The organism is Nocardioides luteus (assembly GCF_000960475.2).
Taxonomy (GTDB): Bacteria; Actinomycetota; Actinomycetes; order Propionibacteriales; family Nocardioidaceae; genus Nocardioides; species Nocardioides luteus_A.
Map to the genome: position 1 here is coordinate 1 of NZ_JZDQ02000026.1, position 55,859 is coordinate 55,859.

General features: G+C 69.6%; 58 protein-coding genes (1 of these 58 running past the window's edge). 23 read left to right on the forward strand and 35 right to left on the reverse strand.

Features of this window, described 5'->3' with window-relative positions; genetic code table 11:
• Window positions 1-74 precede the first annotated feature (74 nt).
• The 9 genes from chvE to hemL form a co-directional block, all read right to left on the reverse strand.
• Window positions 75-1,142, reverse strand: coding sequence for a multiple monosaccharide ABC transporter substrate-binding protein (gene chvE / locus UG56_RS17955; protein WP_045547652.1), 1,068 nt, complete (start codon window positions 1,140-1,142; stop codon window positions 75-77).
• A gap of 400 nt (window positions 1,143-1,542) precedes the next feature.
• Window positions 1,543-2,163, reverse strand: coding sequence for a maltokinase N-terminal cap-like domain-containing protein (locus UG56_RS17960; RefSeq protein WP_045547653.1), 621 nt, complete (start codon window positions 2,161-2,163; stop codon window positions 1,543-1,545).
• 17 nt (window positions 2,164-2,180) lie between these two features.
• Window positions 2,181-2,513 (reverse strand): DUF4229 domain-containing protein, encoded by a 333-nt coding sequence (locus tag UG56_RS17965; RefSeq protein WP_045547654.1) that lies wholly within the window; start codon window positions 2,511-2,513, stop codon window positions 2,181-2,183.
• A 9-nt stretch (window positions 2,514-2,522) separates the two neighbouring features.
• The gene (gene ccsB / locus UG56_RS17970; RefSeq protein WP_045547655.1) at window positions 2,523-3,518 is read right to left on the reverse strand and encodes a c-type cytochrome biogenesis protein CcsB; all 996 of its coding nucleotides are present in this window, start codon (window positions 3,516-3,518) and stop codon (window positions 2,523-2,525) included.
• Window positions 3,511-5,109, reverse strand: coding sequence for a cytochrome c biogenesis protein ResB (gene resB / locus UG56_RS17975; protein ID WP_045547656.1), 1,599 nt, complete (start codon window positions 5,107-5,109; stop codon window positions 3,511-3,513). Before resB ends, ccsB begins: the two co-directional genes overlap by 8 nt.
• Window positions 5,106-5,864, reverse strand: coding sequence for a cytochrome c biogenesis CcdA family protein (locus UG56_RS17980; RefSeq protein WP_045547657.1), 759 nt, complete (start codon window positions 5,862-5,864; stop codon window positions 5,106-5,108). The genes resB and UG56_RS17980 overlap by 4 nt, the downstream gene beginning before the upstream one ends.
• Window positions 5,861-6,427 carry a TlpA family protein disulfide reductase gene (locus tag UG56_RS17985; RefSeq protein WP_084101247.1) on the reverse strand — a complete coding sequence of 189 codons (567 nt, stop codon included), beginning with the start codon at window positions 6,425-6,427 and terminating at the stop codon, window positions 5,861-5,863. Before UG56_RS17985 ends, UG56_RS17980 begins: the two co-directional genes overlap by 4 nt.
• A gap of 35 nt (window positions 6,428-6,462) precedes the next feature.
• Entirely contained in the window at window positions 6,463-7,122 is a 660-nt protein-coding gene (locus UG56_RS17990) for a histidine phosphatase family protein (RefSeq protein WP_045547658.1), read from the reverse strand.
• The gene (hemL, locus tag UG56_RS17995; RefSeq protein ID WP_045547659.1) at window positions 7,119-8,459 is read right to left on the reverse strand and encodes a glutamate-1-semialdehyde 2,1-aminomutase; all 1,341 of its coding nucleotides are present in this window, start codon (window positions 8,457-8,459) and stop codon (window positions 7,119-7,121) included. The genes UG56_RS17990 and hemL overlap by 4 nt, the downstream gene beginning before the upstream one ends.
• Before the next feature lie 274 nt (window positions 8,460-8,733).
• Here hemL and UG56_RS18000 point away from each other — a divergent pair, with 274 nt between their 5' ends.
• On the forward strand, window positions 8,734-10,005 hold the full coding sequence (locus UG56_RS18000) for a lytic transglycosylase domain-containing protein (protein WP_045547660.1): 1,272 nt from the start codon (window positions 8,734-8,736) through the stop codon (window positions 10,003-10,005).
• A gap of 201 nt (window positions 10,006-10,206) precedes the next feature.
• On the opposite strand, the gene UG56_RS18005 is transcribed toward UG56_RS18000, so the two are convergent.
• From UG56_RS18005 to UG56_RS18035, 7 genes are all read right to left on the reverse strand, one after another.
• Window positions 10,207-10,926: a TetR/AcrR family transcriptional regulator gene (locus tag UG56_RS18005; protein ID WP_084101249.1), complete on the reverse strand. Its 720-nt coding sequence runs from the start codon at window positions 10,924-10,926 to the stop codon at window positions 10,207-10,209.
• 66 nt (window positions 10,927-10,992) lie between these two features.
• Window positions 10,993-11,976, reverse strand: a complete 984-nt coding sequence (gene hemB / locus UG56_RS18010) for a porphobilinogen synthase (protein ID WP_045547662.1) — start codon at window positions 11,974-11,976, stop codon at window positions 10,993-10,995.
• A gap of 96 nt (window positions 11,977-12,072) precedes the next feature.
• Window positions 12,073-13,758: a uroporphyrinogen-III synthase gene (locus UG56_RS18015; protein ID WP_045547663.1), complete on the reverse strand. Its 1,686-nt coding sequence runs from the start codon at window positions 13,756-13,758 to the stop codon at window positions 12,073-12,075.
• Entirely contained in the window at window positions 13,755-14,765 is a 1,011-nt protein-coding gene (gene hemC / locus UG56_RS18020; protein ID WP_045547664.1) for a hydroxymethylbilane synthase, read from the reverse strand. The genes UG56_RS18015 and hemC overlap by 4 nt, the downstream gene beginning before the upstream one ends.
• Window positions 14,762-16,057: a glutamyl-tRNA reductase gene (locus UG56_RS18025; RefSeq protein WP_045547665.1), complete on the reverse strand. Its 1,296-nt coding sequence runs from the start codon at window positions 16,055-16,057 to the stop codon at window positions 14,762-14,764. Before UG56_RS18025 ends, hemC begins: the two co-directional genes overlap by 4 nt.
• Window positions 16,054-16,779, reverse strand: coding sequence for a redox-sensing transcriptional repressor Rex (locus tag UG56_RS18030; RefSeq protein WP_045547666.1), 726 nt, complete (start codon window positions 16,777-16,779; stop codon window positions 16,054-16,056). Before UG56_RS18030 ends, UG56_RS18025 begins: the two co-directional genes overlap by 4 nt.
• A 178-nt stretch (window positions 16,780-16,957) precedes the next feature.
• The gene (locus UG56_RS18035) at window positions 16,958-17,197 is read right to left on the reverse strand and encodes a glutaredoxin family protein (RefSeq protein ID WP_045547667.1); all 240 of its coding nucleotides are present in this window, start codon (window positions 17,195-17,197) and stop codon (window positions 16,958-16,960) included.
• Window positions 17,198-17,278: 81 nt separating this feature from the next.
• Here UG56_RS18035 and UG56_RS18040 point away from each other — a divergent pair, with 81 nt between their 5' ends.
• From UG56_RS18040 to UG56_RS18050, 3 genes are all read left to right on the forward strand, one after another.
• Window positions 17,279-18,178: an HAD family hydrolase gene (locus UG56_RS18040; protein ID WP_045547668.1), complete on the forward strand. Its 900-nt coding sequence runs from the start codon at window positions 17,279-17,281 to the stop codon at window positions 18,176-18,178.
• Between the two features lie 158 nt (window positions 18,179-18,336).
• Window positions 18,337-19,119, forward strand: coding sequence for a sigma-70 family RNA polymerase sigma factor (locus UG56_RS18045; protein WP_045547669.1), 783 nt, complete (start codon window positions 18,337-18,339; stop codon window positions 19,117-19,119).
• A 142-nt stretch (window positions 19,120-19,261) separates the two neighbouring features.
• Window positions 19,262-20,452: a DUF5667 domain-containing protein gene (locus UG56_RS18050; RefSeq protein ID WP_045547670.1), complete on the forward strand. Its 1,191-nt coding sequence runs from the start codon at window positions 19,262-19,264 to the stop codon at window positions 20,450-20,452.
• A 124-nt stretch (window positions 20,453-20,576) separates the two neighbouring features.
• On the opposite strand, the gene UG56_RS18055 is transcribed toward UG56_RS18050, so the two are convergent.
• From UG56_RS18055 to UG56_RS18070, 5 genes are all read right to left on the reverse strand, one after another.
• Window positions 20,577-21,533 (reverse strand): lysophospholipid acyltransferase family protein, encoded by a 957-nt coding sequence (locus UG56_RS18055; protein ID WP_045547671.1) that lies wholly within the window; start codon window positions 21,531-21,533, stop codon window positions 20,577-20,579.
• Window positions 21,526-22,545, reverse strand: coding sequence for an NAD-dependent epimerase/dehydratase family protein (locus UG56_RS18060; RefSeq protein WP_045547672.1), 1,020 nt, complete (start codon window positions 22,543-22,545; stop codon window positions 21,526-21,528). The genes UG56_RS18055 and UG56_RS18060 overlap by 8 nt, the downstream gene beginning before the upstream one ends.
• 14 nt (window positions 22,546-22,559) lie before the next feature.
• Entirely contained in the window at window positions 22,560-22,661 is a 102-nt protein-coding gene (locus UG56_RS27600; RefSeq protein WP_008356322.1) for a 30S ribosomal protein bS22, read from the reverse strand.
• Between the two features lie 185 nt (window positions 22,662-22,846).
• Window positions 22,847-23,101 (reverse strand): helix-turn-helix domain-containing protein, encoded by a 255-nt coding sequence (locus UG56_RS18065; RefSeq protein ID WP_442756965.1) that lies wholly within the window; start codon window positions 23,099-23,101, stop codon window positions 22,847-22,849.
• A gap of 155 nt (window positions 23,102-23,256) precedes the next feature.
• Entirely contained in the window at window positions 23,257-24,456 is a 1,200-nt protein-coding gene (locus UG56_RS18070) for an acetoin utilization protein AcuC (protein ID WP_045547673.1), read from the reverse strand.
• Between the two features lie 186 nt (window positions 24,457-24,642).
• Between UG56_RS18070 and trpS the strand changes: the two genes are divergently transcribed.
• Complete coding sequence (gene trpS / locus UG56_RS18075; RefSeq protein WP_045547674.1) at window positions 24,643-25,596, forward strand: tryptophan--tRNA ligase; 954 nt, start codon at window positions 24,643-24,645, stop codon at window positions 25,594-25,596.
• A gap of 100 nt (window positions 25,597-25,696) precedes the next feature.
• Here the strand turns inward: trpS and UG56_RS18080 are convergent, their stop codons facing one another.
• The 3 genes from UG56_RS18080 to UG56_RS18090 all read right to left on the reverse strand — a co-directional run bounded on the left by UG56_RS18080 (window position 25,697) and on the right by UG56_RS18090 (window position 30,157).
• Complete coding sequence (locus tag UG56_RS18080) at window positions 25,697-27,148, reverse strand: MFS transporter (protein WP_045547675.1); 1,452 nt, start codon at window positions 27,146-27,148, stop codon at window positions 25,697-25,699.
• Window positions 27,149-27,313: 165 nt separating this feature from the next.
• The gene (locus UG56_RS18085) at window positions 27,314-28,771 is read right to left on the reverse strand and encodes an alkaline phosphatase PhoX (RefSeq protein ID WP_045547676.1); all 1,458 of its coding nucleotides are present in this window, start codon (window positions 28,769-28,771) and stop codon (window positions 27,314-27,316) included.
• Window positions 28,772-29,206: 435 nt separating this feature from the next.
• Window positions 29,207-30,157 (reverse strand): 5'-nucleotidase, encoded by a 951-nt coding sequence (locus tag UG56_RS18090; RefSeq protein ID WP_143055096.1) that lies wholly within the window; start codon window positions 30,155-30,157, stop codon window positions 29,207-29,209.
• A 111-nt stretch (window positions 30,158-30,268) separates the two neighbouring features.
• Between UG56_RS18090 and UG56_RS18095 the strand changes: the two genes are divergently transcribed.
• Window positions 30,269-30,727 (forward strand): low affinity iron permease family protein, encoded by a 459-nt coding sequence (locus UG56_RS18095; RefSeq protein ID WP_084101251.1) that lies wholly within the window; start codon window positions 30,269-30,271, stop codon window positions 30,725-30,727.
• A complete protein-coding gene (locus UG56_RS18100) occupies window positions 30,724-31,098 on the forward strand; it encodes a low affinity iron permease family protein (RefSeq protein WP_084101253.1) in 375 nt (124 codons plus the stop codon). Before UG56_RS18095 ends, UG56_RS18100 begins: the two co-directional genes overlap by 4 nt.
• Before the next feature lie 24 nt (window positions 31,099-31,122).
• Here UG56_RS18100 and UG56_RS18105 read toward each other — a convergent pair whose 3' ends face one another.
• Window positions 31,123-31,596 carry a nitroreductase gene (locus UG56_RS18105; protein WP_143055097.1) on the reverse strand — a complete coding sequence of 158 codons (474 nt, stop codon included), beginning with the start codon at window positions 31,594-31,596 and terminating at the stop codon, window positions 31,123-31,125.
• A gap of 104 nt (window positions 31,597-31,700) precedes the next feature.
• Here UG56_RS18105 and UG56_RS18110 point away from each other — a divergent pair, with 104 nt between their 5' ends.
• The 11 genes from UG56_RS18110 to UG56_RS18160 all read left to right on the forward strand — a co-directional run bounded on the left by UG56_RS18110 (window position 31,701) and on the right by UG56_RS18160 (window position 44,673).
• The gene (locus UG56_RS18110) at window positions 31,701-32,816 is read left to right on the forward strand and encodes a sensor histidine kinase (RefSeq protein WP_045547678.1); all 1,116 of its coding nucleotides are present in this window, start codon (window positions 31,701-31,703) and stop codon (window positions 32,814-32,816) included.
• Window positions 32,813-33,586, forward strand: a complete 774-nt coding sequence (locus UG56_RS18115) for a LytR/AlgR family response regulator transcription factor (RefSeq protein WP_045547679.1) — start codon at window positions 32,813-32,815, stop codon at window positions 33,584-33,586. The genes UG56_RS18110 and UG56_RS18115 overlap by 4 nt, the downstream gene beginning before the upstream one ends.
• Before the next feature lie 19 nt (window positions 33,587-33,605).
• Window positions 33,606-33,989 (forward strand): membrane protein, encoded by a 384-nt coding sequence (locus UG56_RS18120; protein WP_045547680.1) that lies wholly within the window; start codon window positions 33,606-33,608, stop codon window positions 33,987-33,989.
• Window positions 33,986-35,515 carry a sodium/solute symporter gene (locus tag UG56_RS18125; RefSeq protein WP_045547681.1) on the forward strand — a complete coding sequence of 510 codons (1,530 nt, stop codon included), beginning with the start codon at window positions 33,986-33,988 and terminating at the stop codon, window positions 35,513-35,515. Before UG56_RS18120 ends, UG56_RS18125 begins: the two co-directional genes overlap by 4 nt.
• 116 nt (window positions 35,516-35,631) lie before the next feature.
• The gene (locus UG56_RS18130) at window positions 35,632-37,458 is read left to right on the forward strand and encodes a hypothetical protein (RefSeq protein WP_143055098.1); all 1,827 of its coding nucleotides are present in this window, start codon (window positions 35,632-35,634) and stop codon (window positions 37,456-37,458) included.
• A 191-nt stretch (window positions 37,459-37,649) separates the two neighbouring features.
• On the forward strand, window positions 37,650-38,000 hold the full coding sequence (locus UG56_RS18135; RefSeq protein ID WP_045548969.1) for a DUF485 domain-containing protein: 351 nt from the start codon (window positions 37,650-37,652) through the stop codon (window positions 37,998-38,000).
• Between the two features lies 1 nt (window position 38,001).
• Complete coding sequence (locus tag UG56_RS18140; RefSeq protein ID WP_045548970.1) at window positions 38,002-39,633, forward strand: solute symporter family protein; 1,632 nt, start codon at window positions 38,002-38,004, stop codon at window positions 39,631-39,633.
• 114 nt (window positions 39,634-39,747) lie between these two features.
• Complete coding sequence (acs, locus tag UG56_RS18145) at window positions 39,748-41,715, forward strand: acetate--CoA ligase (protein ID WP_045548971.1); 1,968 nt, start codon at window positions 39,748-39,750, stop codon at window positions 41,713-41,715.
• Window positions 41,716-41,844: 129 nt separating this feature from the next.
• Window positions 41,845-43,143: a Na+/H+ antiporter NhaA gene (gene nhaA, locus UG56_RS18150; RefSeq protein WP_045548972.1), complete on the forward strand. Its 1,299-nt coding sequence runs from the start codon at window positions 41,845-41,847 to the stop codon at window positions 43,141-43,143.
• 42 nt (window positions 43,144-43,185) lie between these two features.
• The gene (locus tag UG56_RS18155; RefSeq protein ID WP_045548973.1) at window positions 43,186-43,593 is read left to right on the forward strand and encodes a phage holin family protein; all 408 of its coding nucleotides are present in this window, start codon (window positions 43,186-43,188) and stop codon (window positions 43,591-43,593) included.
• 147 nt (window positions 43,594-43,740) lie between these two features.
• Window positions 43,741-44,673 carry a DUF559 domain-containing protein gene (locus UG56_RS18160; RefSeq protein WP_045548974.1) on the forward strand — a complete coding sequence of 311 codons (933 nt, stop codon included), beginning with the start codon at window positions 43,741-43,743 and terminating at the stop codon, window positions 44,671-44,673.
• Window positions 44,674-44,833: 160 nt separating this feature from the next.
• Here UG56_RS18160 and UG56_RS18165 read toward each other — a convergent pair whose 3' ends face one another.
• The 4 genes from UG56_RS18165 to nth are packed head-to-tail and all read right to left on the reverse strand — an operon-like array spanning window position 44,834 to window position 48,043.
• Window positions 44,834-46,012 carry a MarP family serine protease gene (locus UG56_RS18165; RefSeq protein WP_045548975.1) on the reverse strand — a complete coding sequence of 393 codons (1,179 nt, stop codon included), beginning with the start codon at window positions 46,010-46,012 and terminating at the stop codon, window positions 44,834-44,836.
• Entirely contained in the window at window positions 46,009-46,698 is a 690-nt protein-coding gene (locus UG56_RS18170) for an NUDIX hydrolase (protein ID WP_256206733.1), read from the reverse strand. The genes UG56_RS18165 and UG56_RS18170 overlap by 4 nt, the downstream gene beginning before the upstream one ends.
• The gene (locus tag UG56_RS18175) at window positions 46,695-47,327 is read right to left on the reverse strand and encodes a TlpA family protein disulfide reductase (RefSeq protein ID WP_045548976.1); all 633 of its coding nucleotides are present in this window, start codon (window positions 47,325-47,327) and stop codon (window positions 46,695-46,697) included. The genes UG56_RS18170 and UG56_RS18175 overlap by 4 nt, the downstream gene beginning before the upstream one ends.
• On the reverse strand, window positions 47,327-48,043 hold the full coding sequence (gene nth / locus UG56_RS18180) for an endonuclease III (protein ID WP_008356271.1): 717 nt from the start codon (window positions 48,041-48,043) through the stop codon (window positions 47,327-47,329). Before nth ends, UG56_RS18175 begins: the two co-directional genes overlap by 1 nt.
• A 198-nt stretch (window positions 48,044-48,241) precedes the next feature.
• On the opposite strand from nth, the gene UG56_RS18185 reads away from it, so the two are divergent.
• On the forward strand, window positions 48,242-48,919 hold the full coding sequence (locus tag UG56_RS18185) for a Crp/Fnr family transcriptional regulator (protein WP_045548977.1): 678 nt from the start codon (window positions 48,242-48,244) through the stop codon (window positions 48,917-48,919).
• Between the two features lie 85 nt (window positions 48,920-49,004).
• On the opposite strand, the gene UG56_RS18190 is transcribed toward UG56_RS18185, so the two are convergent.
• The 5 genes from UG56_RS18190 to UG56_RS27990 all read right to left on the reverse strand — a co-directional run bounded on the left by UG56_RS18190 (window position 49,005) and on the right by UG56_RS27990 (window position 51,982).
• On the reverse strand, window positions 49,005-49,601 hold the full coding sequence (locus UG56_RS18190) for a YdeI/OmpD-associated family protein (protein ID WP_045548978.1): 597 nt from the start codon (window positions 49,599-49,601) through the stop codon (window positions 49,005-49,007).
• 17 nt (window positions 49,602-49,618) lie between these two features.
• Complete coding sequence (locus UG56_RS18195; RefSeq protein ID WP_045548979.1) at window positions 49,619-50,425, reverse strand: MBL fold metallo-hydrolase; 807 nt, start codon at window positions 50,423-50,425, stop codon at window positions 49,619-49,621.
• Window positions 50,422-51,297, reverse strand: coding sequence for an NUDIX hydrolase (locus UG56_RS18200; protein ID WP_084101268.1), 876 nt, complete (start codon window positions 51,295-51,297; stop codon window positions 50,422-50,424). The genes UG56_RS18195 and UG56_RS18200 overlap by 4 nt, the downstream gene beginning before the upstream one ends.
• Before the next feature lie 74 nt (window positions 51,298-51,371).
• Entirely contained in the window at window positions 51,372-51,830 is a 459-nt protein-coding gene (locus tag UG56_RS18205; protein ID WP_045548981.1) for a RidA family protein, read from the reverse strand.
• Entirely contained in the window at window positions 51,827-51,982 is a 156-nt protein-coding gene (locus UG56_RS27990; RefSeq protein WP_141791386.1) for a DUF4177 domain-containing protein, read from the reverse strand. The genes UG56_RS18205 and UG56_RS27990 overlap by 4 nt, the downstream gene beginning before the upstream one ends.
• A 93-nt stretch (window positions 51,983-52,075) precedes the next feature.
• Here UG56_RS27990 and UG56_RS18210 point away from each other — a divergent pair, with 93 nt between their 5' ends.
• From UG56_RS18210 to UG56_RS18220, 3 genes are read left to right on the forward strand one after another with little or no spacing between them, the layout of a single operon-like run.
• The gene (locus UG56_RS18210; protein WP_045548982.1) at window positions 52,076-52,891 is read left to right on the forward strand and encodes a maleylpyruvate isomerase family mycothiol-dependent enzyme; all 816 of its coding nucleotides are present in this window, start codon (window positions 52,076-52,078) and stop codon (window positions 52,889-52,891) included.
• Window positions 52,892-52,918: 27 nt separating this feature from the next.
• Complete coding sequence (locus UG56_RS18215) at window positions 52,919-53,935, forward strand: ArsA-related P-loop ATPase (protein WP_045548983.1); 1,017 nt, start codon at window positions 52,919-52,921, stop codon at window positions 53,933-53,935.
• Window positions 53,932-55,098, forward strand: coding sequence for an ArsA family ATPase (locus UG56_RS18220; RefSeq protein WP_045548984.1), 1,167 nt, complete (start codon window positions 53,932-53,934; stop codon window positions 55,096-55,098). The genes UG56_RS18215 and UG56_RS18220 overlap by 4 nt, the downstream gene beginning before the upstream one ends.
• Window positions 55,099-55,193: 95 nt before the next feature.
• Here UG56_RS18220 and UG56_RS18225 read toward each other — a convergent pair whose 3' ends face one another.
• On the reverse strand, window positions 55,194-55,469 hold the full coding sequence (locus tag UG56_RS18225) for a WhiB family transcriptional regulator (protein WP_045548985.1): 276 nt from the start codon (window positions 55,467-55,469) through the stop codon (window positions 55,194-55,196).
• 226 nt (window positions 55,470-55,695) lie between these two features.
• Between UG56_RS18225 and UG56_RS18230 the strand changes: the two genes are divergently transcribed.
• Window positions 55,696-55,859, forward strand: the beginning of a protein-coding gene (locus tag UG56_RS18230; RefSeq protein WP_045548986.1) for a penicillin-binding protein. 2,278 nt of this gene lie beyond the right edge of the window; 164 of the gene's 2,442 nt are visible here — the first part of the coding sequence; it begins with the start codon at window positions 55,696-55,698; the stop codon falls past the right edge of the window.

The following is a 55,859-nucleotide window of genomic DNA, read 5'->3' on the forward strand; positions in this document are numbered from 1 at the left end:
GGTTCCTGCTATCTGGCCAGATGCCGGCGTGGGCCCGGTCCGGAGGGTCCCGGGCCCACGCCGTGTACGGGGTGCTACTTGATCTCGTCGGCGGTGTAGTAGTCGGAGTCGACGAGCACCTTGGTGACGTCGTCCTTGGTGACCACGACCGGGTCGAGGAGGTAGGACGGAACGACCTTCTCGCCGTTGTCGTACGTCTCGGTGTCGTTGACCTCGGGCTCCTTGCCCTCACCGACGGCGACGATCATGTCGACGGTCACCTTCGCGAGCTCGCGGGTGTCCTTGAAGATCGTGGAGTACTGCTCACCGGCGTTGATCGACTTCACCGACTGCACCTCGGCGTCCTGGCCGGTCACGACCGGGAGGTCGGCGGTGGTGTAGCCGTTGCCCTTGAGGGCGGCGATGATGCCGAGCGAGAGGCCGTCGTAGGGCGAGAGCACGCCCTGGACCTTCTTCGAGGCGTACGTCTTGGTGAGGATGTCCTCCATGCGCTTCTGCGCGGTGGCGGGGTCCCAGCGCAGGATCGCGGCCTGGTCGAAGTCGGTCTGGCCGGAGGGGATGACGATCTCGCCGGACTTCATCAGCGGGTCGAGCACCGACATGGCGCCGTCCCAGAAGAAGGTGGCGTTGTTGTCGTCGGGCGAGCCACCGAAGAGCTCGACGTTGTAGGGGCCCTTGCCCTTGGCCTTCAGGCCCTCGACGAGCGAGGTGGCCTGCTGCACGCCGACCTGGAAGTTGTCGAAGGTCGAGTAGTAGTCGACGGCCTTGGTGTCGCGGATGAGGCGGTCGTAGCTGATCACCGGGATGTCCTGCGACTCGGCGGTCTCGAGGACGTCGCCGAGCGCGGTGCCGTCGATGGCGGCGACCACCAGGACGTCGACGCCCTTGGTGACCATGTTCTCGACCTGGGAGACCTGGGTGGGGATGTCGTCCTCGGCGTACTGGAGGTCGACCTTGTAGCCCTTGGCCTCGAGCTGCTTCTTGATGTTGTTGCCGTCGGCGATCCAGCGCTCCGAGGACTTGGTCGGCATGGCCACACCGACGGTGCCCTTGTCGCCGTCGCTGCCACCGTCGCCGCCGCCGCATGCCGCGAGGCCGAGCGCGAGCGCTGCCGCTGTGATCGTGGTGAGTACCTTGCGCACTTACCTGCTCCATTTCATCTACGGCGCGCCGGGTAGGCCTCCGCGCCGCTGTCGGGGGGTGCCGGAGACCAGCTCTCGGACCGATCTCCTGGTGAGCCACATCACAAATGTGAACGCTCACATCGGGACAATCTGCCTCCTCATGCCCGAATGCGTCAAGTGCAGGACGAGGATGTTTCCGACTCGTGACTTACGGGAGGCCCCGTTGATCATCTGCGCTCACGCAGCGGACTCACAGGCAGGACGCGAGACCCGTTGAAACAGCGCCGAGCCGGCCCGTCCCGACGCTCGACCCCGCCGAGTCGGCCCGTCCTGACGCGCCGACTCGGCGGGAAATCTGGTCAGGACAAGCCGACTCGGCGGGGGATCCGGTCAGGACGAGCCGACTCGGCGTCTGCGGTCAGAGGTGGCGTACGCCCACCAGAGCGCCGGCACCGTCCGGCCACGTGACCTCGATCGACTCGGCACCGTCGGCATCGGCACCGTCGACGAGCCGCTTCACGACGACCATGAAGCTGCCCGCCTCGACGCGTGAGTCGGCACCGTGGGAGCGGATCGTGACGCCGTCGAAGTGCGGCACGGCGTTGCGCGGCCACGAACCGGTGCCGGTCGCGGTCACGACCGTCTCGCGCCGCTCGACCAGGCGGCCCTGGTCGTAGACGTCCATCGGCTCCTGGGTCGCGCCGGTGAGCGCCGCGGTCAGCAGGGCGCGGACGGCCACCGGATCGGCGCAGGCGTCGTAGACGTAGCGCGTGCCCAGCGCCGAGTGCTCGGTGGTCGCCATCAGGAACTCCTCCGCACCGTCGAGGGGCGACTCACGGTAGGAGACCGGGAGGTGGACGACGGAGTCGCCGACCTCGAGCAGCACACACTCGATCCCGACCCTGCCGGCCGGGTCGTCGAACCGGTAGGAGCCGATCGTGCCGGTCAGGTCACCCTCGCACCACGCCTGGGTGGAGAGCCAGGCGCCGAAGATCTCTTTCTTCGTCGGGGTGAGCGTGGCCTTGTGAACGATCGACATGATCGTTATCTACCAGGTCAGGACATCTTGTGGCTATCGCCTTCGCCGTTCGAGGCAGTGCCGGCCGCTGTGTCGGCCGCGGTGTCGGCCGCGGTGTCGATCTCGGCGTCCTCCTTGGCGCGGGCGGCCTCGACCGCCTTCGCGGCCCGGGCCTCGACCTTCTCCGCGAAGGCCCGCCGCTGGGGGTCGAGCACGAAGAAGGAGAGCACGCCGCTGATCACGAACGCCACGATCACCGAGTAGAAGATGTTGACCTCGCCCGCCACGAGCGACCAGATGCCCGCCACGATGCCGAAGGTGGCGACCAGCGACAGCAGCCGCAGGCCGGTGTAGGTCCAGAACTCTTTCATGGGGATTCCCTATCGGGTGGTCTCGACGAGCTCGGCCGTCGGAGCAGCCGGCGCAGCGTACGAATGCTGCGACGTCGAGGAGAAGTAGTTGATGCCGATGAAGTTGAACCACAGCGTGGCCAGCCCGATCAGCGCCACGATCGCGGCCTTCTTGCCCTTCCACCCGGCGGTCGCACGGGCGTGGAGGTAGCCGGCGTAGACGACCCAGGTGATGAACGCCCAGACCTCCTTGGGGTCCCAGTTCCAGTAGGAGCCCCAGGCGTCGTGAGCCCAGATCGGACCGGAGATCAGCACCCCGAAGGTCCACACCGGGAACGCGAACGCGTGGATCCGGTAGGAGACCCGGTCGAGCGCCGGCAGGTCGGGCACCCGCGCCAGCAGGGCGGCGTCGGGGAAGCGATTCTTGAGGAGGTACGCCGCCGAGGCGATGCCGCCCAACGTGAACCCGCCGGTGGCGATGATGGCGGCGACGACGTGGATGACGAGCCAGTAGGAGTTGAGCGCCTCGGTCAGCGGCGCGACCGGCTCGTAGAGCCCGACCACGGCCAGCATCAGCACCACGAGGGTGAACCCGAGCACCCACGGCGCCATCCAGGCCAGCTTCAGCTTCCGGTGGAGAGCGACGTACGCCGCGGCCACCACGAACGAGCCCGAGATCGTGAACTCGTACATGTTGCCCCACGGCACCCGGTTGGGGTCCGCGGCCATCCCGCGGCCGACCAGCCCGACGAAGTGGCACGCCACCGCGATCGCGGTCAGCAGCAGGCTGAGGCGTCCGAAGAGGGCGGCCCGCTGCTCGCGTACGGCATCGGCGGCGTTCGGCTCGGCAGCGGTCTCGTCGGCCGGGGCACCGGCCCCGACGAGCTCCTTCGCCGCCACCGCGGACCGGGCCCGCGACTGCCAGGCGGACCACTCGACCAGCGCGCACAGCAGCGCCAGGAAGTAGACGACCCCGGCGGCCGTGATGGCCTGGTTGCTGAGAACGCCCCAGGTGTGGTCAGACATCCTTCTCCTCCTGTGTTCGCGCGCCTCGTAGGGTCTCGACGAGATCGGTGACGACGGCGGCGGTGTCTCCACCACCGGAGCGGTCGAGGGCGGCGATCTCGACCAGTGTGCCTCCATCGACTCGGCGGGCGCGAACCCACACCCGTCGCGAGCGGATGAAGAGCGACCCGAGCAGACCCAGCAGGGCCAGCGAGACACCGAGGAGCGCCCACTCCTTGCCGGGCGACTTCGAGATCTGCACCCGGTTCCACTGCTGGACGTCGTCGAAGGAGACCGATCCGAGCCCGTCGGGCAGCTCGACGGTGTCCCCCAGCCGCAGGTTGAACGCCTTCCCGGACTCGTCCGGGGACATCATGTTGGCCTTCGAGGTGTCGAGCGAGTAGACCGACTGCGGGCCGGCGTCGAGATTGAGGTCGCCCCGGAAGCCCTGCAGCGAGAGCATCGCGTGCGACCCGTCGCCGATGTCGCCCATCAGGTTGACCGGCTCGCCGTCGACCGTGCCCTCGAACGGGTAGAACAGACCCTGGAAGCCGAGCTCCTCGGGCGAGGCGTACGGCGCCTTCACCACCCCGAAGGAGAGCAGGTTTCGGCTCTGCGGGAGGAAGATCGTCGGACCGGAGTAGGCCACGTTGCCCTCACCGTCGCGCACCGTGATCACCGGCGCATAGCCGTGGGCGAGCAGGAAGACGTCGGTGCCACCGATGGTCAGCGGGTGGTTGACCCGGAGGTCGTAGCGCTTTTCGTCGCTCGTCCCCGCGGTGTAGCGCAGCTTCGCGTTGAACCCGCGTGCGGTCCCGGCGCCCGCGCCGCTGGTCAGCCACTCGGCGTGGAAGTCGTCGATCTTGAAGCTGAAGTCGTCGAGGTCCTCGGGGGCGAACAGCGAGCCGGACTTGAAGTCGTCGTACTGCGAGAGCTCGTTGGCGAAGCCGTACTCCTCGCCCACCAGCACGATCACGCCGCCCTTGTAGCCGAACAGGCTCCCGGTCGCGAACGCGACCAGCACGATGATCAGCGACATGTGGAAGATCAGGTTGCCGGCCTCGCGCAGGTAGCCCTTCTCCGCCGAGACGGAGTCGCCCGAGCCGTCGGGATCGGCCTTGCGGATGCGATAGCCCCGCAGCGCCTTCCTCGCCGCGGCGAGCACCTCCTCGGGCTCCTGATCGGTGACGTACGACGCGGAGTCGGGCAGCCGGGTCAGCTTGGCCGGCGTCGCCGGCGGCTGAGCGCGCATGGCCTTCGCGTAGACCAGGCAGCGCGGGATGATGCAGCCGACCAGCGAGACCATCAGCAGCAGGTAGATCGCCGCGAACCACGGTGTCGAGTAGACGTTGAAGAGCCCGAGCTTCTCGTAGATCGGCGTCAGCGTGGTGTGCGCCTCGCGCCACTGGTCGGCCTTGAGCGAGTCGACGCCGTCCTGCGGGATCAGCGACCCCGGGACGGCGGCCAGGGCCAGCAGCAGGAGCAGGATCAGCGCCGTACGCATCGAGGTCAGCTGACGCCAGCCCCAGCGTGCCAGCTCGCGGGCGTTCAGCTCACCCGGGCGGCGTACGTCGTCGTTCTTCTCCTGGTCGGGAGCGGACGTGCTGCTCACAGTGCGATGCCCTCCCAACGCTGGACGAGCTGGACCTGCAGCCACTGGACGCCGTTGTCCCACCAGCCGGTGAGCATGGCGACGCCGATCAGGATCATCAGCACGCCGCCGACGATCGTGATCGCGCGGGTGTGCCGGCGGAACCAGCCGAGCGCGACGGTGGCCTTGCGCCACATCACCGCGACGAGCACGAACGGGATGCCGAGCCCGAGCGCGTAGACCGCGAGCAGCAGACCGCCGCGGGCGGCGGTGCCCTGGTCCCAGGCGAGCCCGGCGATGACACCGAGCGTCGGGCCGGTGCACGGGGTCCAGGCCAGCCCGAAGAGGAAGCCGAGCAGCGGCGCCGCGGCCAGCCCGACCGCCGGCACCTTGTGGAACTTCAGGTCGCGCTGCAGGAGCGGGATGAAGCCCATGAACGCGATCCCCATGATGATCGAGAGCACGCCGAGGACCTTGGTGCCGGTCTGCTGGAACTCGAGCAGCCGGTAGGCGATCCCGCCCACGGTGATGCCCATCAGCACGAAGACCACCGAGAAGCCGGCGACGAAGAGCAACGCGCCCGCGAGCATGCGGCCCCGGCGTAAGTCACCGGAGGCGAGGTCCGCGCCGGACAGGCCGGTGGCGTAGGAGAGGTAGCCCGGGAGCATCGGCAGCGTGCACGGCGAGACGAACGAGAGGAACCCGGCCAGCAGCGCGATCGGCACCGCCAGCAGCAGCGACCCGCTCCCCGCGGTGCTCGCGAACCAATCGGTCACGATTCCTCACCAGCCGAGGAGATCAGCTCGTCGAGCGTACGTGCCGACGGGATCTCGCCGCGGATCAGCGCCGCCACGCGGCCCTCGGTGTCGAGGATCGCGGTGGCCGGGATCGCGCGGGGCGCCAGCGAGCCCTTCAGCGCGAGGACGGCGGCGCCGTCGGGCGAGTAGACCGACGGGTACTCGACGCCGTAGTGGCGCTCGAAGGCCAGTCCCTGGGCGGCCGAGGCGTCGCGGGTGTTGATCCCCACGAAGGCGACGTCGTCGCCGAGCTCCTCGTAGGCGGCCTGCAGCATCGGCATCTCCTTGCGACACGGCCCGCAGCCGGTCCACCACACGTTCAGCACGGTGACCTTGCCACGCGTGTCGGCGAGGTCGAACGGCTTGCCCTCGAGGGTCTCGCCGGTCAGCTCGACCGGCTCACCGCGGTCGGCGACCGGGATCTCCCGGGTGCGGCCGTCACCGGAGATGTAGCCGGCCTCGTTCGTGCCGGTCTGCCCGCACGCGGCTAGCAGCCCCACCATGACCACGGTGAGGAGAAGACCGCCGAACCTGTAACGCACGCGCAGGACTCTGCCTGACAAACCTGAGAGACCCGTTAATCCGCGTCGCCGGCCGAGAACGGCGCGTACTTGTCCTTCGCCGGGAGCATGTCTCCGGCCGGCTCGCTGTAGGAGAGCGCGACGAACTCGTCACCGACGAAGTGCAGCGAGGTCAGCGAGCAGAGCGCACACTGCCGCTTGCGGGGGTCGTGCAGGAAGCTGCGGCCCTCGATGTGCAGCCGGGTGGTCCAGATCGGCAGCTGGTGGGAGACGATGACCGCCTCGTGGCCGCGCGCCAGGTCCCGGGCGTCCTCGATCGCGGCCATCATGCGGGCGACGATCTCCAGGTAGGGCTCGCCCCACGACGGCTTGAGCGGGTTGATCAGCTTCGGCCAGACCTTGGGGTCCCTCAGCGGGCCCAGGCCGTCCTTGAAGCTCTTGCCGACGAAGAGGTTCTCGGACTCGAGCACCCGCTCGTCGAGCGAGATGTCGACGCCGAGCGCCTTCGCCAGCGGGCCGGCGGTCTGCTGCGCGCGTTCGAGCGGGCTCGAGATCACGTGGGTGATGTCCTGTCCGCCGATCCGCTCGGCGACCCGCTCGGCCATCTTCAGGCCGAGCTCGGAGAGGTTGTAGCCGGGCCGGCGGCCGTAGAGGATGCCCTCCGGGTTGTGCACCTCACCGTGTCGGAGCAGGTGAACAGTGGTCTCGATGGTCATGCCTTCACCTTTACAGCAGCCTCGGCGGCGTACGGAAGCGCCTCGATGATCCGGGAGATCGCCCGCTCGTCGTGGGCGGAGGAGAGGAACCACGCCTCGTAGGCGCTCGGCGGCAGGTAGACGCCCTGGTCGAGCATGGCGTGGAAGAAGGCCTTGTACGCCACCTCGTCGGTGGTCTTGGCCTCGTCGAAGTTGCGCACCGGCTTGTCGGTGAAGAACACCGAGAACATGGTGCCGGTGGACTGGATGACGTGCGGGAGACCGACCGTGGTGAAGCTCTCCTCGATCGCCCCCTTGACGGTCTCGGCGGCGCGGGTGATGTGGTCGTAGACCTCGTCGGTCGCCAGCCTGAGGGTCGTGAGGCCAGCAGTGGTCGCGACCGGGTTCCCCGAGAGCGTGCCGGCCTGGTAGACCGGCCCGTCGGGGCTCAGCGAGCCCATCACGTCGGCGCGGCCGCCGAAGGCCGCGGCCGGGAAGCCACCGCCCATCACCTTGCCGAAGGTGACCAGGTCGGGCGTCCAGCCCTCGTTCTTGCCGTCGATCCCCCACTGGCCCTGCTTGCTGGCCCGGAACCCGGTCATCACCTCGTCGGAGATGAACAGGGCGCCGTTGGCCTGGCAGGTGGTGGCGAGGAACTCGTTGAAGCCGGGCTCCGGCGGCACGACACCCATGTTGCCGGGCGAGGCCTCGGTGATCAGGCAGGCCACCCGGCCGGCGTACTCCTCGAACGCCGCCGTCACCGCGGCGCGGTCGTTGTAGGGCAGCACGACGGTCAGCTCGGTGCTGCTCTCCGGTACGCCCGGGGTGCCGGGGATCGCGTGGGTGACCAGCCCGGAGCCGGCGCTCGCCAGGAGCGAGTCCACGTGGCCGTGGTAGTTGCCGGCGAACTTCAGGATCACGTCGCGCCCGGTGAAGCCTCGTGCCAGCCGGATGGCCGACATCGTCGCCTCGGTGCCGCTGCTGACGAACCGCACCTTCTCCACCGGCGCCCGCTCGACGATCGCCTCGGCGAGCTCGACCTCGGGCGTCGTCGGGGTGCCGTAGGACGTACCGCGCGCGACCGCGGCCAGGACGGCGGCCTGGACCTCGGGATGGGCGTGACCCAGCAGCATGGGGCCCCAGGAGCAGATCAGGTCGACGTACTCGTTCCCGTCGACGTCGGTCAGCCACGCCCCCTTCGCCTCCCGGATGAAGCGCGGCGTCCCGCCGACGGCGTTGAAGGCGCGCACGGGCGAGTTCACGCCGCCCGGCGTCACGGCCTTCGCTCGGGCGAAGAGCGCTTCGGATGCCGCTGCGGACAGGGGTGAGATGTCGTGAGGCACCGGCTCATTCTTCATCAACCCACCCGCAATCCCCATTCCGGGCTGCACTCCACGCACGGGCTGCCACGGAATCGAGTTACCGATGCGTACGAAATCCGACGTCTCGCGTCACGAACCGCCATAGCCTGCGTCTCATCGGTGCATGTCATCGGCGTCTCGGTTACTGGAACGCAATGTTCCACTAAAACGTGACGCGCGTAACTTTGACATGAGACGGTTCGTTGAGAACGTTGCGATTTGGGGAGCAAGACCCGGGACCTTTGGCCCTGGGGATTGAGAGGGAGATTCGATGTCCGCTACGCGCTACAACCGCCTCCAGAAGGCGACCGCGCTCGTCCCGCTCGCGCTGCTGAGCGCGGCCTGGACGGTCAACGTCACCGGTCTGACGCAGTCGAGTGCCACCGCATCAGGGACGCGTTACGACGACGCGTTCAGCCTGCCCGACGGGACCTCGGTCCCGTCCGAGGCGATCGAGGCGCCGGCCAGCGTGTCCGCCTCGACCAACCAGGGCGACGCCTCGCTCCCCGGGACGGCCAGCGCCGCCGGCATCCCGTCCGCCGCGCTCGCCGCCTATCAGCGCGCGGCCACCGTCATCAACGCCGCGGACGCCGCCTGCAAGATCGACTGGCCGCTGATCGCCGCGATCGGGCGGGTCGAGTCCAACCACGGTCGCGCCAACAACAACCGCCTCTCCGCCGAGGGCGTCTCCACCCCCGGCATCTACGGGGTGCCGCTCAACGGCAAGGGCAACGTCTCCCAGATCGTCGACACCGACGGCGGGCAGTACGACGGCGACACCAGCTACGACCGCGCGGTCGGGCCGATGCAGTTCATCCCCTCGACCTGGGCGATGGTCGGTGTGGACGCTGACGGCGACGGCAAGCGCAACCCTCAGGACATCAACGACGCCGCCCTCGCCACCGCCGTCTACCTCTGCTCCGGCGACGACGACCTCTCCACCGACCAGGGCGCGCGGGCAGCGGTCTTCCGCTACAACCACAGCCAGACGTACGTCACGACGGTGCTCGGCATCGCCGAGGCCTACCGCTCGGGCGAGTTCACCTCGATCCCGAACAGCACGGTCCCGGTCGACTACGCGATCCCGCGGATGGAGGCTCCGAAGTCCTCCAAGCACAAGGACCGCGAGCTCCGGGCAGGCGGTGCCCAGCAGTCCGGCCCGCGCGGCGGCTCCGCGCAGTCCCCGTCCTCCCCCTCCAGCGAGGCCCCGTCTGGCGGGACCTCCGGCGGGAGCACCGGCGGCGGCACGGGGGGCAGCGACGGTGGCAGCACCGGCGGGTCCACGGAGACGGTGACCGAGCCGCTCAAGAACACGGTCGAGACCGTCGTCGCCACGCCCTCCCAGATCCTTGCCGCGTGCCAGAGCGAGCTGGCGAAATACCCGCTCCTGAGCGCGAGCCAGTCGGGCCAGGCGCTGACCCAGTGCGTGAACGCCATGGCCGGCAAGACGCTCGAGCAGGTCAACGCGACCGTCAGCAATGTCCTCACGCTGATCCTCAAGGGCATCCTCGGCGGCCTGTTCGGCGCGCTCACCGGCAACTGATCTGACACCCGATCCGAACCACGAAGGGCCCCGCCGTCACGGCGGGGCCCTTCGCATGTCCGCGGCAGTGATCACCGGCTGGCGGGCGTGTAACACGTCGTTCGTACGACTATCCGGTCGTTCCCATAGGGCGAGTAGACCTACGAACGACGTGTTACAGCTACGCGGGACCCACGCAGCCGCACCGACCGCGACCAGCGCTCAGGCGGCGGGCTCGTCGTCCTCGTACTCGGTGACGAAGTCGCGGCCGGCCTCGCGGACAGCGTCCAGGGAGGACGCGTCGGCCAGCAGGGAGCTGAGGTGGTAGTCGGCGACCGACTGGGCCAGGGCGTCCGAGCTCTCCGACGCCCGCTCCTCCTCGCGCCGGCCGTGCCACAGCCGGTGCTGGGCGCCTTCGTTGAGGGAGAGCAGCATCAGCGCGGTGGCGGCGGGGTCGGTCTGGCGCAGCTCACCGCTGTCGACGCCCAGCTCGAGGAGCTGGGCGGCCGCGGCCCGCAGCTTCTCGCCGTCCTCCTCGAAGCCCGCGAAGACCTGGGGCTGCGCCAGGGCGGCCACCTCGAGCTCGTAGAAGTCGAGCGGGGCGGTGCACAGCTGGCGTACGTCGGTGTAGAGGAAGGCGTAGAGCCGCGGAGCGACCGGGCCGTCCTCCTCGAGAAGCTTCTCCGCGAGCGTCAGCGACTCGCGGTTCTTCTCCATCAAGGCGGAGAGGATCTCCTCCTTGGACTTGTAGTAGTAGTACATAGAGGACTGGCGCAGTCCGACGCACTCGGCGATCTGGCTGATCGTCGTCGCCGCGACCCCCTGAGCGGTGAAAAGCCTGGATGCCTCTTTGAGGATCTCTTCCCGCGGATTCGCCGAATCACGTCCACTGTTGCGTGGCCGGCCGGTGCGCTTCGGGCTGCCCAACTCTCGATTGGTCACGGTCGCGAGTCTACTCTCAGGATATGTTCCACGTCACAGAGCTGCTCGGCTGCTGAGGCGAGAACGTCAGCCTCGCAGCCAGCCGGCCGCTTCGGTGGCCCAGTAGGTCAGAATGACGTCCGCGCCCGCCCTCTTGAAGGCGGTGAGTGTCTCCAGGATCGCCGGTTCGCGGTCGATCCAGCCGTTCGCAGCGGCGGCTTCCAACATCGCGTACTCCCCCGAGATGTTGTAGGCAGCCACGGGAACATCGACAGACTCACGCACTCGCTGGAGAACGTCGAGATACGGGAGCCCGGGCTTGACCATCACGATATCGGCGCCCTCGGCCACGTCAAGGAGCGCCTCGCGGACACCCTCCAGTGCATTCGCCGGATCCTGCTGATAGGTGCGCCGGTCACCCTTGAGGGAGGAGGCGACGGCCTCGCGGAACGGGCCGTAGAAGGCCGAGGCGTACTTCGCGGAGTAGGCGAGGATGGAGACGTCGGTGTGACCGGCACCGTCGAGGGCGTCGCGGACCACCGCGACCTGGCCGTCCATCATCCCGGAGGGGCCGACCATGTGGACGCCGGCCTCGGCGTGGGCGATCGCCATCTGGGCGTAGATCTCGAGGGTGGCGTCGTTGTCGACGGAGCCGTCCTCGGCGAGCACACCGCAGTGACCGTGGTCGGTGAACTCGTCCAGGCACAGGTCGCTCATCACGGTGAGCGCGTCGCCGACCTCGGCGACGACGTCGGCGATGGCGACGTTGAGGATGCCGTCAGGGTCCAGGGCACCGGAGCCGACCGCGTCCTTCGTCTCGGGGACACCGAAGAGCATGATCCCGCCGATACCGGCCGCAGCAGCCTCCGCGGCCGCCTTGCGCAGCGACTCACGGCTGTGCTGGACCACGCCCGGCATGGTCGAGACCGGGACGGGCTCATCGATCCCCTCGCGCACGAACGCGGGCAGGACCAGGTTGGCGGGACGTACGGCCGTCTCCGCGACCATCCGGCGCATGATCGGCGTGCGGCGCAGCCGGCGGGGACGGATCACGGGCTTCTCGATGCTCATCTGCACTCCATCGCAAAAGGGTACGTTCCACGGTAGTGCAACAGCCGCCTGCTCCCACACTCGGGAGCAGGCGGCTGTCGCGTCAGAACAGTCAGATCAGGAGGTGCGCGAACGACGGCGCGAGGCGGGACGCCGGTCGGACGGCTTGGTGACCGGCAGGCCCTGCTCGACCAGCGAGGCCCGACGCGCGGCACCGAAGGCGGCGAGCGCCTCGGTGAGCGCCTCGATCGACGGCTCCGGCGACATCACGTCGACCCGCAGGCCGTGCTCCTCGGCGGTCTTGGCGGTGGCCGGACCGATTGCCGCGATCACCGTGGAGGTGTGCGGCTTGCCCGCGATGCCGACCAGGTTGCGGACCGTGGACGAGGAGGTGAAGACCACCGCGTCGAACTTGCCCGTCTTGATCGCGTCGCGCGTCGGCGCGGGCGGCGGGGCCGCCCGGACCGTGCGGTAGGCGGTCACGTCGTCGCACTCCCAGCCGAGGTCGACCAGGCCGGCGATGAGGTTCTCGGTGGCGATGTCGGCGCGCGGGAGGAAGACCCGGTTGATCGGGTCGAGGTCCTCGTCGTACTCCGGCCACACCTCGAGCAGGCCGGCGGCCGACTGGTTGTCGGTGTTCGGCACCAGGTCGGGGCGCAGACCCCAGTCCTCGAGCGCCTGGGCGGTCTTCTCGCCGACGGCGGCGATCTTCAGACCGGAGAAGGCGCGGCAGTCCAGGCCGTACTCGTCGAACTTCTCGCGTACAGCACGCACCGCGTTGATCGAGGTGAAGGCGATCCAGTTGTAGCGGCCCTCGACCAGGCCGCGTACGGCCTTGTCCATCTGCTGCGGGTTGCGCGGCGGCTCGACGGAGATCGTCGGGACCTCCTCGGGCACGGCACCGAAGCCCTTCAGCTTCAGCGACAGCGCCGGCGCCTGCTCCTTGGTGCGCGGCACCAGGACGCGCCAGCCGAAGAGCGGCTTCGTCTCGAACCACGAGAGCGTCTCACGCAAGTTGACCACCTTGCCGATCACCACGATCGCCGGGGGCGCCATCCGTGCGGCACGAGCGTCGACGGCGATGTTCTCCAGCGTCGACTCTACCGTCGACTGCTCGGTCGTGGTGCCGACGCGAGTGATCGCGACCGGGGTCCTGGCCGGGCGGCCCGCCGCGATGAGCTCCTTGGCGATGTCGCCGATCATGCCGACACCGGAGAGGAGGACGAGCGTGCGGTTGTCCGCGTACTGGCTCCAGTCGATCTTCTCGTTGCAGGTGACGACCGCGACCTCCTGGTGGTCCTTGGTCGTCAGCGGGATGCCGGCGTAGGCAGGGACGGCGCTGACGGAGGAGACGCCGGGGACGATCTCGAAGCCGATGCCCGCCTTGGCGCAGGACTGCGCCTCCTCGGGGCCGGAGGCGTAGAGAAAGGGGTCGCCGGTCATCAGGCGCACGACGCGCTTGCCCAGCTTCGCCTGCTTGACGACGGCCTTGGCACGGGCGGCGTTGGCCAGGGGCTGGCCGTCCACGCCGAACCCGCCGTCGATGAACTCGGGTCCGACCGGTTCCGGGGTCTCTTCACCCTCGGCCGGCTCGACCGGCTCGGGGATGCCGAGTACGCCGCGCACCAGTGATGCGTGCTCGGGGGCCTCGGTCACGACAACATCGGCCTGCTTCAACAGGTCGATCGCCCGTACCGTCAGCAGCTCAGGGTCACCGGGACCGCTGCCGACGAAGGACACCCAGCCCAGTGGGGTGGCCGAGCTGGGCTCGGCCGTCTGCTCGGTGGTCTTTGCTCGGGTCATGCGTTGTGCACCTTGTCCTGCTCGGGAGCGGTCTGGGGGGAACCGCCCGTGTCCATGACAGCCTGGCCTGGGTCCGCGGGATCGTCGGTCAGGTCTGCTGCACCCTCGGCGAGCATCTCCTCGGCGAGCCGGCGCCCGACGCCTGCGGCGTCCTCGAGCGGCCCGGATGCGGAGAGACGAACCGAGAGCGAGCCGTCGAGTGAGAGCGCCACTGCCCGCACCCACAGCTCTGGTCCTTCCTCACCCTCCACCACGTCGGCGAGGGTCCCGATGGGCGCGGCACAGCCACCTTCGAGGGTGGCCAGCACTGCGCGTTCCGCCTCGACAGCCGCTCGGGTGGGCGCGTCGTCGAGGGAGGTCAGAATCTTGCGTACGTCGGCATCGGCGTCACCGGCACGGCACTCGACCGCCAGGGCCCCCTGACCAGGAGCGGGCAGCACCTGGATCGGGTCGAGGACCTCGGTGACCTCGTCGAGCCGGTCGATGCGGGCCAGGCCGGCACGCGCGAGGACGACCGCGTCGAACTCGCCCGAGCGGACCTTGCCGATACGGGTGTCCACGTTGCCGCGGATGCCGGCCAGCTCCAGGCCGAGGCCCAGGGCCTTGATCTGGGCGACCCGCCGCGGCGAGCCGGTGCCGACCCGCGAGCCCGGCGGGAGCTCGCCGAGGGTGAGGCCGTCGCGGGCGACGATCACGTCGCGCGGGTCCTCGCGCGGCAGGATCGCGACCAGGTCGATGCCGTCCTCGGGATAGGTCGGCAGGTCCTTGAGCGAGTGGACCGCCAGGTCGATCTCCTTGGCGTGGAGCGCGTCGCGCAGCGCACTGACGAAGACGCCGGTCGAGTTGGCGCTGGTCAGCGGGGTGTTCGCCGCCTGGGTGCGATCGCCGTCGGAGACGATCTCGACCAGCTCGACGATGTGGCCCTGGGCCCGGAGCATCTCCGCGACGAGGGTCGACTGGGTGACGGCGAGCTGGGATCGGCGGGTGCCGAGGCGAAGAGTTCTCATGAGGGGTCTCCTGGGACGTCGGCCCGGGTGACGGCCGAGACCGCGTTCTGGTCGAGCGCGAAGAGCTCGGCGAGAGCCGCGGCGTAGGACACCGCGCCGGTCTCGTTGGCGAGCTCCTTGACCCGGACGGTCGGCTCGTGGAGGAGCTTGTCGGCCACGCGGCGTACGGTCCGGAGGACCTCGGCACGGGTGGCCTCGTCGAGGTCGGGCAGCTTGTTGTCGAGGCGTTCCATCTCGGCGTCGACGACACCGGTGGCCATGCTCCGCAGCGCGACGACCGTCGGGGTCACCGCGGACTGGCGACGAGCGCTCAGGAAGGCCGCGACCTCCTGGGTGACGATGTCGCGGACCGCGAGCACCTCCTTGCCGGCGGGCGAGGCGTGCAGCTCGTCGGCGAGGGCGGCCAGGTCGATCAGGGTCACGCCCGGGAGCGACGCCGCATCCGGGTCGATGTCGTGGGGCAGCGCCAGGTCGATCAGCGCGATCGGGTGGTCGCTGCGGTCACCGACCATGTCGGCCGGGACGAGCAGACCGCTGGCGCCGGCGCAGGTGATCACGATGTCGGCGGCCGCGACCTCCTCGGCCAGCTTGTCGAGCGAGGCCGACCGGGCGCCGTACTCGTTGGCGAGGCGCTCGGCGTTGGCCGTGGTGCGGTTGACCACGACGACGTCGGCGGCCTCCAGCCGGGAGACGGTCGCGGTGGCCAGCCCGGCCATCGCACCGGCGCCGACGACGGCGACCCGCTTGCCGCGTACGTCACCCACGGCCTGCTCGGCACGGCCCAGCGACGCGGTGACCAGCGACGGGGCGGCCCGGTCGATGTCGGTCTCCGTGCGGGAGCGCTTGCCGACCCGCAGCGCCTGCTGGAACAGGCTGTTGAGCGCCGGTCCGACCGTGCCCATCTCCTGGCCGAGCTGCAGGGCCGCACGCGCCTGGCCGAGGATCTGGCCCTCGCCGACGGCCATCGAGTCGAGCCCGGCGGCCACCTTGAACAGGTGGGAGACGGCGCCGTCGTCGTAGTGGACGTAGAGGTGCGGGAGCATCGTCTCGAGCGTCTGACCGGCGCCCTCGATGATCCGGCGCGACAGCTCCTCGACGGAGCCGTGGAAGCGCTCGACCTCGGTGTAGATCTCCAGGCGGTTGCAGGTCGCGATGACCGCTGCCTCGCTGACGTGCTCGCAACCAGCCACGTCGGTGAGCAGCTTCTGCAGCCCGTCCGCGTCCACCGCGGCCGCCTCGAGCATCGAGACCGGCGCAGAGTTGTGGGAGATTCCGACTACCAGAACACTCATGCAGTGATCCCCTCCTCGGAACCATTGTCCACCGTCTCGTCAGCCTCGGCAGCCTTGCGCGACTCGTGATACGCGAGGATCTGCAGCTCGATCGAGAGGTCGACCTTGCGTACGTCGACGCCCGGCGGCACGTTGAGGACGGCGGGGGCGAAGTTGAGGATGCTGCTGATGCCGGCCTCGACCATGGCGTCGGCGACGTCCTGGGCCGCGGTCGCCGGCACCGAGATGACACCGATCGAGACCTGTTCGGCCGCGACGATCTCGGCGAGATCGGCGAACGGCCGGACCTCGAGCCCGGCGACCGTGCGACCCTGCATCTGCTCGGCGGCGTCCAGGAGCGCGACGGTGCGGAAGCCGCGGCTGCTGAAACCGGAGAAGTTGGCGAGCGCCTGACCCAGGTTTCCGATACCGACGATGATGACCGGCCAGTCGTGGGTCACGCCGATCTCACGGGCGATCTGGTAGCTCAGGTAGTCGACGTCGTAGCCGACCCCGCGGGTGCCGTAGGAGCCCAGGTAGGAGAGGTCCTTGCGCAGCTTGGCGGAGTTGACCCCGGCAGCCGTCGCGAGCTCCTCGGAGGAGCACGAGGCGATGTTGCGCTCGGCGAGCGAGGTCAGTGCCCGGAGATAGACCGGGAGCCGGGCGACAGTCGCCTCAGGGATGTCCCGGTGGGGGTCCTGGGCACCGCTGCCCTCGCCCGTATTGGTGCTCCGTGCCGTCACGCTCTGCTCTTTCAATGCCGGCGCCACAGACGGGGGCTTTTTAGCCCGGGATCGCCCTGCGGCTCAGCCACCATACGGAGTTTGTGACCACGAGAACAAACTCGCAGAGCGTCGGCTAGCACACGTGTTTGCGGAGTTGTCAGAGGGGGGTTGTTCGGGGTAATGGGCCGATCGACAGTTATTCTGGGGAGCGCGCCAGCGCTGCCCTCAGCCGCTCCTCGGAGACCCGCCAGAAGTCGTGCTGCTTCCCGTCGACGTACGTGACGGGCACCTCGTTCGTGAAGCGCTCCCGCAACTCCTCGTCGGCGTCGATGTCGACCTCGGTGTAGTCGTCCCCGACCACCTTCTCGACGACCAGCCTCGCCTCGTCGCAGAGGTGGCAGCCCTGGCGGGAGTAGAAGGTCACACGCGGTTCCATCCGGCCATCTTCGCACCTGGCCGCAGACCCGGCGTGGAACCTGGGTCCCGCGACGGCGTCCGGACCACTACTGTTGGCGAAATGAGCAGCGCCAGCGACCGCCGCCGCGCCGAGCTGCGGCGAAAAGACCTCAAACGCCGTTCGGCCCTCGCCGGCGAGGCATCGGCCGCGGCCGCGGAGATCGAGGCCTGGCTGCATCCGGCCGGCGGTGACCCGACGGCGGCAGCCTTCTTCGACGTGGACAACACGATCATGCAGGGCGCGACCATCTTCCATCTGGCCCGCGGCCTGTACCGGCGCAAGTTCTTCCGCACCCGGGACATCGCCTCGGCTGCGTACAAGCAGGCCTACTTCCGTGTCGCCGGGGTCGAGGACCCGGCCCACATGGAGTCGGCGCGCTCGTCGGCGCTGTCGTTCATCCGCGGCCACCGCGCCGAGGAGGTCGAGAGCCTGATGGAGGAGATCTTCGAGGAGGGCATGGCCCACCGGATCTGGCCCGGCACCCGCGCTCTCGCGCAGACCCACATCGACCAGGGGCAGCGGGTGTGGCTGGTGACCGCGGCGCCCGTCGAGGCCGCCCGGGTCATCGCCCGGCGGCTCGGGCTCACCGGTGCCCTCGGCACGGTGGCGGCCACCGAGGACGGCGTCTACACCGGCGAGCTGGTCGGCGAGATGCTCCACGGACCGGCCAAGGCGGAGGCGGTCAAGGCGATCGCGGCCCGCGAGAACCTCGATCTGTCTCGCTGTGCGGCCTACTCGGACTCCTACAACGACCTGCCGATGCTCTCACTGGTCGGACATCCCTGCGCGATCAATCCCGACGCGCGGCTGCGCGCCCATGCGCGCGCGAAGGGCTGGCCGATCCGCGACTACCGCACCGGGCGCAAGGCAGCCCGGGCAGGCGTGGTGACAGCGGCGCTGGGCGGCGCCGCCACAGGGGCGATCGCGGTGGCGATCGCACTGCGTGGTCGACGGCAGTGATCGTGCCCGTGGCGACCTGTATGCAGGGACGGGTATCCAGCGCCGTGTCAGGAAAATGCCAACACACGCCGAGGCAACTTCGGCTCGGGACCTGACATCGGGATGCCCTTACCCGTAAGGTTGGGCTCGCTCAGGGGGAGTCTTCGGGAGGGACCCACATGTCGCGCCGCGCCAATGACGTCCATCGTCGCTTGGATGCGCTGCGTGCTGCGGTCGAGCTCCTGATGAACGAGGGCTACGAGCCCGCCTACGCCGGCGTGGCCGGTGCCACCGGTCCGTTCGCCGAGCCCGAGCGTCGCGGCTCGGGCGGCAACCACGAGACCCAGCCCCGCTCCGACAACGAGCCCGACGACGACACTGAGCTCGCCGCCTCCTCGGAGGAGAGCGAGGCCGACCGCACCCGGCTGATCGCGCTGGTCGAGCTCGCCCGCAAGGGCGACAAGGAGGCCTTCGGCCTCCTCTACGACCACTACCACGGCGCGGTCTACCGCTTCCTCTTCTACCGGACCCGCTCGGCGCAGGTCGCCGAGGACCTCACCTCGGAGACCTTCTTCCGGGCGCTGCGCTCGATGACCGGCTTCCGCTGGCAGGGCAAGGATTTCGGCGCTTGGCTGATGACCATCGCGCGCAACCTGGCCACGGACCACTTCAAGGCGGGACGTACGCGCCTGGAGATGACCACCGAGGACATGGGTCAGCACGACTCCTCGGCCGACGGGCCCGAGAAGATCGTGATGGCCGGGATCACCAACGAGATGCTGCTCGGTGCGCTCTCCAAGCTGCCCGACGAGCAGCGCGACTGCATCATCATGCGTTTCCTCCAAGGGCTGTCAATCGCGGAGACAGCCGCTATCCTCGGGCGCAGCGACGGAGCCGTGAAACAGCTCCAGCTGCGCGGGATCCGCAATCTGGCCAAGCAGATGCCGGACGGGATCCGCTGATGACTGTGTTCCGCTTCACCTTGAATGCTCGACCGGTTGCCGTAACCCGCGGCCGGGGCGACTCGTTGTCCGACATGGCTGCACCTTGCGCGCAGCTGTTTCGACGAATCCCTGTCTGCCGATACCGAGTAGGAACCCCCCGATGAGCCCGGCATTCCCGGCGCGAAAGCGTGCCGACGAGTTCGACCGAATGGTCACGGCGTACGCCGCGACGGATCGGCGTGCCTCGCAGTCTGCCGACGAGCTTCGCGATCTGGCAGTCTTCGCATCGTCGCTCTCCGCTCTCAGCGACTCCGCCGTCCCCAGTCGCGACTTCTCCGTCTCCCTGCGCGAGCGCCTCATGCAGGCCGCCGACACCGAGCTCGTCCCCGCGCCGCGCCCCGAGAAGACCGTCGAGCGCAAGCTCACCGTCGGCCCCGTCCGCAGGCCGCGCCGGCAGCGCAAGCTGGCCGTCGCCTTCGCCGCGATGGCGATCGTCGGTGGCACCGCAGGCGCCGCGGCCGCGTCCCAGACCGCTCTTCCGGGCGACTCGCTCTACCCGGTCAAGCGCGCCGTGGAGAACGTCTCCGCCGGCTTCACGGTCAGCACCCAGGCGCGTGGCATCCGGATCCTCGAGGACGCCGGCACCCGCCTGCGCGAGGCCAAGTCGCTGGTCGCCGACGCGCCGATGACCGACTCCGAGCGAGTCACCTCGACGCTCGAGGCGTTCTCGCAACAGGCCGCCCGCGGCTCCGACCTGCTGATCAGCGACTTCGAGCAGTCCCAGGACAACGACTCGCTCGCCCAGCTGCGTACGTTCGCGGCCGATGGCGTCGAGGAGCTGGCCGAGCTGAGCCCGAAGGTCCCCGAGCGGGCCGAGCCCGCGGTCTCCGACGCCGCCCAGACGCTCGTGCTGATCGACCAGGCCGCTGCCCAGCTCTGCCCCACCTGCGAGGGTGGCATCACCGAGCTGCCGGCGACGCTGGTCTCCAGCCTCACCTCCGAGATCGACGGGCTGCTCCCGGCCGACACCGTCGTCGAGGCCGAGGCGCTGCCGCCGCTCACCCAGGACGACAACGCCCTCGACCTGCCGTCCATCGACCCTGACAAGATCGGTCCCGGTTCGGTGACCGACCCGAAGGACGACACCAAGGACGACGAGGACAAGCCGTCCGAGGCTCCGGACGACGACGGCAGCGTGCTGCCCACTCCGACCCCGTCGGACGGCGACCCCACCGACGATCCCGACACCGACACCGGCACCGTGACGGACCCCGTCACCGGTCTGGTCACCGGTGTCACCGGCCTGGTCGGCGACGTGCTCGCCGGCGCCACCGGTCTCCTCACCCCGTAACCGCCGAGGCGTCACCGGCGTCGGTCGAGTTGGCACGCGCGTGCCGTCTCGGCCGACGCGAGTGACGTCTCGATCGACGGGGCTGACGCCTCGGCCGACGGGGCTGACGCCTCGGCGGGAGGGGTCAGCCGAAGACGGAGGCGCGCTCGCCGAGGAGGCGGTAGAGGGTCTGCTGGATCGTCTCGCGCACCTGGTCGGTGACGTTGAAGACCAGCATCGGGTCGTCGGCCTCGGAGGCGTCGTACGCATCGGTGCGGATCGGCTCGCCGAACTCGATCAGCCACTTCGACGGGAGCGGGATGAGACCCAGCGGACCGAGGAGTGGGAAGAACGGGGTGATCGGCAGGTAGGGCACGCCGAGGACCTTGGCGAGGGCCGGGATGTTGCCGACCAGCGGGTAGATCTCCTCGGCGCCGACGACGGAGAGCGGCACGATCGGGACGCCGGTGCGCAGCGCGGAGGAGACGAAGCCGCCGCGGCCGAAGCGCTGGAGCTTGTAGCGCTCGCTGTAGGGCTTGCCGATGCCCTTGAAGCCCTCCGGCCATACGCCGACGAGCTCGCCGTTGCGGAGCATCCGCTCGGCGTCCTCGCTGCACGCCAGCGTCGCGCCGGCCTTGCGGGCGATGTTGCCGACGATCGGCATCCGGAAGACAAGGTCGGCGCCGAGCGGGCGCAGGTCACGCCCGAGCTCGTCGTGGATGGAGACCATCGTCATCAGGCCGTCCATCGGGATGGTGCCGGAGTGGTTGGAGACGATCAGGGCGCCACCGTCGGTCGGGATGTTCTCGATGCCGCGCACCTCGACGCGGAACCACTTCTCCTTGATCGGCCGCAGCACGGCGAGCAGGAAGCGTTGGGTGAGCTCGCGGTCGAAGCCGTATTCGTCCACGGAGTATTCGCCCGAGATCCGGCGCCGCAGGAACACGATGAACCGAGCGAGCTGCTCCTCCCACTCGACGCCGAAGACCTCTTTGGCGGCGCTCTCCAGGGCCGCGGCCCAGTCGGCCGCCGGGATCGCCCGTAGCGGGTGGCGCTCGCGCGTCGTGGCGCCGCTGAGACTCTGGGCGGCGGACTCAGTCACCGGACGCTCCTGTCAGTCGACTCTCCAGGGCCGCCAGCGCACGGTCGGCACGATTCGGGGAGGGCATCACGCTGTCCGCAAAGTCTACGACCGTCTCCGCGGTGGTGTATCGAGGTTCGAAGCCGAGAAGGGAACGCATCCGCGTGGTGTCGACGCCACGGCCGTAGGTCAGCAGCGCCCTCAGCTCGGCGGGATACTCGCCGCCGCCGAACCTGGCCAGGCCGAACAGCGGCTCGGGGATCGGCACGGTCATCCGCTGCAGGCGCCTGGCGACCTGGGAATGGGTCAGCACGCCGTCGCCGGCGACATTGAAGGTGCCGGGGACCCCGGTGCGTACGGAATGCTCCAGGACGCCGTAGAGATCCTGCTCGTGGAGGAACTGCAGGCGCGGGTCGAAGCCGAGCACGTTGGGCACGACCGAGCGCCGGAAGTGGGACGCGATCGGGCTGACCACGTTCGGGCCGAGGACGTTGGCGCAGCGCAGCACCGTGACGGCCACGTCCGGACGACGACGGGCGAAGCCGCGTACGTAGGACTCGATGTCGGCCACGTCGCGGGCATAGCCGGACGACGGGGTGCGCCGCGGCTCCATCGACTCGGTGAACATCGCCGGGTCGCGGCTGCTCGCCCCGTAGACCTGGGTCGTCGACTTCACCACGACCTGGCGCAGGGACGGTGCGGTCTGGCACGCCGCCAGGAGCTGCATCGTCCCGATGACGTTGAGCTCCTTCATCGTCGAACGACCCCCGGTGGTGCCGGGGGTCGCGATGACGCTGAGGTGGACGACGGTGTCGACCTCCTCCTTGGCGATCACCTTGGCGATCACCGGGTTGCGGATGTCGGCTCGGACGAATCCGACCTTGCCGATGTCACCGCGAGGCGGTGCGACATCGACGCCGATCACCCGCTCGACGTTCGGGTGGCGGGCGGCAGCGCGCGCAAAACGGCGCCCGAGGTCACGCGAGACCCCGGTGACCAGAAGGACCCGACCGGGTCCAGAACGTTCCGCCACCTACGCCACGTACGTCACTTGCCGAGCTTGCGGCGCTGGACGCGAGTCTTCTTGAGCAGCTTGCGGTGCTTCTTCTTCGCCATGCGCTTGCGACGCTTCTTGATGACAGAACCCACGGGGAACCCTTCACGATCGTTGCAGAGAATGCCGGCCCGGTGCCGACGCGGCCACTCACCGCAGCGCGCGGCAAACAGACCTAGGGGGTAAGACTAACGAAGCCAGGGCACCCAGAGAGAATCGGTGACCCGCTGAGACGGGTGTTGCCCCCGCGCCCATCGTGCCCGGGCGCGGGGTCCGACAACTAGCCCGCGTTGTAGAACGAGCTCTTGAGGTATTCGTTCGCGTCGTCCTCCCGAACCCGGAAGGAACGACCGACGCGCACCGCAGGCAGCTCGCCCGAGTGAACCAACCGGTAGACCGTCATCTTGGAGACGCGCATCATCGACGCAACCTCGGCAACGGTCAGGAACTTGCTGTCAGAGATGTCTCCAGAAGGAGTAACCATCTGCTTCCACCGTTCTCTCTCGAGTGATCGCGACGCCAGCGGCTTCCCCACCGCTGGTCCAAAACGCGATCCCAAAGTGAGAATAGGGCCTGATGTGACTGATGGGGAAGGGGACACCCTTGAGAATCTCACATACCACCGGCGTGTCGAGTTGCTTTTGGGCGCGACGATCCGCGGTTTGCAGATCAGCTCACAACCAGTCCGGGCTACGGCATCGGGTCGAGTCCATGCAGCGGGAACACCGCTGTGCGAGTCGCGTGGACCTGCCGGTCCAGCCACGTGCCGGGGTCATACCCGCTCCCCCAGTCGCGGTAGGCCGGTTCACGTCCGTCCGTCATACGCAACGGTGCGACCCTCCCGAGGCGCGTCTGCACGTGCTCGCGCCAGCCACCTGGCACGTCGAGCGTCGGCTCCAAGGGATTACCCGAGACTAGCGCAAGAAGGTGCGTCCACGCGCGTGGCACGACGTCGACCACCGCATAACCGCCGCCGCCGAACGCCACCCACTTGCCCGCACACACCTCGTGGGCGAGCTCGTGCAGCGCGACGTACGCCGCCCGCTGGCCGTCCACGCTGAGCGCCAGGTCGGCGAGGGGGTCGTCGGTGTGCGAGTCGCAGCCCTGCTGGGTCACCAGGATCTCCGGCTGGAACTCCCGGATCAGGTCGGGTACGACGGCGTGGAAGGCGCGCAGCCAGCCGTGGTCGGCGGTGCCGGGCGGCAGCGCGACGTTGACCGCGCTCCCCTCCGCCTCGGGCCCGCCGACCTCCTCGGCGAAGCCCGTGCCGGGGAAGAGCAGCTGCCCGGTCTCGTGGAGCGAGATCGTCAGGACGCGAGGATCGTTCCAGAACGCCCGCTCGACGCCGTCGCCGTGGTGCACGTCCACGTCGACGTAGGCGACCTTCTTCACGCCCTGGTCGAGCAGCCACTGGATGCCGGCGGCGACGTCGTTGTAGATGCAGAACCCGGACGCCCGGCCGCGCATCGCGTGGTGGAGGCCGCCCATGATGTTGGCGCTGTGCAGGCTCTCGCCGGAGTAGACCTGACGGCAGGCCTCGATGCTAGCGCCGACGATGTGGGCGCTGGCGTCGTGGATGTGCGGGAAGACCGGGTCGTCCTCGGTGCCGAGGCCGTGAGCCAGATCCGGCTCGCCGCTCCGGCCCGCCCTGATGACCGCCTCGATGTAGCTCTCCTCGTGGATGGTGAGCAGCTGCTCCGGAGTGCCCATCGGGGCCTCGACGACCTTCAGACGGTCGAGCACGCCGAGCTCGCCCGCCAGGCGCATCGTCAGATCCACACGGATCGGCGCCATCGGATGCGTCGGGCCGAAGTCGTAGTCGGCCAGGCTGTCATCGAAGACGACCGTCGAGTGCCCCTGGCAGCTGGTCGGCTCTGTGGTCGTCGTCATGGGCCACACGGTATCCGTGACGTGTGCGACACTGGAGGGGTGTTCAGCATTCGTTCCACCCAGTGGTGGCCCGCCTCCTAGGCGGTCCACCCGATTGTTGAGCACTCACATCAGGCCGCCCACGGGCGGCCTCTTCTCGTTCGATCGTCGCTGACCCGTGGGCCTTCTTCTCCCGAAAGGTCCATCATGACCAGGCGACTCTCTCTCATCACTCCCTCCGGCCGACTCACCCTCGGCAACCTGCTCGGCGCGCTCCGGCCCATGGCCGCCACCGCCGACTCCTCGGCCTTCTACGGGCTCTCCGACCTGCACGCACTGACGCTGCCCCATGAACCGTCGGTGCTGCGTACGCGGACGGAGGAGATGGCCCTCCTCCTCATGGCCGCCGGCCTCGAACCGGCCACGTTGTTCATCCAGTCCCACGTCCCCGCGCACCGGTCGCTCAGCTATCTGCTCGAGTGCGTCGCGCACACCGGCGAGCTGGGCCGGATGATCCAGTTCAAGGAGAAGTCACGCCGCGTCGGGGCCTCGGTACGCGCCTCGCTCTTCACCTATCCGGTGCTGATGGCGGCCGACATCCTCCTCTACGGGGCCACCGAGGTGCCGGTCGGCGACGACCAGCGCCAGCACGTCGAGCTCGCCCGCGACATCGCGATCCGGTTCAACACGACGTACGGCCGGGTCTTCTCCGTCCCGCAGGCGGTGCATCCTGCGGCCGGCGCCCGGATCATGGACCTGGCCGACCCGACCCGCAAGATGTCGAAGTCGGCCGGCGACCAGCACCCCGGGTCGATCTTCCTGCTGGACGAGCCTGATGTCGTACGTCGCAAGATCTCGCGCGCGGTCACCGACTCCGCCGGGGACGTCTCCCGCGATCCCGAGCGGCCGGGCGTGACCAACCTGATCGACATCCTCGAGGCCTGCGGCGGCTCTCCTGCCGGGCTGTCGGGCTACGGCGCCCTCAAGGCTGCGGTCACCGACGCCGTCATCGCCGAGCTCGAGCCGATCCAGAAGCGCTACCGCGAGCTGGCTTCCGACCGGACGTACGTCACGCAGGTGTACGCCGCGGGCGCCGAGCGGTGCCGCGAGGCGACCGCTCCGGTCCTGGCCGCGGCGGAGGCGGCGATCGGGCTGGCCTGAGCGCGGCCGGCCCGTGTAACACGCTGTTCGTAGGACTTCTCGCCCCTTCAGACAGGGCGAGTAGTCCTACGAACGACGTGTTACAGCCGGGGCGGGCCGGTCAGATCCGCACGTCGGCCAGCTCACCGACCCGCGCCCGCTGCGGACGCAGGTAGACCGCGAAGGTGACCAGCGCGCAGATGGCGTAGAAGATGGTGAAGGCGATGAAGGCGGACTTGGTGGCGTCGAGCGGGTTGGTGACCCACGGGCTGTTGAAGGCGATCGGGATGAAGAAGCCGCCGATCGCACCGACGGCGCCGATGATGCCGACCGCAGCGGAGGACTTCTTGGTCGCGCCGGCCAGCGCGGCCTCCCGCTCGGCGGTGCCCGGGGTGGTGGCCAGCTCGGCCTCGCGACGGAAGATCGCGGGAATCATCTTGTAGGTCGAGCCGTTGCCGATGCCGGTCGAGGCGAAGACCAGCATGAAGAAGCCCAGGAAGACCGGGAACCACGACTGGTTGTCGAACGCGATCGCGGGCGTGGCGTCCGGGTTCGGGGTGAGCTGCATCAGCGTCCACAGCACCGCGAGAGTGAACACGACCATCCCGATGAACGCACCGAGCGTGACCTTCGCGCCGCCCCAGCGGTCGGCCAGCCAGCCGCCGAGCGGCCGCGTCGCGGAGCCGATCAGCGCGCCGAGGAAGGCGAAGTAGGCGAAGTAGATGCCGGTGCCGAGCGGCGCGGGCTCGGGCACCCAGAAGTTGAGCTTGATCAGCAGCGGCATCGCGGCGGAGTAGCCGATGAAGGAGCCGAAGGTGCCGATGTAGAGGAACGACATGATCCAGGTCTGCTTCGACTTCACCACCGAGAGCTGCTCCTTCGGCGAGGACTTCGCATCGGTGAGGTTGTCCATGAAGAAGTACGCCGCGATGACGCCCAGGACGGCCAGGCCGGCGTAGACGAAGGCGGCCCGCTCGAGGTGGATGCCGCCCTCGGAGGCCTTCACCAGGCCGAAGATCCCGGCGCCACCGACGATCACCGGCAGCAGGAACTGGATGAGCGCGACGCCCACGTTGCCGCCGGCGGCGTTCAGCCCGAGCGCCGCACCCTTCTTCGCGGAGGGGTAGAAGAAGTTGATGTTCGACATCGACGAGGCGAAGTTGCCGCCGCCGAGGCCGGCGGTGGCGGCGATCAGGCAGAAGGCCCAGTAGGGGGTGGAGGGCTGGGTGACGGCGTACGCGAAGCCGAGGGTCGGCACGAGCAGCAGGCCGGCCGACGCCATCGTCCAGTTGCGGCCACCGAACTTCGGCACCGCGAGGGTGTAGGGCACCCGCAGCAGCGAACCGATCAGGTTGGGCAGGGCGATCAGGAAGAAGAGCTGGCTCGGGGTGAACTCGAAGCCCTGCGCGACCAGGAAGGCCGAGGAGACCGACCAGATCAGCCAGACCGAGAATCCGAGATGCTCGGAGAAGATCGACCAGATCAGGTTGCGGCGGGCGGTCTTCGCCCCGGTTTCCTCCCAGAAGGTGGCGTCCTCCGGACGCCAGTCGTCAATCCAGTGGCGGCGGCTCATGTGGGCTCCTCAGATGCGGACAGTCGGCGAGATATCACCCACGATCACCAGCCCAGGTTTCAACAGCCGCCAACCCTGGCATGCGAGACCGTCAACTTCCGCTCACGGCCTCACAGTTCTCACAGCCTCACTCCGAGCTCACGTCGAGCCGCCGCCCTGCGATCCTCAGCCCAGGTAACGCTCCCAGGGGCCGGTGATGGCCAGGGTGTAGCCGGGGTCCTGCATGTTGACGAAGAGCACCTTGCCGTCGGGCGAGAAGCAGGGGCCGCAGAACTCGGAGTCGTTCAGGTCGTTGCGGGCGATGGCGTACGCCGGGCCACCCGGGAACGCGCCGAGCACGTGCGAGGCGCCGGTGCCGTCCTCGGCGAGCACCAGCGAGCCCCAGGGGGTGACGGTGACGTTGTCGGGGCCGTCGAAGGTGAGGTCGGTGTACTTCGGCGCCGGGGCGTCGTCCTCGGACTGCGTCTGGTGCGGGAAGTACGTCACCAGCTGGATCGTCTCGGCCCGGTAGTCGTAGAACCACACCATGCCGTCGTGAGGCGTGGCGTCGGCGGGCAGGTCACCCTCCTCCCAGGCGTAGGAGTTGACCACGTAGACGCCCTCGTCGGTGCCCCACACGCCCTCGAACTTCTTGCCCCGGGTGATCTCGCCGTCGGCGAACTGCTCACGGGTCTGGGTCTCCTGCGCGTCCCGCTCGGGGACCGTCTTCCACTTCACCTTGAACGGACGGCCGATCTGCGCCGAGGTCAGGTAGGCGACGTCGGGCAGCACGGAGCCGTCGTCGAGGACGATCGCCATCGCGCCGAGCTCACCGGCGTCCGCCGCGAGCTCCGTGCAGACACCCGGGCCGAGCACGACACCCTTCGGCGCGGTCCAGCGGTAGAAGAGGCCGTTGGGCCCGCTGGCGTCCTCGGAGAGGAAGACCTTGGTGCGCGTCGGGTCGATCGCCAGCGCCTCGTGCTTGTAGCGACCGAAGGCCTTGATCGGGCGCGGGTCGGCCGAGCCGTCGGCCCAGACCTCGAAGACGTAGCCGTGGTCCTTCTCATAGACGCCCTTGCTGCCGTCCTCGCCCTCCCACTCGTCACCGGCATCGTCGACGGTCTCCTCGCAGGTCAGCCAGGTCCCCCACGGGGTCGGGCCACCGGCGCAGTTGGTGGACGTGCCGGAGATCGCGACGTGCTCACCGAAGTTGGCACCGCCCGCGTCGGTGGTGATCACCGTGCAGCCGCCCGCGGGCGCGCCCGGGTCGTAGACGGTGCCCTCGACGTGCGGGACAGGTACGCCCTCGCCGGGCTCGATCTCGTGGTTCTGGATCAGCGTGTAGCGCCCGCGCCTGCCGCCGAGCACCATCATCCCGTCGTGGTTGGACGGCGTCTTCTCCCCCGTCTTCAGGGTCGTCTCGCCGGCGGAGGTGACGATGGCGTACGAGAAGCCCTCGGCCAGCGCGAGGATCCCCTTCGGGTCGTCGACGAGCGGCGGGAACGGCTCGCGGGCGCGCCTGCGACCGGGGGTGCCGGGTCGAGCGGGCTTCGCCTCGGCAAGAGCGGGAACGGCGCCGGCGACAGCCAGGCCGACCCCGGCCGCGGCGCCACCGGTGAGCAGGGAGCGTCGAGTTGCGGACATGGGTTGAACTCCTCGGAGCTTCGTAGGGGAACCCGTGACAGGTCTCAGCCCTTTACCCAAGCCACTCCGCAACACCTGCACGCCCGCCCGAGGTGAACCTCAGGCGACGGCACCGTGAAACGTACGCCGGCGGCGCCTCAGGCCGCCCGGAACAGACCGGACAGGCCGGACCGGCCGGCTCTCCGCGCGGCGCCGGAACCACCGCTTTCCCACGCGTGTCCACACCTGCAGCACATCAGCCGCCGGCGGCCCCCCGCCGAACGCGAGAGAACCCGGATCTCCTCGTCTTCGGTGCACGTGGCACACATAGCCGAAGTCATCGAGTGAACTCCTCGCACTTCTCAAGTGAACAGAACCTGTACAACTCTCCCCAGGGTGACATACGCGAGGGCCCGCCCACCAGATGAGCACTTCCTGTGGGTGAACTGTCAAGCGCTATTGACCAGCGGGAACGTCGTCCGCGTTGGCCACACCGTAGGGGATGTGCACCCCGGCGATCGACTCGACCGCCTCGTCCAGGTGAGTGGTCTGGTCGTCGAAGAAGATCAGCGGGCGGAGCACTTCGAGCACCCGCACCTTGTCCACGCCACCCAGGAAGAACGCCTCGTTGACGTGGACGTCCCAGGACTGCAGCGACCGGATCGCCCGCTCGTGCGCCGGGGCGCCGCGGGCGGTGACCAGCGCGATCCGCAGCCGTGGCTCGTAGTCCGGGTCCTCGAGGCGGCGCTGCTCCTCGATCTGCTGGATCAGGTTGAGGTCGCGCAGCAGCGGCTGCAGCGGCCCGGGCGCGAGCGGCTCGCTCTTCCGGCTCGCCTCGTAGGCCCGATACCTCTCGATCCCCTCCTCGCGGAAGACCCGCTCGGAACCGTCGTCGGCGAGCACGCCGTCGAAGTCGAAGGCCACGACCACGGAGCGGTCGGTGTCGTCGTACGTCGCCGCCGACGGCAGCACATGACCGGCCGGGAAGCCCTCGCGGTTGGCCGCGATGACGTCGTCGCGGTTGCCGCTCAGGAACAGTGACATCCCGAGCGCGCCGATGTAGCGGTGGGGCGAGCGGCCCTGGGTGAACACGGCCCGGGTCATCGGCAGGCCGTGGTGCTCGATCGAGCGCATCACCCGCAGCCCGGTGCTGGGATCGTTGCGCGAGACCACGATCACCTCGACGAGGCCGTCGTCGACGTCGGCGGCCAGGTCGTTGAGGCTCAGCAGCCGTTTGATGAACGGGAACGCGACGCCTGGTCGGAGCGGGTCGTCGATGCGCTCGTCCTGGTAGCGGCGGTAGGCCTCCTCGCCGTGCTCGCGGAAGTAGGCGTCCGACTCGGTCAGGTCGAAGAGCGCGCTCGACGCGATCCCGACGACCAACCGGTCACTCAGCTCGTATCCCACGCCTGGCAACCTACCGCTCACCTCCGACATCGGGTGGCGGCGTGTGCGGATGACGTGTGGGTATGAAGAGGCCTGAATCGGGTACCGGAGCGCTCGGCCTAGGAGGTAGTGATGTCGACGAGCGAGCGCGAGCAGCACTTCGAACGGGAAGGCTCCGAGGGGTCACGTCACAGCGACGCGAAGACGATGCCCTCGGAGGTCACGAGCCGGGTCGGGATCTTCGACCGCTTCGCCACGCACGCGAGCACGTTCGTGTCGCGGGCATGGTTCTTCGTGATGTGCGTGCTTCTCGTGGTGATCTGGGCACCGTCCATCGTCGTGCTGCCCGATGTGGACACCTGGCAGCTGATCATCAACACGGCGACCACGATCGTCACCTTCCTGCTGGTGGCGCTTCTGCAGAACACCCAGAAGCGAGCCGACGACGCCGTTCAGCACAAGCTCAACGCCATCGCGGAGGGGCTCTCCGACCTGATGGGGCGACTGGCCCGCGACCACCCGGACCTCGGTGACGACCGCGACGAGCTGCGGCAGGCGGTGGGTCTCGAGGAACGGGAGAGCGCGGAATGACCCGCCTCGAGCAGGAGACGCCCCACTACGTACGCGACCGCTTCTCCGCCGCTGCCCACGTGCTGGCCGGCGTGGCCGGGTCGGCCTGGGCCAGCGGGATCAGCATGGTGGTCGTCGCAGGCCTGCTGATCGCGGGCCTGGTCACCGCGTTCGCGCCGTGGTGGCACAGTCTCGTCTACGCGACCGGCTCCATCGTCAGCCTGCTGGTGCTCTTCAGCATCCAGCACACCACCAACCGGCAGACCAAGGCGATCCTGCTCAAGCTCGACCAGCTGGTCGAGGGCGTCGAGGGCGCGGACAACGACGTCATCGGGATGGAGGACCGCGACCTGGAGGACCAGGAGCACATCCGGCACCGGCACCAGCGGTAGCCGGCGGCCGACCCGACGATGACGTCAGTCCGCGTTGGTGACGCGGAGGAACTCCTGGACGTCGAAGACGGCGCGGAAGACGCCGGCTGCCTTGGGGAGCAGGGGCGCGACCTCGGCGTAGGAGACGATCCGCGGGTCGGTGACGCGGTGCTCGACGCCGTCGTAGACGATCGTGGCCGACTTGGCGGCCAGGACGTTCTGCGCCCAGTCGACCTTCGAGGTGTAGGGCAGATTGATCACGAAGCCGTCGGGCGTCGGGAACGGGGTCACCGGGGTGGCGTACTGCTTGCCGCTGGCCCGGCCGACGTGGAGGACGACGCCGTTGGTGGCGCCTTCCGTGCCGGCGGTCTTGAGGGCCTCGGAGGCGAAACGCTTCGAGAAGGCACGGATCCGGTCCTGCAGCCACGGCGACTTGTTGCGCATGCCGATCACGAAGGCGGCGCCCGCACCCGCTACGCCGACAGCCAGCAGACCCGGGATCACTCGACTCAATCGCATGCCGCAAACCTACCTCGCACACCTGCGGCGGCTCGGGTGACAGATAGCGTGGGCGCCGTCACACTGGAGGCCTCGGCCGAACCACTGGCGAGGAAGGAGCACGGATGCGGCGCTGGCTGCGCACCTCCTCGGGCACCCACCTGGGCACGGAAGCCGACCGGGCGACCTTCCGTACGCTCCACAACGCCTCGCTGGCGAGCCCCGCGCTGCGTGGCGGGCTGACCGTCGACAGCGCCGAGCGGGCCGCGCCTCATCTGCAGGCGCTCCTGGCCGCGCCGGCGCTCGCGATCACCGACACCGACGGGCTGCTCGCCTGGGAGGGCATCGGCACCCACCACCAGGACCACGTGGGCAAGCTGGCCGAGGCGACGCTCGAGCGCGGCGCGACCCGGTTCTACGACCGGGTCGACCTCGAGTGCGGCCAGGCGGGCTGCCCGCTGCACTCCGCCGTGGTCAGCCCGCTGGTCGTCGAGGACCACCTGGTCGGCACGCTGCAGGCGTACGCCCCGGACACCTCGGCGATGATGGTCCGTGCCACCGACGAGGTCGCGACCTGGGTCTCCGGCCAGCTCGAGCTCGCCGAGCTCGACGCGTCGCGGCGGCGCCTGATGGAGGCAGAGGTCCGCGCGCTGCGCGCGCAGATCAGCCCCCATTTCATCTACAACTCGCTGGGGGCGATCGCCAGCTTCGTACGCACGGATCCGGAGCGTGCCCGCGAGCTGCTGCTGGAGTTCGCGGACTTCACCCGCTACTCGTTCCGGACCCATGGCGAATACACGACGCTGTCCGAGGAGCTCCGCTCCGTGGAGCGCTATCTCCTCCTGGAGCAGGCCCGGTTCGGCGAACGGCTCTCGGTGAGGCTGTCGGTGGCGCCCGAGGTGCTGCCGATCGCGGTGCCGTTCCTGTGCCTGCAGCCGCTCGTCGAGAACGCCGTACGCCACGGCCTGGCCGACGCCCAGACCGGCCACATCTCCATCCGCGCGGCCGACAGCGGCACCGAGTGCGTCATCGAGGTCGAGGACGACGGCGCCGGCGAAGACCCCGAGAAGGTCCGCAACGCGCTGGCCGGCGGAGCCGACTCCGTCGGGCTCGGCAACGTCGACGCCCGGCTCCGCAACGCCTACGGCGACGACTACGGTCTGGTCGTCGAGACCGCGCCCGGCGCCGGCACGAAGGTCATCCTCAGAATCCCGAAGTTCGCTCCAGGAGTGCACACATGAACGGCCGTACGACGCAGGCCTTCGCCGCCAGACAAGGGGCGCCGGGAGGCCGGCTCCGCATCCTCGTCGTCGACGACGAGCCGCCGGCGGCCGACGAGCTCTCCTACCTGCTCACCCAGGACGCCCGGGTGGCGGAGGTGCGCACGTGCCTCAACGCGACCGACGGGCTGCAGCAGTTGCAGGAGTCGAGCGTCGACGCGGTGTTCCTCGACATCCAGATGCCCGGCCTGAACGGGCTCGAGCTGGCCCGGCTGCTGGCGCGCTTCAAGACCCCGCCGGCGGTCGTGTTCGTGACCGCTCACGAGGAGCATGCGCTGGAGGCGTTCGACCTGCGCGCGGTCGACTACGTGCTCAAGCCGGTGCGTGCCGAGCGGCTGGCCGAGACCGTCACCCGGCTGATGGGCAGCGTGCCGGAGGAGGAGCCGAGCGGCGACGTACAGATCCCGGTCGAGCTCGGCGGCGTCACCCGCTTCGTGTGGCGCTCCCAGATCACCCATGTCGAGGCGCAGGGCGACTACGCCCGCCTGCACACCGCGGACGCCTCCCACCTGGTGCGGGTCCCGCTGACCCAGCTGGAGCAGGAGTGGGCCTCCGCCCGGTTCGTACGCATCCACCGCTCGCTCCTCGTCAACCTCGCCCACGTGACCGAGGTGAGGTCGGAGGCCGGGCGCTGCTCGGTCGTCGTCGGCGGCGCCGCCCGCGGGACCGAGCTGCAGGTCAGCCGCCGCCACACCCGCCAGCTCAAGGACCTGCTCGCCCGACGCGGCTGACCCAGATGACCCAGCCGAGATGACAGAGCCACAACGCGTACGCGTCACCGGACCGCCCCGGCGACGCCCGGCGGTCCGCCGGGTCGACGTCGACGAGGACACCCGCCTCGGCGAGGTCTACCTCGGCTCGCTGATGCGCGCCCAGCTCTCGATCGCCGTACGCACCCTGGCGGTGCTCTTCCTAGGCGTCGGCTCGCTCCCGCTGCTCTTCTGGCTGGCTCCGGGGCTGGTCCACACGGCACCGTTCGGGGTGCCGCTCCCCTGGCTGCTCCTCGGGGTGCTGGTCTACCCGTTCCTGTTCCTCCTCGGCCGCTGGTACCTGCGCGGCGCGGAACGCAACGAGGCCAGCTATGCGGACCTGCTCCGTACCGATTCCTCGGGCTCCGAGGACGAGGCGCCATGACCTTCGACTCCGCCCCCGCGATCGTCGCGGTCACGCTGGTCACCCTGGCGACGCTGACGATCGGCACCTGGGGGCTGCGGTTCAGCCGCACCACGAGCGACTTCTACGTCGCCTCGCGGTCGGTGCGGCCCGGGCTCAACGCGAGCGCCATCGGCGGCGAGTATCTCTCGGCCGCCTCCTTCCTCGGCGTCGCCGGGCTGGTGTTCACCTCCGGCGCGGAGATGCTCTGGTATCCGATCGGCTGGACCGCCGGCTATCTCGTGCTGCTGACCCTGGTCGCCGCACCTCTCCGCAGGTCAGGGGCGTACACCCTGCCCGACTTCGCCGAGGAGCGACTGGCCTCGAGGGGCGTGCGGCGGCTCTGCTCGCTCCTGGTCGTGACCATCGGCTGGCTCTATCTGCTGCCTCAGCTGCAGGGCGCTGGGCTGACCCTGGAGCTGGTCGCGGGCGCACCTCGCTGGGTGGGGCCGGTGCTGGTCGGGACTGTCGTGCTGGTCAGCGTCTTCTCCGGCGGGATGCGCTCGATCACGTTCGTGCAGGCCTTCCAGTACTGGCTCAAGCTGACCGCTCTGCTGGTGCCGGTCGGGGTCCTGGTCGCGGTCTGGGGCCACGACGGCGCACCCCGCGCCACCGACCTCAGCCAGACCTGGTCGCTGCCGATGGGCACCGACGGCTCGGCCGGCCTCTACGCCACCTACTCCCTGATCGCGGCGACCTTCCTCGGCACCATGGGCCTGCCGCACGTCGGCGTCCGCTTCTACACCAACCCCGACGGCCGCGCCGCCCGCCGCACCACCCTGGTCGTGCTGGCCCTCCTCGGCGTCTTCTACCTGCTGCCGCCGATCCTCGGGCTGCTCGGCCGGGTGTACGCCGCCAGCCCCTCCTCCGCCGACACCCTGGTGCTCGAGCTCCCCCGCCTGATGGTTCCCGGCTGGGCCGGCGACGCCCTGACCGGGCTCGTCTGCGCGGGCGCCTTCGCGGCCTTCCTGTCGACCTCGTCCGGCCTCGCGATCGCCGTCTCCGGGGTGCTCTCCCAGGACGTGGTCGTGCCGTGGCTGCGCCGCCGGGGCAGCCGGTTCGGCGGAGTCGCCGCCTTCCGGATCGCCTCGCTGGTCGCCGTCATCGTCCCGGTCACCGGCGCCCTACTGACCCCGAGCGTCGGCGTCGCCCGCGGTGTCGCGCTCGCCTTCGCGCTCGCCGCCGCCACCTTCTGCCCGCTGCTCCTGCTCGGCATCTGGTGGCGCCGGCTCACCGCCTACGGCGCCGCGACCGGGCTGGTCACCGGCCTGATCACCACCGGGACGGCCGTGATCGTCACGATCAGTGGGTGGCGTACGGATACCTGGGCCGACGTCGCCCTCACCCAGCCGGCGCTGTGGGCGGTGCCGCTCTCGTTCGCGGTGATGATGGCGGTCAGCCTCGCCACCGCGGCCCACGTCCCCGCCCACACCACGCGGCTTCTCGTACGCCTCCACACCCCCGAGCCGACGATCGAGCCCGCCGTCACACCTGCGCTGCAGCGCTGAGTGGGCCCACACAGACGACGACTCGAAACCCTCGCGACGTCGGCGTCCTCGTCGCTATTCTGACGAACCGTCTTGGCTTGCGCACATGCTCCTCGACGTCGACCCGGGAGGCGAGGATGGCTGAGAACGCCGTGACGCAACCGCCGCCCGTGGAGCAGGCCGACGACGAGGTCGCGGGCCCGTTGAGCATATACGTGGTGACGGCCGCCGGCCTGCTGGGCGCAGGGCACGCGGTCGCGGGGCGCGAGATCGACGGAGTCGGGGACCTGGCTCTGGCGGTGCTCGTGACGCTGGCCGGAGTCTTCGTCGGGCTCCTCCTGGGCGTGCTCGTCGGCGTGGGGCTCGTGGCGATCGACATCGTCGCGGTCGCGCCGGGGATCACGTGGTGGCGCGGACGACGGTTCGGCCGGGTCGTAGCACTCGTCGTCCTGCTGTGGACGCCGATCATCACCGCCCTGCTCTGGTGGTGGCCCGACCGATTCCTCCCCGCCGGCCTGGTCGCGGGCTTCGGGTCCTGGGCCGTCTTCCTGGCCCACCGGCGCTTCGGTGAGTCGGAGCATCGCGTCGTCCGGGCGATCCCGCACCTCGGCGGGGTCGCGGTCGTCACCCTCGTCGGCGAGCAGGTCTTCTTCGGCAATCTGCTCTCGACGACGTACGTCGCGCCGGTGCTCTTCGGGGTCGCCGGGTGGCTCTCCTGGTGCGGCTGGCGGGCGATGCGCACGGATCGGCGGCTGGCGGTGCGGGCCGCGGCCGACATCGTCTGGTCGGTCCAGCTCGGCCTGCTGCTGACCCTGGTGCTGGTGTGGCTGGCCACGGTCCTCACCCTCAGCCCGACCCAGGTCACTGCGATCCGGGCCGTGCTGGAGAGGACGCAGACGCTGACCGGGGTGCACTGGGCGTACTGGCTGACGGCCTACGTCGCCCTCGCCGTGAGCAGCTTCCTCGTCCTGCGGTGGCCGCAGCGGTTCGGCGAGACCCGGTTGCTGCCCATGTCCGGCGTGCTCGGCATCGGGAAGCGGACGCTGGCCGGGATCAACATCGCCCTGATGGTCTCGCTGGTCTTCACCATCACCGCGGTGCCCGTCTCCGAGGGCGTGTGGAAGCGGCAGGTCGAGGAGCGCTACGCCCTCGAGACGCGACATGTCCGGCACGCGGCGGGCGAGGAGGCGGCGTACCAGCAGATCCACCAGTACGTCACCGCGAACCGCCGCGCCGCGGACAAGCTCGCGCCCGTCGTCGAGGCCGTCCACGAGGCCGCGCCCACCGAGCCGGGTGAGCCGGTCTCGGAGAGCGCCCTGGGCATCGCCCGGCAGCTCGGCCGGTTCCAGGCAGCGACCCTCGACCTGGAGGACCCGGACGACCCGGCCCCGGAGAACGACACCGACCTGCCCGGCGATCCGGACGTGAGCGAGGCGTTCGACGAGCTCGCCGAGGTCCAGCAGGCCACGACGCAGCAGGAGGCGCGGGCCGGCCGGTTCGCGGACGCCGCCGCGGCCGCCCTCGCCGGCGCCCTCGACATCCCCGACCTCGGACGCAGCGAGGTCGTCCACATCCTCCGTGCCTATGTCGGCGGGCTGGTCGAGGACGGTCCGGTGCGGGACCTCTTCTACCGCTGGGCGCGCGACGGCGGGACCGCTCCGCCCGCGGTCGGCCGGCTGGTCTCCGTCGACCTGCCCGCCCTCTACGCCGCCGGCTACGAGCTGACCCGGAGGGCGGCGGTCCGCGCGGGCGTGGACGTGTGGGCGTTCACCGCGACGTACGGCCTCGGGCTCACCATGCCGGGCGAGTCCCCGGAGATGGCCGAGATCGTGATCCTCGCTCGCCAGAACCACCACCTCAGCCACAGCAGCAGTCCGTGCCCGGGATGCGTCCACCCGCACGAGGGCGGAGGCACCCGGACCGGCGAGGGCGGCAGGCCCAGTGGCGGCGGGCGGCGCGGGTAGACCCGCCACTCGACGCACGATTTCGACCGCTCATCGCGCGACGACGCCGTCCACCGAATGACCGCGCGCTACCCCACGACGAGCAGGGCGGACGACCCCTAATGTGACTGCGATCACACGTCGCCCGTCCCTGGTCTCGACAGGCTCGACCACCAGAAGCCAGGACGGCCTCGTCAACGAAAGGGTTAACCGTGAGCGCTGAAGCACACGACCAAGCCCACCGGCACGACCCGGTCTACGACAGCCTGCACGCCACGGCGGAGTTTCGCGCTCTGCGGTCGGCGTACCGGAAGTTCGTCTTCCCGGCCACGGTGGCATTCCTGGCTTGGTATCTCCTCTACGTCTTCTGCTCCAACTGGGCCGACGGCTTCATGGACACCAAGCTGGTCGGCAACATCAACGTCGCTTTGGTGTTCGGACTCCTGCAGTTCGTGACCACCTTCGGCATCGCGTACCTCTACGCCAACTACTCCAACAAGCACCTCGACCCGCTGGCTCGGAAGCTCGACGAGGAATACGAGATCGAGAAGAGGAAGGCCTGACATGGACGGCAGCCAGATCCTCACCACAGTCCTCTTCCTCGCCGTCGTCGCGATCACGATCGGCATCACCTTCTGGGCGAGCCGGCAGACGAAGACGGCGGCCGACTACTACGCCGGTGGCCGTGGCTTCTCCGGGTTCCAGAACGGTCTCGCGATCGGTGGCGACTACATGTCGGCGGCGTCGTTCCTCGGCATCTCCGGCGCCATCGCGCTGTCGGGCTACGACGGCTTCCTCTACTCGATCGGCTTCCTCGTCGCCTGGCTGGTGGCCCTGCTGCTGGTCGCCGAGGTCCTGCGCAACTCCGGTCGCTACACGATGGCCGACCAGCTGGCGTACCGGATGAAGCAGCGGCCGGTCCGGATGGCGGCCGCGACCTCCACGGTCGTCGTGTCGATCTTCTACCTGCTGGCCCAGATGGTGGGTGCGGGCGCCCTGGTGGCCCTGCTGCTCGGCGTCGAGGACCAGGCGGTCAAGAACGTCGTGATCCTGTTCGTCGGCGCGCTGATGATCTTCTACGTCACCGTCGGCGGGATGAAGGGCACCACCTGGGTCCAGATCGTCAAGGCCGTCCTCCTGATGACCGGCTCGGCGCTGATCGTGATCCTGGTGCTCGCGCACTTCGGCTTCAACCTGTCCTCGCTGCTCGGCTCCGCGGCCGAGGCCTCCGGCAAGGGCGACGCGTTCCTGGAGCCCGGCCTGAAGTACGGCCTGACCTTCACCAGCGAGCTGGACTTCGTCTCGCTCGGGCTCGCCCTGGTGCTCGGCACCGCCGGCCTGCCGCACATCCTGATCCGCTTCTACACCGTCCCGACCTCGGCGGACGCCCGCAAGTCGGTGCTGTGGGCGATCGGCCTGATCGGCGTCTTCTACCTGTTCACGCTGGTCCTAGGCTTCGGTGCGGCCGCGCTGGTCGACCCGACCACCTTCGACAAGGCCGGCAACCTGGCGGCGCCGTTGCTCGCCCAGGAGGTCGGTGGCGGTGACGGCTCCGTCGGTGGCGCCGTGCTGCTGGCCCTCATCTCCGCGGTCGCCTTCGCCACGATCCTCGCCGTGGTCGCGGGGCTGACGCTGACCTCGTCGGTCTCCGTCGCCCACGACATCTACAACTCGGTGATCAAGCGCGGCAAGGCCACCGAGAAGGAGGAGCTGAAGGTCTCACGCTGGGCCGCGGCGGGCATCGGCCTGGTCGCGATCCTGCTGGCCATCCCGGCACAGTCGCTGAACATCGCGTTCCTGGTGGCGCTGGCCTTCGCGGTCGCCGCCTCGGCGAACCTCCCGGCGATCATCTACAACATGTTCTGGGCGCGGTTCAACACCCGCGGTGCGGTCTGGTCGATCTACGGCGGCCTGATCTCCTGCGTCGGCCTGGTCTTCTTCTCGCCGGTCGTCTCCGGCAAGACGGCCGTCGACGCGGTCACGGGCGACACGATCTCCGCGTCGCTGTTCCCGCTCGGCGTGGACTTCTCCTGGTTCCCGCTGGAGAACCCGGGCATCATCTCCATCCCGCTCGGGTTCTTCCTGGGCTGGCTGGGCACGGTGACCTCGAAGGAGCCCGAGACCGCCGAGCGGTACGTCGAGCTCGAGGTCCGCGCCCTCACCGGCGCCGGCTCGGAGAAGGCGATCACGCACTGATCCACCCGATGGCGGGCCGTCGCTACCTCTGGTTGTGACGACGGCCCGCCATCGTTCTTTCCCCCGCACTACCCTGTGGCTTGAGCCACACATTTTTCGTACGTAGGAGTCACTGTGACCGACGAGACCCTGTCCAACCTGCTGCACGAAGAGCGCCGGTTCGAGCCGCCCGCCGAGCTCGCCGCCGCCGCCAACGTCAAGGCCGACGCCTACGCCTCCGCCGAGGAGGACCGGGACGCCTTCTGGGCCGCCGCCGCGGAACGGCTCACCTGGGCCAAGCCGTTCGATCGCGTGCTGAACTGGGACAACCCGCCGTTCGCCAAGTGGTTCGAGGGCGGCGAGATCAACGTGGCCTACAACGCCGTCGACCGCCACGTCGAGGCGGGCCTCGGTGACCGGGTCGCGATCCACTGGGTCGGCGAGCCGGCGGACGACAAGCGGACGATCACCTATGCCGAGCTCAAGGACGAGGTCTCCCGGGCCGCGAACGCCTTCGAGGCGCTGGGCGTCGGCAAGGGCGACCGGGTCGCGATCTACATGCCGATGATCCCCGAGGCCGTCTTCGCGATGCTGGCCTGCGCGCGGATCGGGGCGATCCACACCGTCATCTTCGGTGGCTTCTCCGCCGACGCCCTCGCGACCCGCGTCGTCGACTGCGGCGCGAAGCTGATCGTCACCTCCGACGGCGGCTACCGCCGTGGTGCGCCCTCTGCGCTCAAGCCGGCCGTCGACGAGGCCGTCACGAAGGTCGAGGAGGCCCAGCCCGGCCTGGTCGAGAACGTCGTCGTCGTCCGCCGCACCGGGCAGGACGTCGACTGGAACGACTCCGTCGACAAGTGGTGGTCGGATGTCGTGTCACCGGCATCGACCGAACACACCCCGGTGGCGCACGACGCCGAGCACCCGCTCTTCGTGATGTACACCTCCGGCACCACGGGGAAGCCGAAGGGCATCCTGCACACCACCGGCGGCTACCTCACCCAGGCGGCGTTCACCCACTGGGAGGTCTTCGACCTCAAGCCCGAGACCGACGTCTACTGGTGCACCGCCGACATCGGCTGGATCACCGGCCACTCCTACATCGTCTACGGCCCGCTGGCCAACGGCGCGACCCAGGTGCTCTACGAGGGCACCCCGGACTTCCCGGAGAAGGGTCGCTGGTGGCAGATCATCGAGGAGTACGGCGTCACCATCTTCTACACGGCGCCGACCGCGATCCGGACGTTCATGAAGCAGGGCCGCGCCATCCCCGACGCCCGCGACCTCTCCTCGGTCCGCCTGCTCGGGTCCGTCGGTGAGCCGATCAACCCCGAGGCCTACATCTGGTACCGCGACGTCATCGGCGGGTCTGCGGTCCCTGTGGTGGACACCTGGTGGCAGACGGAGACCGGCGCGATCATGATCTCGCCGCTCCCCGGAGTGACCGCCGGGAAGCCGGGCTCGGCGATGAAGGCCCTGCCGGGGGTGGGCGCCGACGTGGTCGACGACAACGGCGTCCCCGTGCCGAACGGCTCCGGGGGCTACCTCGTGCTCACCCAGCCGTGGCCGTCGATGCTGCGTACGATCTGGGGGGACGACCAGCGCTACGTGGACACCTACTGGGCGCGCTTCAAGGACCAGGGGTTCTACTTCGCCGGCGACGGCGCGAAGAAGGACGAGGACGGCGACGTCTGGGTCCTGGGCCGCGTCGACGACGTGATGAACGTGTCCGGGCACCGGCTCTCCACGACCGAGATCGAGTCGGCGCTGGTCTCCCACTCCTACGTCGCCGAGGCCGCGGTCGTCGGCGCGACCGACCCTGACACGGGGCAGGCCGTGGTGGCGTACGTCATCCTGCGCGACGGGGCGCCCGCGGACTGTGAGAAGGAGCTCTCCGACCACGTCCGCAAGGAGATCGGCCCGATCGCCAAGCCGCGGCAGATCATGATCGTGCCCGAGCTGCCCAAGACCCGCTCGGGGAAGATCATGCGGCGCCTGCTGCGTGATCTCGCCGAGGGTCGCGGCGTGGGCGACACCACCACACTGGCCGACCAGACGATCATGGACCTGATCGCCGCCGGGCAGGCGACCTCGACAGAGTGATCCTCCTCGGTTTCGCGGCCCGGTCATCCCTCGTGGGTGGCCGGGCCGCTTGCTAGGGTCGGTAGCAGGTGTGCCGGGAAGTCTGGTCGGCGTGAGTTCGACGACCCCTGAGCCTCTGGAGGCCCACTCGTGACCGACAACCGCAACCGCCTGTTCACCCGTGGCTCCTGGCTGGAGACGTCGCGTACGGCCGAGATCCTCCGGGCCGAGACGACCGGTGGCATCCTCCTCATCGTCGGTGCGGTGATCGCCGTCGTCCTCGCCAACAGCCCTTGGCGGGAGGCCTACGAGGCGGTGCGCGACTTCCGTATCGGGCCGGCCGCGCTCCACCTCGATCTGAGCATCGGGGCGTGGGCGGCGGACGGCCTGCTGGCGATCTTCTTCTTCGTCGCCGGCCTGGAGCTCAAGCGGGAGTTCGTCGCCGGTGACCTGCGCGACCCGCGCCGGGCGGCGCTTCCGATCGCCGCCGCCGTCGGCGGCATGGTGGTGCCGGCCGCCGTCTACGTCGCGGTGAACCTCCTCGACGACGGCTCGCTGTCGGGCTGGGCGGTGCCGGTCGCCACCGACATCGCCTTCGCGGTCGCCATCCTGGCCGTCATCTCCACCCACCTGCCTGCCGGGCTCCGTACGTTCCTGCTCACCCTCGCCGTGGTCGACGACCTGCTCGGGATCATCATCATCGCGGTCTTCTTCACCTCCGAGCTCCACATCGGGATCCTGTTGCTGGCGCTCGTGCCGATCGCGCTCTTCGGGGTGCTGGTGCAGCGCCGCGTACGCAGCCCGTGGCTGCTCATCCCGCTCGCCCTGATCGCCTGGGCGCTCGTGCACGCGAGCGGCGTCCACGCCACCGTGGCCGGGGTGCTGCTCGGCTTCACCGTGCCGGTGCTCCGCAAGAACCCCGAGTCCAAGCGCGGCTACGCCGAGCACCTGGAGCACCTGACCCGGCCGATCTCGGCCGGGGTGGCGGTGCCGATCTTCGCCTTCTTCGCCGCAGGCGTCTCGCTCGGCGGCTGGAAGGGCATCGCGGGTTCGGTCACCGACCCGGTCGCGCTCGGCATCATCGCCGGCCTGGTCCTCGGCAAGCCCATCGGCATCGCCGGATCGACCTGGCTCCTGTCCACCTTCACCAAGGCCTCGCTCGACGACGACCTGGCGTGGTCCGACGTGATCGGGATGGCGATGCTGGCCGGGATCGGGTTCACCGTCTCGCTGCTGATCGGCGAGCTCGCCTTCCACGACCAACCGGCCGTGCACGACCACATGAAGGTCGGTGTCCTCTTCGGTTCGGTGCTCGCCGCACTGCTGGCGACGGTGGTGCTGCGCGCGCGGAACCAGGTCTACAAGCGCATCGAGCAGCTGGAGACTCTCGACGTCAACAAGGACGGCGTGCCGGACGTGTTCGAGGATGATCCGGGTCGGGACCGGTAAGGTCGTGGGCGCTCCCCAACACACGTTCAGCGAAGGGTTCCCATGGCAGTCGACATCGTGAAGTCCCCGGGCGGCGAGGACCCGACGATCGGGAAGCTCGTCGTCGACGCCACTCGCGACATCTCCGAGCTCGTCAACAAGGAGATCACGCTCGCCAAACAGGAGCTCAAGGTCTCGGTGACCAACGCCGGCGTCGGCATCGGCCTCTTCGCCGCCGCCGCGTTTCTGCTCGTCCTCGCCGTGATCATGCTGTCCGTCTCGGTCGCCTACTTCATCCACTGGGCCGGCCTCGGCCTGCACTGGTCCTTCCTCATCGTCTTCGGCTTCTACGTGCTCCTCGCCGGCCTCCTCGGGTTCATCGGCGTGCTCAAGGTCAAGAAGGTCAAGGCCCCCGAGAAGGCGATTGCACAGGGCAAGGAAATCCCGCGGGCTCTCAAGGGCCAGCGCTGACCCCTCCCCGCCGAGGCGTCACCCCCGTCGGCCGAGGCGTCACATGTGTGGGCCATTTGCCGTCCACAGGGCCCACTGGGTCCGAAGTTATCCACAGCCTCTGAAAAGGCGGATGATTTCGTACGCAACCTGGCGCACGCTGCGGCCATGAATCTCTCACTCGTCAAGACCGACGGCCCGCTGCCGGAGCGACCCTTCACCACGTCCGACATCGAGTCGGTCGCGACCAACCGATACGCACTCGCGCAGGCGATCAGCCATGGCGACGTGCGCCGCCCTTTCCGAGGTGTCTATCTCGCGGCCCAGGCCGAGGACGATCCGGTGAAGCGCGCCGAGGCGCTCGTGCAGGTGGTGTCCGAGCACCAGGTGATCAGCGACCGGACCGCAGCCTGGGTCCACGGCATCAACACCTTCACCCAGACGGAGATGGCGCAGCCTCCGGCCGTGGAGACGTGCGCCGTCCGCGGCCACACCCGCACGCGGCGCCCGGGCACCGACGGTCGATCGCGCGACCTCCTTCCCGAGGACATCACGGTCATCGGCGGCGTACGTGTGACGACGCCGCTCCGCACCGCGCTCGACCTCGGCTGCAATCTGAACCGCCGGGAGGCGATGGCTGCGCTCAACGAGTTCGCCCGACACCACGGGATCACGCGGAGCGCACTCGACGAGCAGCTGCCCCGCTTCCGCGGGCGCCGGGGCGTCGTCCAGCTCCGCGAGCTCGTCCCACTTCTCAACCGCCGCCTCGAGTCCCAGCGCGAGTCCTGGACCCTGCTGGCGATCAGCGACGCCGGCCTCCCTCTCCCGGAGGCGCAGGTATGGGTCGACGTCGAAGGCATCCCGACCTACCGCCTCGACTTCGCCTATCGGCTCGCCAAGGTCGCGATCGAATACGACGGCGAGGACCACGACGACCCCGACCAGCGCATCTACGACGAGGAACGTCGAGGCTGGCTGATCGATCACGGCTGGACGATCGTCATCGTGCGAAAGGGCGACTTCACCGGCGACCGTCTCGACATCTGGCTCCGGGAGATCAAGGACGCCCTGACCCCGACCTACTCCGCCCGCCGCTTCTGATCGAAGCGTCACCCCCGTCGGCCGAGGCGTCACCCGCGCAGGCCGAGGCGTCACTCCCGTCGGCCGAGTTGGCATCGCGTTGCCAACTCGGCCGACGTACGTGACGTCTCGGCCGACCTGCCCGACGCCTCGGCCGACCTGGCTGACGCCTCGGCGGGGGTCAGCCGGCGCAGGCCCCGGTGTCGACAGCAGCAGTCTCGGAGCGAGCCTGGCGAGCGATGTCGATGACCTGGTCGGTCGTGAGGGCATAGCCGGTCTCGGAGTCGGTGACCGAGGCGGCGAAGACGACGCCGACGACGTCGCCCTCGGAGTCGACGATGGGACCGCCGGAGTTGCCGGGGCGGATGAGGCCGCGTACGGAGTAGACGTCGCGGATGACGGTGCCGACACCGTAGATGTCGGGCGAGCGGAGGCGCTGCTCGGCACGGATACGACCGGGCTGTACGTCGAAGGGGCCGTCCTGCGGATAGCCCAGGACCGCGATCGGGTCCTCGGCGGCGGCCGTGCTGTCGAAATCGAGACGCTTGAGGTCGCCGCCGCCCTTGAACTTCAGGACGGCGATGTCGATCTCGGGGTCGTAGTGGACGACCTTGGCATCGTTGGCACCGTCACCGATGATCACGTTGGGATCGTCGACACCGGCCACCACGTGGGCGTTGGTCATCAGGTAGCCGCGCCCGATCACGAACCCGGTGCCCTCGACGCCCTTTCCACACTCGTTGGCGCCACGGATCTTGAGGACCGACTCGCCGGCGCGTACGACATCGGGGTCGGTGAGCATGCGCCGCGGGCCGGGGCCGACCTCGACGATCCGCTCACGGGCGAACGGCTCGAGGTAGCGCGGGAAGAACGAGGTGCCGACGACGTCGTTGAACGCGCGCAGCGCGCGGTCGGCGGGCGACGGCATGATCGAGTCGACCTTGGCAAGGATCGCCGAGCCGCGTACGGCCGGGGTGAGCCCGTTGATCTGCGCCCCCGAGACCGCGACCCCGAGCGCCCAGGCGACCACCAGCACGGCAGCCGCGCTGAGCAACGCGCCGCCGAGAGCGTCGACGATCCGCGCCGGCTGCCAGGTGATCTCGTCGCGCACGCGTACGCCGCCGTACTGCAGCACCGCCTGGCCGATCGAGGCGCAGGCGATCACGATGAACAGGGCGCCCAGCGAGACCCACAGCGACGGCGCCGCGCTGCCGAGCACCTTCGGCGCCAGCCAGATGCCGATGAAGCCGCCGAGCAGCAGTCCGCCGGTCGCGAAGGCGCCGGTGATGAAGCCCTGCCAGTATCCCGAGAGCGCATAGGCCCCGACGAGGACGATCAGGATCCAATCAAGAAAGTTCACGGCCGATTCCGTTCGCGTCCCTGCAGCATGTATTCGGGCAACTCCTTGATCGGGGCGTCCGGAATCTCCGAGATCCACCCGAGATAGGTGAAGAACCGGTTGATGATTCCACCTGTGAAGCCCCAGAGGATGACATCCTTCTCCGGTCCGATCAAGAACGCGGGCATCAGCCATCCGCCGCGCCCCGGCGAACCCACCTGGATCCGGTGGGCCGGATCCATCAGATCGGACAACGGCACCCGATAGACCGCGTGCACCTCCTCGACCGAGTGCGTCGTCACCGGCGACGGCTCGCGCCACCACGCGATGATCGGCACCACGGCATGGTTGGAGAACGGGATCCACAGCGCCGGAAGCCGCCCGACCACGTCGACACCGGTCGGGTCGAGCCCGGTCTCCTCCCATGCCTCCCGGAGCGCCGCCTCCTCGGCGGTCTCGCCCGGATCGAGCCGGCCGCCGGGGAACGACACCTGACCGGGGTGGGAGCGCATCGTGTGCGAGCGCTCGGTCAGCAGCAGATCGGGACCCTCGGGACCCTCACCGAAGAGCATCAGGACAGCCGACTCCCGAGCACTCCCGTCGGCGGGCGGCAGGAACTGCGAGATGTCCTCGCCCTGGATCCGCGCGGCGGCGTCGATGATCTCCTCGAACCACTCCGGCCGCGCGCCGTTCCTGCCCACGCTCACAGCGTGATCCCCAGCTTCTTCTCCACGAGCTCCTTCACCTGGGCCGCACTCTTCATGCCACCCATCTGCAGCAGCTCCACCTTGCCGGAGGAGGAGAGCACGTACGTCGCCGGAACCGCTCGCGCGGTGAGCGGCCCGCCCTGCAGCTCACCGCCGGGATCGGCGTACATCGGGAAGGTCACCCCGCGCGAGATCGCCTCCTCGAGCGCGACCCCAGGGACGGTGTCCATGACGTCGATGCCGATGACCGGGACCTGGTCGCCGTAGGTCTCGTAGAACGACTGGAGCGCGGGCATCTCCTCCTTGCAGGGCGCACAGAAGCCCTGGAAGAGGTTGATCACCAGCGGTCCCTCGAACGAGGCGAGGTCGGCGGCCTCACCACCACCGAGGCAGGGCAGCTCGATCGACGGCAGCCCGCCGTCGCTGGCGGAACCGGGCTGACAGGCCTCCACCTTCGATGCCTTCTTGGCCGCGACCATCTCCGCGGTGGCGACGTTCACCTTGGACGAAGAGGGCTTGTCGGCCAGCGGCGCGCCGGACTGCCCGCCTCCAGCCGAGGGCTCGGTGCCACAGCCGGCCAGGACGGCCAGCAGGACAGCAGCGACCGCCGCACCACGACGACGGACCATCAGTTGCGGCCCTCCGTGCGGACCAGCTTGGCCGCGGCGACCGGGTCGGTCGGCCCCTCCCCGTACGCAGGGCACAGCTGCGACACCGGGCAGGCACCGCACGCGGGCTTCTGGGCGTGACAGATCCGTCGTCCGTGCCAGATCACGTGGTGGGACAGCATCGTCCAGTCGCGCTTCTCGAAGAGCGCGCCGACCTCGTGCTCGACCTTGACCGGGTCCTTCTCGGTCGTCCAGCCGAAGCGGCGCGAGAGCCGGCCGAAGTGGGTGTCGACGGTGATGCCGGGCTTGCCGAAGGCGTTGCCGAGCACCACGTTGGCGGTCTTGCGCCCGACACCGGGCAGCTTCACCAGCTGCTCCAGGCGCGAGGGCACCTCCCCGTCGTACTCCTCCACCAGCACCGCGCTGAGCTTCAGCAGCGCGTCGGTCTTGGCGCGGAAGAAGCCGAGCGGCCCGACCAGCTGCTCCAGGTGCTCCCGGGGGGCCGCGGCCATCTCCTTCGCCGTCGGGTAGGCCGCGAACAGGGCGGGCGAGGCCAGGTTGACCCGCTTGTCGGTCGTCTGGGCGCTCAGCACCGTGACGACCAGGCACTCGAAGGGATTGGTGAAGTCGAGCTCGGCCTTCGCATCCGGGTAGGTCTCACCGAGGATGCGGTCGATCCGACGGGCACGACGCACCAGACCCAGGCGCGTCTCAGTCGCAAACTTCTGGGCAGGCACGCAGCAAGGCTACGCGGCCGCACCGACAATGCCGATCCGGCCCAGCAGACGGCTAGCACAAATACCGCCGCGCCCATGCACTTTCTGGGGTTATCGGTGGCTTATCGGTGGGGGATGTGCACCTGTGAGACGTTCCACAGATAGGATTCCCGGTGTAATACCCGCGGATGTGGGGAAAATCCAGGAGGAATGGCCGCAATGGACAACGACGTACTCCGTCAGGCACCGCTCTTCAGCGCACTCGACGACGAGTCGATGACGGCCCTGCACGCCTCGATGGCAGAGTCGAAGCTCCGCCGCGGAGAGGTGCTCTTTCACGAGGGTGACTCCGGCGACAAGCTGTACGTCGTGATCGACGGCAAGGTGAAGCTCGGCCGCACCTCGTCCGACGGCCGCGAGAACCTGCTCGCGATCATGGGTCCCGGCCAGATGTTCGGCGAGCTCTCGCTCTTCGACCCGGGCCCCCGCTCGGCCACCGTCACCGCGGTCACCGACTCCACCTTCGCCAGCCTGTCGCACGAGGACCTCCTCAAGTGGCTCGAGGGCCGCCCGGTCGTCGCCCGCGGCCTGCTCGCCCAGCTGGCCGGCCGCCTCCGCAAGGCCAACGACGTCGTCGCCGACCTGGTCTTCTCCGACGTCCCCGGCCGTGTCGCGAAGGCCCTCCTCGACCTCGCCGACCGCTTCGGCCGCACCGCCGACGACGGCGTCCACGTCCACCACGACCTCACCCAGGAGGAGCTCGCCCAGCTCGTCGGCGCCTCCCGCGAGACGGTCAACAAGGCCCTGGCCGACTTCGCCAGCCGCGGCTGGCTCCGCCTCGAGCCGCGCAGCGTGGTCATCATGGACATCGAGCGCATGGCCCGCCGCGCCCGCTGAGTTCTTTCAACAGGCATCCGGCCTCCTCTCCCCCGGCGTAGAAGCCGGTGAGAGGAGGCCGCGCTGCTTTCTCCGCGAGACGCGGTTACTGGGGCCGGCGCTTCTGCGGGTGGAGCGTCTCGTGACGCGCGAGCATGGCGACGTACTCCTCGATCCTGCGCGCCCGGGCGGCCTCGGTCTTCAGGGCGGTGAGGCGGTGGTAGAGGGCGTAGCGGTTCTGAGAGGTCAGGACGTCGTACATCGCCTGCGCCTCGGGCACCGCAGCGATCGCGGCCAGGAGGTCGGGCGGGGTCTCGGCGGTGGCCGGACCCGCGTACGCCGCCTCCCACCGTCCGTCCGCCTTGGCCGCCTCCACGGCCGCCCGTCCGGCGGCGGTCATCCGGCCCTCGGCCTCGAGCCGGTCGATGTGCTCGACGTTCTTCAGTGACCAGCGGCTCTTCGGCCCACGTGGGGTGAACCGCTGGAACGACGACTGTTCGTCGCGCCGCCGGGCCTGACCGTCGATCCAGCCGAAGCAGAGCGCCTCGTCGAGCGCGGTCTGCCAGGTCAACGTGGTCAGCGTGCCGCCCTTCTTGGTCAGCACCAGCCAGACCGCGGGCGTGTCGGCATGGTGCTCCTCCAGCCAGCCCCGCCACGCGGGCGGATCGGGAAGCAGGAGCTCGACTCCGGGCAGGGTGGCCATGGGCCGAAGCGTAGGCCTCAGCGCTCGGCGAGGTAAGCCAATTGCGCCCTCACCGAGAGCTCGGCGGCACCCCAGAGGACCTGGTCGACGTCGGCGTACACGATCTCGACGATCGCCCGCGGGTCCGCGTCGGCCGGGGCGGCCCCGAGACCGACGAGCGCCTCTTCGACCTGTCCGAGGCGCTCGCGACGGTGGGCGATGTAGTGGTCGAGCGCACCGAGAGCGTTGCCGATCACCGGACCGTGACCGGGCCACACGCTGCCGACACCGTGCTCGGAGGCGAGCGCGTGGAGACGGTCGAGCGAGTCCAGATAGGCGCCGAGCTCGCCGTCGGGGTGGGCGACCACGGTCGTTCCTCGGCCGAGAACGGTGTCACCGGTCAGCACCGCACCGTCCGAAGGAAGCCAGAAGGAGAGCGAGTCCGAGGTGTGCCCGGGCGTTCCGACGACGCGGATCTCCAGACCATCGACCTCGATGACGTCGCCGTCGCCGAGCCCCTCGGTGCCGAGCCGGTATTCAGGATCAAGAGCGCGTACGCCGGCCCCGACCCGCTCGGCGAAGGCCCGCGCGGCCTCGGAGTGGTCGTAGTGGTGGTGGGTCAGCAGCACCGTCGCCACCTCGCCGGCCGCCTCCGCGACCGCGTCGAGATGCCCCTCGTCGAGAGGCCCGGGGTCGATCACGACCGACCGGCGCGCACCCGGCTCGCGCAGCACCCAGGTGTTGGTGCCGTCGAGCGACATGATCCCGGGGTTGGGCGCGAGGATGCACTGCCCGCGCTCGCCGAAGACCCCGCCCGACCAGGACTCGGAACCGGACTCGGTCACGAGCGTCCCCTTCCCGCGACGAGGGAGGCGTGCAGCGGCATCATCGACAGGGCGTGGCCGCCGTCGACCTCCGTCACAGCCGGCGTGAACATGGTCAGCTCGCGCTCCGCGGCGGCGGCGAGCACGTCGTCCTCGGAGCCGATCGAGGCGACCTCGAGGCAGTTGAGGTAGGTCGGCGGCATCATCGCCAGCTCGCCGGCCTCGACCTGGTCGACCGCCTCGGCGGCGCCGAGCCAGTGCACCGAGGACGACTCGCTCGACACGTCGCGCGTGACCTGCCCCTCGGGCAGCCGGGCGACGAAGAACCAGGTCGCGAAGCGCTTCGGCTCGAAGACCGGCGTCGTCCACGCGGCCCACGGCCCCAGCAGATCCGTACGCAGCACCAGCCCGCGCCGGGTCAGCAGCTCGGTCAGCGACAGCGAGTGCGACTCCAGCGCGACCCGGTCCGCCTCCCACTCCGAGCCCGAGACGTCGTCGACGACGGCCTCGGCCGAGGTCCCGGCGAGCAGTACGCCGCACTCCTCGAAGGTCTCCCGCACCGCCGCGGCGACCAGCGCCCGCGCCCGGGACTCATCGACCCCGAGCCGGCGCGCCCACTCCGCCGCGGACGGTCCGGCCCAACAGGCGTCGGGCAGCTCGGCGTCGCGTACGTCCACGCCACCGCCGGGGAAGACGGCCATCCCGGCCGCGAACCCCATCGTCAGCTGACGGCGGAGCAGATACACCTCCGGGCCAGACCCGGAGCCCGGCCGCAGCAGGAGGACCGTCGCCGCGTCTCGCGGCTCGACCGGGGTGCGTACGCCCTCGGCGTACTCCCCGGCCAACGCCACGATGTCGTCACCAAGCCGGACAGGAGGGATCGGGATGCGCACGTTCGTCACTGTAGCGACGCTCACACCCGCGCCCCACCCCCATCCGAGACTCAGACCGAGACTCAGACCGAGACTCAGATCTCGACGACGATCTCCACCTCGACGGGAGCGTCGAGCGGCAGAACCGGCACACCGACGGCCGACCGCGCGTGCCGGCCGGCGTCGCCGAAGACCTTCCCGAGCAGCTCGGAGGCACCGTTGGCGACACTCGGCTGGCCGGTGAAGTCGGGCGTGGAGGCGACGAAGCACAGCACCTTCACGACCCGCTTGACCTGGGAAAGGTCACCGATCTCGGCCTTGACCGCGGCCAGGGCGTTGAGCGCGCACTGCTGCGCGGCCGCGTAACCGTCCTCGGCCGACACGTCGCCGCCGACCTTGCCGACGGAGAGCAGGGCGCCGTCCTTCATCGGGAGCTGGCCCGAGGTGAAGACGTGGTTGCCCGAGCGCACCGCCGGGATGTAGGCCGCCACCGGCGGCACCACCTCCGGCACGCTCAGCCCGAGCTCGGCGAGGACCTCCTCAGGGGCGCTCACTCCGAGACCGCCCGCTTGAAGAAGCCGACGTAGTTGCCGGTGCCGTTGTCGAGGATGGAGACGAGCTCCCACCCGTCGGCACCGAAGTTGTTGAGAATCTGCGCCGCGGCGTGGTTGAGGATCGGCGCTACCTGGTACTCCCACTTGGTCATATCCCGCACCCTACTTCGCGAGCCCGCGGACCGGTTTCTCGATGACATGGTTGGACCTTCCAACCGACGATTCGGCCCACTAGGGTCGAGGCCGTGACTTCGACAGAGCAGCTGAAGACGTACGTCGACGCCTGGTGGGCCTCCATCGCGGATCTCCTCACGCTCCTGGAGGAGCTGCCCGAGAGCGACTGGGATCTCCCGACCGACCTCCCCGGCTGGGACGTACGCGCCATCGCCTCGCACGTCGCTCACCTCGAGGGCCTCACCGCCGGCGCCCCGCGCGAGGAGGCGGAGGTCCCCGAGTCGGCCCACATCAAGTCGCCGATGGGGCAGTTCACCGAGATCGGCGTGCTCACCCGCCGCGACGCAGCCCCGGAGAGCATCATCGACGAGATCCGCCGCTACTCCGCCGTACGCCACGACGAGCTGCTCGCCTCCCCGCCCGAGGACCCCGCGGCGCCGGCGCCCGGCGTCTTCGGCGCGATCGGGTGGTCCACCGGCAAGCTGCTCCGCAACCGTCCGCTCGACGTCTGGCTGCACGAGCAGGACATCCGCCGCGCGACCGGCCGACCCGGCAACCTCGACAGCCTCGGCGCCCGCCACACCGCCGACTACCTCCTCGAAGGCGTCGGCTTCGTGCTCGCCAAGAAGGCCGGCGCCGACCCCGGCTGCACGGTCGTCGTCGAGGCCGAGGGCCACGCTCCGTACGCCTTCGCGGTCACCAAGGAGGGCAAGGGCGTCCCGCTCGCCGACCCGGTGACCGACCCCACCGTGACCCTCTCGACCGACCGCGAGACGTACGTCCTCCTCGCCGGCGGTCGCGCCTCCGCCGACCCCGCCAAGGTGACGATCAGCGGCGACACCACGCTCGGCACCAAGATCGTCGAGAACCTCAACATCACCCCCTGATGGCGCGTCCCCGTTAGAGTCGCTCCCATGAGTTCCGACTGGCCCCACGTGCAGCTGCACGTGGTGACCGGCAAGGGCGGCACGGGCAAGTCGACGGTGGCTGCTGCCCTGGCGCTCGGGCTGGCCTCCCACGGGAAGAACGTCCTGCTCTGTGAGGTCGAGGGCCGCCAGGGCGTGGCGCGGATGTTCGACGTCGACCCGCTGCCCTACGCCGAGACGCGGATCGCGACCGGGCTGCGGATGCGGTCGCGGTCCGGTGCCGACGCCGAGCCGGGCAACGTCTACGCCCTGCACATCGCCCCCGAGGAAGCCCTCCTCGAATACCTGAAGATGTACTACAAGCTCGGCCCGGCCGGCCGCGCCCTCGACCGCTTCGGCGTGATCGAGTTCGCGACCACGATCGCACCCGGGGTCAGGGACGTCCTCCTCACCGGCAAGCTCTTCGAGGCCGTCCAGCGCAACAGCCGCAACAAGGGCGCGCGCACCTACGACGCCGTCGTGCTCGACGCTCCTCCAACCGGCCGGATCACGACCTTCCTGAACGTCTCCGAGTCGGTCGCGGGCCTGGCCAAGGTCGGCCCGATCAAGAACCAGGCCGACACGATGATGACCCTGTTCCGCTCCCGGCGCACCGCGGTCCACCTGGTCACGCTGCTCGAGGAGATGCCGGTCCAGGAGACCGCCGACGGCATCAGCGAGCTGCGCGCCGCCGGGCTCCCGGTCGGCGGCGTGATCGTCAACCAGGTCCGCCCCCGCGACCTCCCCGACGAGTCCCTCGCCGCCGCCCTCGACGGCTCGCTCGACGGCGAGACGATCGCCGAGGACCTCAAGCGCGCCGGCGTCGAACCCGACCCCGCCCTGATCGCCACCCTGACCGCGGAGGCGAAGGAGTACGCCGAGCGCCGCTCCCTCGAGGACACCCAGCGCGACCTCGTCGCCGGTCTCGGGGTCCCGACCTACGAGCTCAACCGGATCGCGGGCGGCATCGACATCGGCGCGCTCTACGAGCTCGCCGCGGAGCTGAAGGACCAGGGGCTCGCATGACATCACGTCCACGCGTCGGCCCGCTGGCCGCCCACGCCGACCACACCCGGACCCTCGAGGTCGACCGGCTGCTCGACGACCGCGACACCCACATCATCGTCTGCTGCGGCAGCGGTGGCGTGGGCAAGACGACCACGGCGGCGGCGCTCGCGCTGCGCGCGGCCGAGCGGGGGCGCAAGGTCGTGGTGCTGACGATCGACCCGGCCCGGCGGCTCGCCCAGTCGATGGGCATCGCCCAGCTCGACAACACCCCTCGCCCCGTTCCCGGGGTCGGGCCGGGCCGGCTCGACGCGATGATGCTCGACATGAAGCGCACCTTCGACGAGGTGGTCGAGTCGCAGGCCAGCCCGGAGAAGGCGCAGCAGATCCTCAACAACCAGTTCTACATCGCGCTGAGCTCCAGCTTCGCCGGCACGCAGGAATACATGGCGATGGAGAAGCTCGGCCAGCTCTACCGTGACTCCTTCGCCCACAACGGCGGCAACGGCGACTACGACCTGATCGTCGTCGACACACCTCCGAGCCGCAGCGCCCTCGACTTCCTGGACGCGCCCGAGCGGCTCTCCAGCTTCCTCGACGGCCGCTTCATCCGGCTGATGCTGGCGCCCGCGAAGGGACCGGTCCGGCTGATGTCGGCCGGGTTCAGCATCGTGACCAACGCGCTCAAGAAGGTGCTCGGTGGGCAGATGCTCACCGACCTGCAGACCTTCATCACCGCGCTCGACACCGTCTTCGGTGGCTTCCGCCAGCGGGCCCAGGAGACCTACGCGCTGCTCCAGGCCGACGAGACCGCCTTCCTCGTCATCGCGGCCCCCGAGCCCGACGCGCTCCGAGAGGCCGCCTACTTCGTCGAGCGCCTCTCCGGTGACCGGATGCCGCTCCAAGGCCTGGTCGTCAACCGCGCCACCCTTCCCGACGACGTCTCGCTGACCGCCGCCGCGGCCGGCGCCGCCTCCGAGCGTCTCCCCGACGCGCCGCTCACCGCCGGCCTGCTGCGGCTCCACGCCGACCGTGCCCTGCTGGTCGAGCGCCAGGACCAGCTGCGCGAGCGCTTCGCCGTCGCCCATCCCCAGGTCCCGACCGCCGTGGTGCCGGCGCTGCCCGGTGACGTACACGATCTCGACGGGCTCCGCGAGATCGGCCGGCTGCTGGCCCAGGGCTGATCGCCCGGAAAACGGGTCGAGCCAGGACGTACGTCACGTACGTCCTGGCTCGCACCAAGATCTGTCAGCGATCCACCCGAGTAGGGGACGAGTGGTCACTCCACGGAAGCACGGGTGCGCGCGGCCTCGAGCACCGCACGCCATGACGCGTTCGGGCTGCGACGGAGCAGCGCACGACGCTCACGCTCGGTCATCCCGCCCCAGACGCCCCACTCGATCTGGTTGTCGAGCGCCTCGGCCAGGCACTCGGTGCGGACGACGCAGCCGGAGCAGACCATCTTGGCCTTGTTCTGCTCGGCTCCACGCACGAAGAGCTCGTCGGGCTCGTTCTCACGACAAGCGGCCTGCAGCGACCATTCATCAACCCACATTGTGTGCCATCCCTTCGTCGGAGCGCTTCGCCCTCCCCAATTGACGGCGTGGGCGCCCGTGCGGACTAAAGGTTAAGGACCGGAACCTGTCGAGTGACACACCCTTCTGACCCAAAGTACGTAGTCCGAAATGACTAGGAGGGGTCCTAGGACGTCTTTCCGGCCCCCTGCCCGGCGCCGGTTGCGAATCATGTGCTGTTCGTCGGGATCACCTACGATGACCAGCATGTCCTCGCCGTCGCTGCGCCCGCAGACCGTGCTCAAGCATCTCGCCGTCATGTGCGGAGTGGCAGCCGTCCTCGGGGTCGTCGCCGCAGGTCTGGCCATCCCGTTCGCCGGTGTGGCCGGGATCGCGGCCAAGGAGACCGCCGAGCAGATGGACTCGCTGCC

What these genes read in the sequence shown, in the direction of transcription:
- UG56_RS18140 (WP_045548970.1), top strand. Translation starts at nt 38,002, where the DNA reads ATGGACGGCAGCCAGATCCTCACCACAGTCCTCTTCCTCGCCGTCGTC.
- UG56_RS18125 (WP_045547681.1), top strand. Translation starts at nt 33,986, where the DNA reads ATGACCTTCGACTCCGCCCCCGCGATCGTCGCGGTCACGCTGGTCACC.
- UG56_RS18040 (WP_045547668.1), top strand. Translation starts at nt 17,279, where the DNA reads ATGAGCAGCGCCAGCGACCGCCGCCGCGCCGAGCTGCGGCGAAAAGAC.
- UG56_RS18085 (WP_045547676.1), bottom strand. Translation starts at nt 28,771, where the DNA reads ATGTCCGCAACTCGACGCTCCCTGCTCACCGGTGGCGCCGCGGCCGGG.
- UG56_RS18185 (WP_045548977.1), top strand. Translation starts at nt 48,242, where the DNA reads ATGGACAACGACGTACTCCGTCAGGCACCGCTCTTCAGCGCACTCGAC.
- hemC (WP_045547664.1), bottom strand. Translation starts at nt 14,765, where the DNA reads ATGAGAACTCTTCGCCTCGGCACCCGCCGATCCCAGCTCGCCGTCACC.
- UG56_RS18100 (WP_084101253.1), top strand. Translation starts at nt 30,724, where the DNA reads ATGACCCGCCTCGAGCAGGAGACGCCCCACTACGTACGCGACCGCTTC.
- ccsB (WP_045547655.1), bottom strand. Translation starts at nt 3,518, where the DNA reads ATGTCTGACCACACCTGGGGCGTTCTCAGCAACCAGGCCATCACGGCC.
- UG56_RS18190 (WP_045548978.1), bottom strand. Translation starts at nt 49,601, where the DNA reads ATGGCCACCCTGCCCGGAGTCGAGCTCCTGCTTCCCGATCCGCCCGCG.
- UG56_RS18120 (WP_045547680.1), top strand. Translation starts at nt 33,606, where the DNA reads ATGACAGAGCCACAACGCGTACGCGTCACCGGACCGCCCCGGCGACGC.
- UG56_RS18000 (WP_045547660.1), top strand. Translation starts at nt 8,734, where the DNA reads ATGTCCGCTACGCGCTACAACCGCCTCCAGAAGGCGACCGCGCTCGTC.
- hemL (WP_045547659.1), bottom strand. Translation starts at nt 8,459, where the DNA reads ATGAAGAATGAGCCGGTGCCTCACGACATCTCACCCCTGTCCGCAGCG.
- hemB (WP_045547662.1), bottom strand. Translation starts at nt 11,976, where the DNA reads ATGAGCATCGAGAAGCCCGTGATCCGTCCCCGCCGGCTGCGCCGCACG.
- UG56_RS17960 (WP_045547653.1), bottom strand. Translation starts at nt 2,163, where the DNA reads ATGTCGATCGTTCACAAGGCCACGCTCACCCCGACGAAGAAAGAGATC.
- UG56_RS18015 (WP_045547663.1), bottom strand. Translation starts at nt 13,758, where the DNA reads ATGACCCGAGCAAAGACCACCGAGCAGACGGCCGAGCCCAGCTCGGCC.
- UG56_RS18155 (WP_045548973.1), top strand. Translation starts at nt 43,186, where the DNA reads ATGGCAGTCGACATCGTGAAGTCCCCGGGCGGCGAGGACCCGACGATC.
- UG56_RS18025 (WP_045547665.1), bottom strand. Translation starts at nt 16,057, where the DNA reads ATGAGTGTTCTGGTAGTCGGAATCTCCCACAACTCTGCGCCGGTCTCG.
- UG56_RS17990 (WP_045547658.1), bottom strand. Translation starts at nt 7,122, where the DNA reads ATGACCATCGAGACCACTGTTCACCTGCTCCGACACGGTGAGGTGCAC.
- UG56_RS27990 (WP_141791386.1), bottom strand. Translation starts at nt 51,982, where the DNA reads ATGACCAAGTGGGAGTACCAGGTAGCGCCGATCCTCAACCACGCCGCG.
- UG56_RS17965 (WP_045547654.1), bottom strand. Translation starts at nt 2,513, where the DNA reads ATGAAAGAGTTCTGGACCTACACCGGCCTGCGGCTGCTGTCGCTGGTC.
- UG56_RS18225 (WP_045548985.1), bottom strand. Translation starts at nt 55,469, where the DNA reads ATGTGGGTTGATGAATGGTCGCTGCAGGCCGCTTGTCGTGAGAACGAG.
- UG56_RS18080 (WP_045547675.1), bottom strand. Translation starts at nt 27,148, where the DNA reads ATGAGCCGCCGCCACTGGATTGACGACTGGCGTCCGGAGGACGCCACC.
- UG56_RS18105 (WP_143055097.1), bottom strand. Translation starts at nt 31,596, where the DNA reads ATGCGATTGAGTCGAGTGATCCCGGGTCTGCTGGCTGTCGGCGTAGCG.
- UG56_RS18110 (WP_045547678.1), top strand. Translation starts at nt 31,701, where the DNA reads ATGCGGCGCTGGCTGCGCACCTCCTCGGGCACCCACCTGGGCACGGAA.
- UG56_RS18050 (WP_045547670.1), top strand. Translation starts at nt 19,262, where the DNA reads ATGAGCCCGGCATTCCCGGCGCGAAAGCGTGCCGACGAGTTCGACCGA.
- UG56_RS18035 (WP_045547667.1), bottom strand. Translation starts at nt 17,197, where the DNA reads ATGGAACCGCGTGTGACCTTCTACTCCCGCCAGGGCTGCCACCTCTGC.
- UG56_RS18175 (WP_045548976.1), bottom strand. Translation starts at nt 47,327, where the DNA reads ATGGTCCGTCGTCGTGGTGCGGCGGTCGCTGCTGTCCTGCTGGCCGTC.
- UG56_RS18070 (WP_045547673.1), bottom strand. Translation starts at nt 24,456, where the DNA reads ATGACGACGACCACAGAGCCGACCAGCTGCCAGGGGCACTCGACGGTC.
- UG56_RS18115 (WP_045547679.1), top strand. Translation starts at nt 32,813, where the DNA reads ATGAACGGCCGTACGACGCAGGCCTTCGCCGCCAGACAAGGGGCGCCG.
- trpS (WP_045547674.1), top strand. Translation starts at nt 24,643, where the DNA reads ATGACCAGGCGACTCTCTCTCATCACTCCCTCCGGCCGACTCACCCTC.
- UG56_RS18095 (WP_084101251.1), top strand. Translation starts at nt 30,269, where the DNA reads ATGTCGACGAGCGAGCGCGAGCAGCACTTCGAACGGGAAGGCTCCGAG.
- UG56_RS18130 (WP_143055098.1), top strand. Translation starts at nt 35,632, where the DNA reads ATGGCTGAGAACGCCGTGACGCAACCGCCGCCCGTGGAGCAGGCCGAC.
- UG56_RS18215 (WP_045548983.1), top strand. Translation starts at nt 52,919, where the DNA reads ATGAGTTCCGACTGGCCCCACGTGCAGCTGCACGTGGTGACCGGCAAG.
- UG56_RS18045 (WP_045547669.1), top strand. Translation starts at nt 18,337, where the DNA reads ATGTCGCGCCGCGCCAATGACGTCCATCGTCGCTTGGATGCGCTGCGT.
- UG56_RS18160 (WP_045548974.1), top strand. Translation starts at nt 43,741, where the DNA reads ATGAATCTCTCACTCGTCAAGACCGACGGCCCGCTGCCGGAGCGACCC.
- UG56_RS18220 (WP_045548984.1), top strand. Translation starts at nt 53,932, where the DNA reads ATGACATCACGTCCACGCGTCGGCCCGCTGGCCGCCCACGCCGACCAC.